Genomic DNA, 53,184 nt, shown 5'->3' on the forward strand with positions numbered 1-53,184 from the left:
ACCCCGAACAGCCCCCAGCCAGAATGATCCACCCGCCGTCCCCATGCTTTGATAACCAGGTGAACCCCGACGAAGAACTCGTCTACGAAGTCGACGAGAACGACCGGATCCTGCGGATCGTGCGCCGCGGCGAACTCACCGACCACAACTTGCGGCACCGCAGTATCGCCATCCTGTTCCGCGACAACGCGGGCCGGATCCTGGTGCATCGCCGCGCCGAGGTGAAGCGCGTCTTCCCCAAGCACTACGACATGTTCGTCGCGGGCATGGTCCCGGCCGGCGAGACCTACGACCAGACCGCGCGCCGTGAGGCCGCCGAGGAGGTCGGGCAGCGCAATGTCGTGCTGCGGCCGCTCGGCAAGTGGCGGTACGACGATGAGCCGGTGCCGCAGTGGGCCTCCGTCTACACCGCCACCGTCACCGGTCCGGTCGTCCCGCAGCCGGAGGAGGTGGAGTGGTTCGCGTTCCTGACCGAGGACGAACTCGAACAGAGCATCGCGGAGAACGAGTTCTGTCCGGACAGCGTGTACCTGTACCGGCGCTTGCGGCGCGAGCCGGAGAAGTGAGCCGGAAGTAACTCGGAGAAGTGAGCCAGAAGTGAGCCAGAGGAGTAAGTCGGCGCGAGCCGGAGTGCGGCCCGCGCCCTGAATCGGTACCGGTACCGGTAGGTACCGCCACCGCCACCGCCACTGCCCCGGATCAGCCCGCTGACAACACCAGCCGGCGCCGAGTAACGTCGAGATCCTCGATGCGCACGCTCAGCCGGTCGCCGACCTCGGGCGTGTGGTCGAGCTGGTCCTTGTGCAGCAGGCCCTCGACCTTGTCGGCGAGGCGGATGAACGCGCCGAAGGGCGCGACCTTCGTGATCGAGCCGCCTAGGACGTCGCCGATGGCGTGGCCCGCGGCGAACGCGTCCCACTCTGCGTGAATGTTGGCCTGGTCGGGCACGGGGTCACCTCTTTCATAACGGGTCGTCCGCGGCTTCGCGGCTCGCGCCCAGTGTCGCAACCGTGTGCCCGCGCGGCTACCCCCGGAAGACAAACACCTGCCGGACACGGGGCGCCGGGCACGATCGTCGTCGGCTACATTGGGCCGGGTGGCACAGACGGCGGCACTTGGCCGGGGACCGGAGTCGGCACGCTCGCGACTGGTCCGGCTCGGCTTCACCGATCCCGAGTCCGCCCTCCAGACCCTGGCCGAGGCCCCGCTCGGGGAACTGAGCGGCGATCCGCTGTTCCTGGAGGCGATCGGCCGCACCGCCGACCCGGACCAGGCCCTGGCCGCCACCGGACGGCTGCTGGCGGCCGCCGGGGACGCCGAGGCGCTGGCGGCCACGCTGGCCGCCTCGAAGCCCTTCCAGGACCGGCTGCTGGGCGTACTCGGGGTGAGCGTGGCGCTGGGCGATCACCTGGAGCGGCACCCCGATGCCTGGCACGGCCTGGTGGAGTTCGACGTCGAGGACCTGGCCCCGGCCTTCCGGCGGCTGATGCTGGCGGCGGTCGGGGCGGATCCGGACGCCGCCGAGCCGGTGGCGGACATGGCCGGGATCCCCGCGCGGGACGCACTGCGCGTTGCCTATAGAGACGCCCTGCTGGGGATCTCGGCGCGCGACATCGGCGCGTCCTCGATGAACGAGGCGACCGCGACGTACGACCAAACGGCCGCCGACCTCTCCGACCTCGCTACCGCCACCCTGGAGGCGGCCTTGGCGGTGGCCCGCGCGGAACTTCCCGAGGACTACCCGCCGGCCCGGCTGGCGGTCATCGCCATGGGCAAGTGCGGGGCCCGGGAGCTCAACTACGTCAGCGACGTGGACGTGGTGTTCGTCGCGGCCGCCCCGGACGGCACCGAGCAGGACGACGAGCACCTGGCCCTGCGCACCGCGACCCAGCTGGCCGCGACCATGATGCGGGTCTGCTCCGACACCACCTCCGAGGGCGCCATCTGGCAGGTCGACGCCAACCTGCGCCCGGAGGGCAAGAACGGCCCGTTGGTGCGCTCGCTGGCCAGCCACGTCGCCTACTACGAGCGCTGGGCCAAGACCTGGGAGTTCCAGGCGCTGCTGAAGGCGCGCGCGGCCGCCGGCGACCGGGAACTCGGCGCGAAGTACATCGAGGCCGTCACCCCGATGGTCTGGGCGGCCTCCCGGCGGGCCGGCTTCGTCGCGGACGTGCAGTCGATGCGGCGTCGGGTGGTGGCGCACATCCCGGCCAAGGAAGCCGAGCGGGAACTGAAGCTCGGGTCCGGCGGCCTGCGCGACATCGAATTCGCGGTGCAGCTGTTGCAGTTGGTGCACGGGCCCACAGACCCGGCCCTGCGCAAGCGCGGAACCCTGGAGTCCCTGGCGGCGCTGTCCGCGGGCGGTTACGTGGGGCGAACGGACGCCGCCGCCCTGGCTGACGCGTACCGGTTCCTGCGCACGCTGGAGCACCGGCTCCAGATCCACCGCCTGCGCCGCACCCACACGCTTCCCGAGGAGAAACCGGAGCTCCGGCGCCTCGGACGCTCCATGGGATTTCGGAAAGATCCGGTTGATCAGCTGAACAGTGAATGGAAACGGCACAAGCGGGAAGTAAGGCGCCTGCACGAAAAGCTCTTCTACAGGCCGTTGTTAGACGCGGTGGCCCGCTTGACGCCGGGACAAGCCGCATTGGGTGGTGCAGTTCACTTGACGCCGGAGGCCGCGCAGTCTCGGTTGGAAGCTCTCGGCTACACGGATCCCGCAGGAGCGCTGCGTCATCTGACGGCGCTCACGTCCGGGGTGAGTCGCCGCGCGGCGATCCAGCGGACCCTCCTGCCGGTGATGCTGGACTGGTTCGCGGACGCGGCCGATCCAGACGGAGGGCTATTAGCGTTCCGCAAGGCGTCCGAGGCGCTGGGCGACACGCACTGGTACCTGCGGCTGTTGCGCGACGAGGGCGCCGCCGCCGAACACCTGGCGCGAGTCCTGGCCTCCGGACGCTACGCCCCGGACCTGCTCCTGCGGGCTCCGGAAGCCGTCGCCATCCTCGGCGACCCGGCCAACCTGGTGCCGCGGGCCCGGCCGGTGCTGGAGGCGGAGATCCTGTCCGCGGTCGGGCGGGCCTCGACCCCGGAGGCGGCGGTCGCCGCGGCGCGCGCGGTGCGCCGCCGCGAGCTCTTCCGGATCGCCGCCGCGGACCTGCTCGGACTGCTCACCGTCGAACAGATCGGCGACGGGCTCAGCGCGGTCACCGCGGCCACCCTCAGCGGGGCGTTGCAGGCCGCCACGACGGCCATCGAGAACCGGCTCGGCGGGCCGCTCCCGACCCGCTTCGCGATCATCGCCGCCGGCCGGTTCGGCGGCCGGGAACTCGGCTACGGCAGCGACGCGGACGTGCTGTTCGTGCACGATCCGCTGCCGGACGGGGCCGAGGCGGCGAATCCGGACGAGCCCGCTGGGGGCGCGCCTGACAACGCCGTGGCGGCGGCCAACGGCACCGCCTCGGTATCTGCGGCGGCTACGGCATCCGCGGCGTCTACGGAATCCGCAGCATCCGCCGCATCCCCGGCACCCACCACAGACGCTGCCGCGGCCGCGCACGTCGCCGGACCCGCATCGGCCAACGGCAGCCCGGCCTCCGCCCGCCGCGTCTCGCCTCAGCGCGAACGCGCCGCGACCGACGCCGCGCACGCCGTGGCCAACGAACTGCGCCGGCTCCTCCAGATCCCGACACCCGACCCGCCGCTGATCATCGACGCCGACCTGCGTCCGGAGGGCCGGCAGGGCCCGCTGGTCCGCACCTTCGCCTCCTACGCCGAGTACTACCGGCGCTGGTCGGACGTGTGGGAGGCGCAGGCCCTGCTCCGGGCCGAGCCGGTGGCCGGCGACCCGGAGCTGGGACGGCGCTTCGAGGCGCTGATCGACCCGCTGCGCCGGCCGCGATCAGGTCTCGACGAAACCGCGGTGCGCGAGATCCGGCGCATCAAGGCGCGGGTGGAGGCCGAGCGGCTGCCGCGCGGCGCGGACAAGGCCATGCACACCAAGCTCGGGCCCGGCGGCCTGTCGGACGTCGAGTGGACCGTGCAGCTGCTCCAGCTCTGCTACGCGCACGAGGTGCCCGCGCTCCAGACCACGCGCACCCGGCTGGCGCTGTCCGCCGCCGTGGACGCCGGCCTGCTGGAGTCCGACGACGCCGAGATCCTGGACGAGGCCTGGATCGAGGCCACGCGGGTGCGCAACGGCATCATGCTGGTGCGCGGCCGGGCCGGGGACTCGATCCCGAACGACATCAAGGAACGCGCTGGGATCGCGATGTATCTGGGCTCTGAGAACAGCGAGGAGTTCGTCGAGGAGTACCGGCGCGGCGCGCGGCGGGCCCGCGCGGTCGTCGAGCGCGTCTTCTACGACTGGAGCAACGAGCCGGGGCGGTCCTGAAAGACCGCCCCGGCCGGGGGACGTCGTCGGTAGTCGTCGGTAGTCGTCGAGTCGTCATCGGGTCGTCCTCGCGATCGCAGTCTTCTGATCGCAGCCCGCTGACGATCGTCCGGCCTCAGCCTGCGCGCCCGAACAGCCGCCCGGCGATGTCGATCCCGATGACCGCGCCGCTCTCGTCCCGGGTGAAGTACCCGCGCTGCCCCTTGAGCCCGCCCTCGGTGATGATGTAGTCGTCGCCGTCCTCGGCGAGGAACCCCATCGCCGCGGCGGGGTAGTCCTGCGGCATGTCGGTCTCGGAGGCGGCGCGGATCTCCGGCTTGATGCCGACCGCGAGGGCCAGGCGCTCGCCGTCGTCGAGCACATCCAGGTTCATCGCGTCGATCGCGTAGCGGCCGACGACGTCGCGGTTGCGCCGCGGGTCGTAGGCCACCGGCTCCGGGTCCTGCTCGGCCACGCCGATGAAGTGCTCCAGCGCCCACTTCACAATATCCTGATTCAGCTGGTAGCCCTCGGGCGCGCAGTTGCTCAGCACCACCACCGCGAAACCGTGTTCGGGCACCATCAGCAGCTCGGCGAACTGGCCGTTGCCGCTGCCGCCGTGCCCGAAGGTGCGGACGCCGCCGATCTCCTTGAGGAACCAGCCGAATCCGAACGCGTCGCCGAGCGTGGAGCCGCGCAGCTCGGACTTCGGCTCCTGCATCGAGCGGCGGTCCTGCACCGACAGCACCTCGTTGTCGGCCGCGGTCTCCTGCCCGAGGTGGAACCGGGCCCAGCGCAGCAGGTCCCGGGCGCAGGACGCGGCACCGCCGCCCGGGTTGTTGCCGTGCGTGCCGGCCGGGTAGGACTTCCACGGCGTGGCGGTGTGCAGCGTGCCCTGCGCGTCCCGGTTGTGGCCGACGGCGAACTTCCGGGTCATGACGTCGTCGAGGTCGAAGACGGTGTCGGTCAGGCCCAGCGGGGTGAGCACCAGCTCGGCCACGGCCTGCTCGTAAGGCTGCCCGGTGACCTTCTCGATCACCCGGCCCAGCAGGTTGTATCCGGCCTGGCTGTAGGAGGCGCGGGCGCCGGGCGCACCGATCAGCGGCAGCGCTTCCAGCTTCGCCACGAACGCCGCCAGCGTGCCGTCGTCGTGGGCTGAACCGGCCTGGGCTGTATCGGCATGGGTTGAATCGGCATGGGCTGAATTGGCAGAGGAACCGGTGTCGATCAAGTTCCACTCCAGACCGCCGGTGTGGTCCAGCAGGTTCCGGACGGTGAGCCGCGCCGCGTGCGCCTCGTCGGCCAGCTTCAGCTCCGGGACGTAGGTCCGCACCGTCGCGTCGAAGTCGACCTTGCCCTCGGCGGCCAGCCGCGTCAGCGCGGTGGCGGTGACGGACTTGGTCGCCGAGGCGATGTGGAACAGCGTGCGCTCGTCGATCGGGACCGGGTTGGCGGCGGTCGCCACGCCGTGCGCGGTGCACAGCTCCGTCTCCTCGAACAGCACCCCGACGCTCACCCCGGGCACGTCGTACGCCTTCGCCGCCTCGGCGACGAACGCGGCCAGCTCCTGCGCGATCTCCTGCTTGTCCTGCTTGTCCTGCTTGTTCTGCTCGCCCTGCTGCGCGGTCATCTCGATCTCCCCTTGCCGAGTAACTTGCACTTAGTTCAAGTGGAACCGTAGCCCTGACTTGAACTAAGTGCAAGTAGACTGGGGGCCATGCCCCGGAACACGCTCACCGCGGACCAGATCCTCCAGGCGGCCATCGCCCACCTCGACGAGGAGGGCCTGGACGGCCTCAACATGCGCGCCCTCGGCAAACGCCTGGACGTCGCCGCCACGGCCGTCTACTGGCACATCAAGACCAAGGACGAGCTGGTCCGGCTGGCCACCGACGCGGCCTGGGCCGAGGTGGAGCTCCCGGACCCGGCGCGGGTCGGCTGGCGCGCGGCCGCCGTCCGCACCGCGACCAGCTCGCACGCGATGTTCACCCGCCACCCCTGGATGGGCCAGGCCTTCGGCGGCTACCTGCTCTACGGCCCCGGCAAGTCCCGCCACGACGACCACCTGCTCGCGGTCTACGAAGCCGCGGGCTTCGCCCCCGCCGACGCCGACCGGGCCGCCGCGGCGGTGTTTACCTACGTGCTGGGCAACGCCCTGGCCCCGGCCGCGATGGTGGCCCTGAGCCGCCGGCTGGCGATCGGCGGCGAGGACGCGGCGCGGGCGTTCGCGCAGGCGCAGGAGAACTCCGTGGCGATCGCCCGCACCTTCCCCCGGCTGCGCGAGCGGATCGACAGCCCGGCCGCGTCCTACGCCGGGACCCCGGAGGACAGCTTCGAGCTGGGGCTTACCGCGATGCTGGACGGGTTCGAGGCCCGGTTGGCGGCCGGGGCGGGGCGTTAGTGGCAGGAGCAACTGGAGCAATGAAAAACGGGCCCCGCGAAGGGGCCCGTTCGGCTTGGCAAGTCCGTCGCCGGACTAGCCATCACGTCCGCGGATGGATCGCTGGTCGGACCGGCTCAGCCGCCGTCGAGCGACCGTCGGCGTCGGCCGGCTTCTCGGCCGCGGTGGCGTCCGCCTGAGGCGGCTGAGGTGGCTGAGGCGACTGAGGTGGCTGCGGGGCGTCCCCGGCCACGGCCGGCGAGGCCGGCGCGGCGAACACCTTCCGGCCCTGGAGGAGCCGCTGGACCAGGAAGCCCAGGCCCAGGGTCACCAGGCCGAAGACCGCGTCCAGGACGTAGTGGTTCGCGGTGCCGATGATGACCGCGAACGTGCACAGCGGGTAGGCGATGCCGAGCGCCTTGACCCACTTGCGCTTCGCCAGGTGCGCGATGACCAGTGCGCACCAGGTGGACCAGCCGATGTGCAGCGAGGGCATGGCCGCGTACTCGTTCGTCGACGAGCCCAGGCCCGCGACCCCGTCGGAGGTCGACGCCGGCTGGCCCCAGGGGTTGAGGAGCTTGAACGTGTCGATGAAGTTGCCGCCCTGCAACAGCCGCGGCGGGGCCAGGGAGTAGAAGTAGAAGCCGAACAGCGCGATCAGCGTCATCGCGATCATCACGGTGCGCACCGCGCGATAGCGGTCCGGGAACTTTACGTACACCCAGATCAGCACCACGATCGGCACGATGAAGTGCAGCGTGGCGTAGTAGACGTTCATCGAGAACGCCAGCCAGCGCACGCTGTACACCCAGTGGTTGAAGGTGCGCTCGAAGTTCAGCCCGAGGTAGTGCTCCAGGCGCAGGATGTCGTGTCCGCGCTGCTGGGCCGCGGTCGCGTGGGACGGGGCGGCCAGCCGGGTCAGGGTGTAGAGGTAGTACCCGAGCGCGATGAGCGCGATCTCCAGCCAGAGCTTGGGCCGGTTGGTCGGGCGGAACCGCTGGGGCAGGATCGGCCCCGGAATCCAGCTCCGGCGCTTTCGGCCCGCCTCGGCCCCGGCGCCGTCTGCGGGGCCCGTCGGTCCGACCGGCCCGCTCTGCGTCGTAGCCTCGGCGGTGCTTTCCAGCGGCTGTGTCGTCGTCACGAGTTCACCCCCATGACAAGCAAGTCTGCCAGGGTACGTGGAGTGGACGCGTCATACCCCGGGTCCACATTCCGCATCACTCCATGGTAGGGCTTTGGTCGTGGTCTGCGGCCGTCCCGCCGTAAGGGTCGCCCCGGCGGAGTACGCCAGCCTATCCGGATCCGCTGTTTCCCGCGCGTCCCATGGCAGGTCATCTCCAGCCGGTACGCTCCGCGCCAAGCGTCACCGCACCCGGTCAGATGGGGCGCGACGTGACGAATCAGACACGCGAGGAGCCACCCCATGCCCATCCCCGTGTACGTCCCCGCGAACGGCGGCCGCTGTGACCACCTGGAACAGCCGCAGGCCGGCGAGCCGGACCGGTCCGGCTCGCCGCCTAGAGCCGGCGAGACCGCCGCCGCGGACGAGTGCCGGGCCTGCCGCGCGGTCGGCGGCCGCTGGCTGCACCTGCGCGAATGCCTGGTCTGCGGCCATGTGGGTTGTTGCGACAACTCCCCGAACCGGCACGCGACCGCGCACTGGCGCGCCACCGGCCATGCGCTGATCCGCTCCCTGGAGCCCGGCGAGGTCTGGGCCTGGTGCTACTCGGACGAGGCCATGCTGCTGCCCGCTGACTGCTGCTGATCAGGCGTCCCGCGCCCCGGGGCCGCCCGCGACCACCAGAGCGCTCCGGTGGCCCGTCCCCAGGCCCCGGCTTAGCGTGAGGACACGGCAGCCGTTCTCCCACGGCTCCGGCAGGCAAGGAGTTGAAAACGCATGGCGAAGAACAGCCCGGCCAAGGGGCAACACGGACTCGGCGCACGCGGCCAGGGGAAGCTTCTCTACTTCCACACGCGTGTCACCTACGCGATCCGCCACTCCAAGGAACAGCTGCTCCGGAAGTACCGCAAGCAACCTGAGTACCGGCAGGCGAACGGGCATTGGGCGGGCACCCGGTAGGCCGGGCTTGATCTGTATAGCCGAATACCCAAGCTGAAGAACTACCCGAGCTGAACTACGCGCTCCTGGCTGTGGTCGTGACGACCTGCCAGGGGCGCATATCGACGCTGTGGTTGTCATAAGCGTCATAAGCAGTGCTGATCGTGGCTGTGGTCGGTACCGGGGTGAGCGCTGCGAGCCGCACTTCCGGGTCCTCGCCCCCGACGTCGCGGCAACTGCTCAACACCACGCCGCGGCCACCGATCTCAAACCCACCGCTCGGAATCTTCGGGACGTTGTCCGGGTCCTGATTCCGTCCCGCGACGGACGTCAGCGGATGGCGGTAGCGCTCGGCGGCGTCGAGCACGCCCGACTCGTGCCACTCGCCGGCGTAGAGGTACAGGCCCAGCTCCACGGTGCGCGTCCCGTGGACCTGCGCACCCGGCGTCGCCAACTGCGGCCCGGCCGGCTCCGCGCGCCAGCCGTTGTCGTTGCGCGAGAGCATGCCGACCGAACGCAGGAGGGTCAGCGCGAGGGTGCGGCCGTCATCGACGAGCTCGTATTCACTGACGTGGTCCAGCAGCACGGCCAAGCCGCCGGCCGCGACCCAGCCGTAGGCCGGGAACGTCGGCACGGGGCGTTCGCCGAAGCCGCCCTCGGCGTGCGGCCCGCGGTCCACGACGGCGAACTGGCCCTCGGCGTGCGAGCGCGTGGCCGGGCGGGGGAGCGGGAGGTGCAGGCGGACGCGGTGGTCGTCGGTCTGGTTGTCGAAGGCGATGCTCAGCCGGACGAACGGTTCGCCGTGCCGGAGCTCGATGCGCGTGGTGACTTCGGTGGTGTGGGCGGCGTCGGCGCGGGCGGCGGGCTCACCCCCGACCGGCCAGTCGAACCAGCGTGCTGATTCAAGCGCGCCGGTGAACGGCCCGCTCCAACACACCCGGTTCCAGATCTCGTCCGGCGAGACCACCAGCCGGTCGTGCTTCGGCGGCGAGTAGTTGTACTCGTCACCGAGATCGCCGCCGTCCACGATCAGGCCGAGCCCCGCGGCGTGGGTACCGTCGGCGGCGAGGACGTCCAACAAGCCGTCAGAGCGCAGCGCCACGTGCACCAGACCGTTGTCGAGGTCGGACACGGCGCGTCGGCCGGCGGCGATGTTCTTCGGCGCGGCGCGCGGCCCGCTCTCGTCTTCCGGCACGGTCACGACTGCCGCGAGCGCGAGCGGGCCGACGTCGACGAGCGCGGCGACCGTGGCCCGCGCCTGTGTACGCACCTTGACACACCACGACTCGACCGCGTCCGCCGACGCCGCGGCACGGACCTGCGCGACGTCGAAGACCAGCTCGGAACCCGGCGCCAGCTCGAAGGCGATGGTCGCCGCGACCGGATCGACATGCCACGCGGCTATCTGGCGCCCGTAGAGCTCGCGGCCATGGATCTTGCGCAGGAACAGGTCGAGATCCGCGTGCGCGACGACCTCGTCGGCGAAGTTCTCCGCGACGATCTCGAGAACCTGGTGCGGCACAGACCCACCCGACGCGGTCTTCACCACGCGGCCGGCGGGAATGTCGAGCGTCACCACCTCGGCACGACGCCGCGGCGAGGGGTTGAAGAGCAGATGCCCGCCCTCGGGAACGGTCTCCGCGACCGCCCCGAGCACGAGATCGACCACCCCACGCCCGAGATCATCAGCCTCGGCGATCCGCGCCGCGACCTGATCGGCGGTGGCATCGACACCGCACCCGGTCACACTGTCGTGGCAGGAGGAATCGACCAGCCGCCGCCACGCCAGATCGAGGAAGGGCCGGCACGCCGCCCGCGCGCCATACAGCGCCGCGAGCGGCTCGGCATAGCGCTCGACCAGCCGCTCGGCGCGGCTGAGGGCCTGCTTGAGGCCGATGCGCGAGGACAGGACGCCGGGGAGGATGTTGGCCCGCGCGTGGCTGCGGAGTTCGCCCTGGATGATTTGGGAACCAGAGCCAGAGCCAGCAGCGGCTTCAGTGCCAGAGCCAGAGCCAGAACCAGTGCCAGCAGCAGCTTCAGTGCCAGAGCCAGTGCCAGTGCCAGTGCCAGAGCCAGTGCCAGCAGCAGCTTCAGTGCCAGAGCCAGTGCCAGTGCCAGTGCCAGAGCCAGAACCAGAACCAGAACCAGTGCCAGCAGCAGCTTCAGTGCCTGAGCCAGCGCCAGCAGTAGCCGCAGCTTCAGCGACAGTGCCAGCGCCTAGGGCAGTGCCAGCCACACCAAAGAAGCCGGCGAGCGTGTCCAGCCTGATCCGCGTCGCCCCGTCCCCGTCCCCGTCGCCATCCCGCCGGGATGCCGCCGCCACCAGATCCGCGAGCCCGTCCACCGGGGCCGAGTGGTCCGTCCCGTACATTCCGAGCAGCGCGCCGTTTGGTTGCCAGCGTCGCAGGGCTCGCACATGCTCCTCGGCTCGATCGCGTACCACCGCGGGGTCGGGCTCGGTGAACATGCCCGCCGCCCCGCCGTAGCCGCCTTCTGGGAGGTAGCGGGTGTGCAGTGCGGTGCCGTCCGGCGCGGTCCACCAGAACTCCGTCGTGTGCACCGCCTCCGGCACTCCGCGGTAGACGCACGCGTGCTCGATGCCCGCGAGGCTCAAGATCTGCGGGAGTTGGGCCGCGTGGCCGAACTGGTCCGGGAGGTAGCCGATGCGCATCGCGCCGCCGAGGGCGTCTGCGCGGGCTAGGCCGATTTCCAGGTTGCGGAGCAGGTTCTCGCCCGAGCACAGGAATGAGTCCGCGAGTACCCGCCACGGGCCCAGTGCCAGTTGGCCGCGGCTGGTCAGGGTGCGGACCAGTGGCTCCTGTTCGGGGCGGATCTCCAGGTAGTCGTCGATCGCCGCGGTCTGGCCGTCGAGGGTGAAGCGGGCGCGGGGGTCGGCGGCGAGTTGGGCCAGCAGCCGGTCCAGGACCGTGACCAGGCGGAGGCGGAAGCGCTGGAAGGGTTGGTACCACTCGCGGTCCCAGTGTGTGTGCGGGACGACGACCAGCTCGTTCATGTGGCCCCGCTCAGGGCGCGCAGGACGTTCAGCGCCGTCCGGATGTCCGCGGTGCCCTCGGCGATGCCGCTCAGTGGTGCGGTGCCGGCGGTGACGAGGGCGTGGAAGGCCAGCAGCTCGCGTTCGAAGCTCGATTTCGCGCTGAAGAAGTAGGGGTTGCCGAACGTCAGGTAGTGGGTGTCGGTCTCGGTCTGCACGTGGACGCTTTCCTCGTAATCGAGATAGTCGGGCAGGAAGTGCCAGCGCACGCTGTAGCGGCCGTGGGGGAGCGGCCCGGAGAACTCCAGCGAGCCCGGCTCCTCGCCCCGTGCACCCCACGACGCCGCGGAGTCGACATCGAGTTCTGCGACACCGGCCAGCAGCCGGATCAGCGCCACATCGTGGCACACGCTGTCGAGCATGGCGCGGTACTCCCAGTGCGCGCGCGCCCCGAGGTGCGTGGGCGCGGGAGCGGCGACGGGAGTCCAGTCGATCGGCGGGAAGTCCTCCGGCGGATGCAGGACACTGATATCGATGTGCCGCACGGTCGCCGGGTCGAGGGCGTCGATGGCCTCAGCTACGTTCGGGCCGTACTGCTTCATGTAACCGAGCATCAGGCGCTCGCCGGCCCTAGCCCCGGCCCCAGCCCCGGCCACGAGCGCGGCCTCCTCGGGCGTGTGCGCGAGCGGCTTCTCGCAGAAGACGGCATACCCGCGCTTCAGCGCCTCGGCGGCCAGTGCCGCGTGCGACCCGGAGGTCAGCAGCAGGACCGCGTCGAACTCGCCGTGTTCGAACATGTTCTGCGCATCGGTGAACACGCCGGACTCGGCTATGCCCAGCCGGTGCGCGAGATCAGCGGCGTAGCCGGGGACGGAGTCGCAGAGGGCTGTGATCCGGAAGTGCTGATTCAGGTCGGCGAGCAGTGGCAGATGCACATGACGCGCCACATGGCCCAGCCCGACGACGGCCACCCGCACGACAGCCACCGGCACGACAGCCACCGGCACGACCGCCACCTGCGCGACCGCATGGGAATTCGGTACCCCGTCACCCATCAAACCCCCAACCCGGCCAGCACTGCCCGGTTGTGCCGCATATCCCCGATGATCCGCCCCAGATCCTGCCCGCCGTCCGGCACGTCCTGCTCCACGACGATCCACCCCTCGTACGCCAGCGCCCGCAACGCGTCGAGAAACGCCGCCAAGTCCAGCCGCCCCGCGCCGAGCCGGCAGAACGTCCCGTCGGCCAGCGCGTCCTTCACGTGCACGTGCCGCACCCGATGCCCCCACCGGGCCAGCGTCGCCAGCGGATCCCCGCCCGCCGCCAGCAGGTGCCCGGTGTCCAGGCACAGCTCCAGCTCCGTGAGCTCCAGCAGCCGGTCGATGTCGTCCGGGGTCTCGATGCTGGTGTCCAGGTGGTGGTGGAACACCGGTTCCAGGCCGTGGTCGCGGCAGCGGGAGGCGGCCCGGTACGCCTGCCGGACCAGCAGGCCCCACCCGGCCGCGTCCAACGGCCCCGACGGCGGGCACGCCAGCGTCGGCTTCGGCGCGAAGCTGCTCATGTCCGGGTAGCGGTTGCGGCTGTGCAGCAGCCACGCGGTGTCTTCGAGGGCTGACAAGTCCTCAGCGAAGCCCTCCTGCTGCCCGAACCGCAAGTCGTGCCAGCCGCCGGCCAGCGCCGGACAGGAGTCGGCCGACACCTCCTCCAGATACCCGCGCGGGCCCAGATCAGTGCCCGCATACCCGCAGTCCACCGCGATCCGCGCGTACTCCGCCGCGCTGATGAACGGCTCCCGGGCCGAGTAGATCCCGAAGTTGACCGGGGCGGTCGCCACCTTCACCGGCCAAGCCGGCTTTCCCGCCGGCGGATCTGTCACGCGCACAGTGCCATCACCTCGTTGCGCCAGGTCTCCAACCGGTACATGCCCGATTGCGACGCCGGGAACGACTGCCGTCCCGAACTGTCGGCGCGCACCACCACCCGGGTCTCGTCCGGACGGACCAGGATCAGGCCGTCGGCGTCGACCGTCGTCACCTGGTCCCCGCAGCGCAGGACCAGCGGTCCGGTGCGGGTGGCCGAGATCGCGGTGTGGCCGGCGGCGATGCCGGCCAGCAGTGCCGCGGTGGAGCACTCCTCGGCCAGTACCCAGGTGATCGGCGCGCCGAGCGAGGCCGGGGTGCCGTCGGGCTCGTGGAAGTCGCTGCCGCCGACCGGGATGATCGCGGCCGGATGCCGCCGCATCCAGGCCAGCGGCCAGCCCCAGGTCCGGTCGAACCAGGACCAGTGCCAGACCTCCGCGATCGAGGGCTGGGTGGTCAGGTGGTGCCGCCAAGCGCAGTCCCCGGCCAGCGGGTGGTTCACCGAGAACAGCGCGCCGGCCTTCTCCGCCTGCTTCATCCACTGCGAGGCCGGGCGCCGGAAGTCGATCCACTCCGGCGAGCCCCACACGTTGGCGTGCCCGAGATCGGTCGTGACCTCCTGCCCCGGGATCAGCGTCACGCCGCTGCGCGCCGACTGCTTCTCCAGGTGGGGGTAGTGGCTGATCGTGTTGTGGTCGGTGACCGCGAGGAAGTCCAGGCCCACGGTCGCGGCCAGCTCGGCCAGCCCGCGGATGCTCAGCGTCCCGTCGCTGTGCTCGGTGTGGGCGTGCAGGTCTCCGGCGTACCAGCGGGCGCCGTCGACGGTCGGCAGCTCGCGGGCGGGCGGTCGCTCCAGGAGCCGTACGTGGTGGTATTCGAGGTCGCGGGCGACCTTCGTGGTCTTGTCGCTGAACGTGATCTCCAGCGAGTACCGCACGCCCTCCGGCGGAACCCGGTGCAGCCCCAGCCACACGTGCCACACCCCGGGCAGGATCTCCCCGGGCAGATACCCGGGCGTCGCCCGCCCGGCCCCGATCTCGAACTCCTGCCGCGCCCCGCCGGACCAGCCGCGGAAGCCCTCGGGACCGGCGCACCCGAGGTCCAGGACGGCGCCGGCGGACCGGTCGTAGTCCAGCCGGACCTGGATCAGCGAGGTGCCGGCCGGCACCTCGAACGGGACCGACCGCAGCTGTTGCCGCAGCCGGTCCTCCAGCCACCACACGCCGTCCAGCCGCATCAGCCCACCAACTCCCCATCCGCGTAGAGCAGGGTCCGGTCTTTGCGGGGCAACGCCCACAAGGTGGCCCGGGGTTCCGGCTCGTCCTCCTCGGCCACCACGACCTGCACGGCGGTCCCGGAGACGTCCAGGGTGAGCAACAGCGAGCTGCCGAGGTTCTCGGCGACCTCTACCGTGCCCCGAAACGCCCCGTCGAGCGGATCCGGCGATACGCGGAAGTACTCCGGGCGCGCGCCAAGGACCACCGCGGCGCGTTCGGCCAGGCGCTCCCCGGTCCCGTCAGGTGGCGCGATCTCGGAATCTGCGACCAGAACGCGTCCGTCACGGACAACCCCCTCCAGCAAGTTCATCGGCGTGGAGCCGATGAAGGAAGCCACAAACGTGTTCGCCGGCCTGCGGTACACCTCACGAGGCGTGCCCAGCTGGCGGATACGGCCGGACTGCATGACCGCGATGCGGTCCGCGAGCGCCAGCGCCTCGGCCTGGTCGTGGGTGACGAAGACCGTGGTGACGGCGAGTTCGCGTTGTAGTCGCTTGAGGAACGTCCGCGCCTCTAGCCTGAGACGAGCATCAAGGTTCGACAGGGGTTCGTCAAAGAGAAAAACGGACGGCTTGGCCGCGGTGGCGCGGGCCAGGGCCACGCGCTGCTGCTGTCCGCCGGACAAAGCCTCCGGTCTGCGGTCCAGAAGTCCCACGGTGCTGTCGGTGCCGGTGAGCCCGAGGTCGGCGGCCGCGGCCAGAACGGCTTCCCGTTGTTGGGCTTTCGGCACCCCTCGTACCCGGAGCGGATACGCGATGTTCTCCGTCACGGTCATGTGCGGGAAGAGGGCATAGTCCTGGAACACCATGGCCACGCCCCGCTTGCCCGGCGGTGTGCGGGTCACGTCGGCTTCACCGATGTGCACGGCGCCGCTGCTCGGTGTCTCCAGCCCGGCCAGCGTCCGTAACAGCGTGGTCTTCCCGCAGCCGGACGGACCCAGCAGCGCGAAGAACTCCCCGTCCTCGATCGTCAGGGTCAGCGCGTCCAGCGCGGTGACGCCGCCGCCGGCGTCGGCGAACGTCTTGGTCAGGTCGACGGTTCTTATCTGGGCCATGACGCTCCTCCTACCGCTTGATCCCGCCGTGGAACCGGAAACCGTAGCGATGGCTGACGAACAAGTACAAAAGGACCACCGGGATCGAGTAAAGCAGAGAGAAGGCCGAGATCAGCGCCAGGTCGGGCTGGCCGCCTTCGGTGTAGAACGTGTAGAGCACCACTGAGGCCGGATACTTGTCCGGATTCCGGATCAGGATGTAAGGGATCAGGAAGTTGCTCCAGACGTTGACCACGGCCCAGACCGTGACCGTGGCCAGCCCGGGGCGGATCATCGGCAGCACGATGTGCCGCATGATCTGGAACGGCGAGGCGCCGAACACCCGTGCCGACTCCTCATAGGAGCGCGGCATGTTGTCCGTGAAGTCCTTCAGGATGAAGATGGCCGCCGGGAGCAGGCCGCCGGTGAAGACCAGGATCACCCCGACCCGGGAGTCGATCAGGTGCAGTTTGAAGGCCAGCTCGAACAGCGGCACCATCGCGGCCGTGCCGGTCACGATCGAGGACAGCAGCAGCAGCGCGTAGAGGATCCCGTTGCGGCCGGGGATCCGCACCCGGCTCAGCGCGTACGCCGCCGCCGCTGCGAACCCCACTGTCAGCAGAGCCGTACCCCCTGCCAGCAGTAGAGAGTTCCACAGCGACGGCAGCGCATACGGATCCTTCAGCAGGACCGAGAAGTTGTGAAGAGTAAACGAGCTGATGCTGACGTCCAACGTGGGGTGCGCGTTGAAGGGCGTCGAGGCCAGCCACAACATCGGCAGCGCGAAGAAGCCCAGCAGCACCGACAGGAACGTGTAGCGGCCGATCTTCGCCAGGACCGCGCGGACGGTGGGATCCTTCATGGCGCCACCCGTTCCAGCTTCCGCCCGCCCCGCCGGTCGCGCAGCAGTCTCAGGTACACCAGCGCCACCACGAGGTTGATCACCAGCATCAGCAGTGAGATCGCGGCCCCCAAGCCCATCTGCCCGTCGAACAGCGCGGTCTGGTAGATGTACACCGGCAGGATCTCCGACTTGCCGTTCGGACCGCCGGCGGTGATCTGGTACGGCGTGAAGTCGTTGAACGTCCACAGCGAGATCAGCAGCAGGTTGGTCAGGATGTGCCCGCGGATGTGCGGGAAGACCACGTCGCGCAGCTGCTGCCAGGAGTTCGCGCCGAACATCCGGGCCGTGGCCAGCTGCGAGGGCGGCACGCCGGTGAGCGCGGCGCTGTAGAGCAGCATCGAGAACGCTGTGCCGCGCCAGATGTTGAAGACCACGATGACGGCCATCGGATGCTCGATCGCCCACGCCGTGCCCGGGGTGTGCAGCAAGGCGTTCAGCGTGCCGGAGCCGCGGTCCAGCATCGCCACCCACAGGAACGCCACCACCGAACTCGGCAGGATCCAGGCCAGCAGCACCAGCGCCTCGATCAGCCGCTTGAGCCAGCCCCGGGCGTCGCGCAGCATCCAGGCGATGACGAAGCCGAGCAGCGCCTGGCCGAGCACCGCTGAGAACAGCACGTACTCGACGGTCAGCCACAGCGAGTGGTGGAAGTCCGGGTCCTGGATGACGTTCGTGTAGTTCTGTAGGCCCACGCTGCGCGGATGGCGCGCGGCGAAGCCGGTGAGCCGGTAGTTGGTCGTGCCCAGATACAGGGTCCACAGGGCCGGGAAGACCAGGAAGGCGGCGATGATCAGCAAGGCGGGCGCGGAGATCGCCGCCGCGCGCGCCCTGCCGAGCCCCGCCGGATCCGCTGAGTCAGTTCCCCGCGGCGATGCTGTCCGGGCCAACGAGCGCCTCCAACGCCTTCTCGTAGGCCGCGGCGGCATCGGCCGGGCTCTTGCCGCTGACCACGTCCGCGGTCGCCTTCTGCACCAGGCTCGACACGTCGTTGTACGCCGCCTGCGACGGCCGGAACGAGGTGATCGGCAGCACCTTGTCGGTGGCGAACTTCAGCATCGGGTCAGTGGCCAGCACCTGCTGGTTGACGTCCGTGCGCGCGGTGAGCAGCGGCGCCCCGGCGATCCGGGAGATGGTCTCGGTCTTGGAGTTCAGGAAGGCCAGGAAGTCCCACGCGGCCTGCGGGTACTTGGTCTTGGGATTGATCGACCAGTCCGAGCCGCCGGAGTAGGACACGAAACTCTGGCCCTTGATGCCCGAGCCGGCCGTTTCCGACGGGATCAGCGCGTAGCCGACATCGGTGTCCCGGTCGGCCATCGGCGCGGTGCCGCCGGAGGGGTTCACCACCGAGCGCCACATGTAGTCGGACTCGGCGTAGATGCCGATCTTGTCGGCGGCGAACTCGGCGAAGGACTCGTCGCGGCCCTTGGCGTCCTCCTGGAGCACCGGATCGCCGTAGCCGCCGCCGTAGATCTTCTGGTAGAAGCCGAGCGCCGCGGTGAACGCCGGGCCCGCCTTGACCCACTTCCCGTTGGCCCACAACGTGCCGTTCGCGCCGGCCAGCAGCGGCAGGAAGCCCTGCATCGTGGTGGCCTCGCCCATGGGGACGCCGGCGTCCCACTGCACCGGGGTGACGCCCGGCAGGGTCTTGAGTTTGGCGGCCGCGTCGTAGACGTCCTGCCAGCTGGTGGGCTGCCAGTCGGCCGGCAGTCCGGCCTGTGCGAACAGCTTCTTGTTGTAGAAGATGACGCGGGCGTCGGTGCCGTTCGGGACGCCGTAGCGCTGGCCCTGGTACTCCCCGAGGGCCTGGACCGCCTGCGTGATCTGGGACCAGCCGTCCCAGCTGTCGACCTGGGCGCCGGCCACCTGGTTCAGCGGCTTGAGGTAGCCGGCGTCGGCGAACTCGCCGACCCAGATGCCGTCCAGGGAGAAGACGTCGTCCCCGGTGCCGGACTGGAGGTCCAGGGCGAGTTTGGACTTGTAGGAGTTGTCGTCGACGCCGTTGGGCCGGAAGGTGACGTGCGCGGTGATCCCCTTGGCCGCCTCGGCCTTCACGAAGTCCGGGATCAGGGTCTTGGAGATCCAGTTCGCCTCGTTGCTGTTCTTGCCGCCGGCGATGTCGTTGGCGGTGATCACCAGCGTCGGGTTCTTCGGCTGGTCCGAGGAGTTCACATCGGCCGGCTTGGCACCGGACGAGGAACCGGAACAGCCGGCGACCAGGGTCGCGGCCGCGACGCCGATCGCTATCAGGGCTCGAAGGTTTCTGGAATGTGCCGAACGTGCTCCCATCGGTGCCTCCGCGGGTGTCGGTTCAGTACGGCTTCAGTGTTCGGTGACGGTCACTTCCAGGCTGTAGCGGGACGCGCGGTAGATGTGGCTGCCGAACTCCACCGCCCGCCCGTTGTCGTCGAAGGCCGTGCGCTCCATGGTCAGCAGGGCCGCGCCGCGCCGTTCCTCCAGCAGGGCCGCCTGTTCGGCGTCGGCGGTGCAGGCGCCGATCCGCTGCCGGGCCACGCAGATGCGGATACCCGCTTTGCGCAGCACTTCATACAGGCCCCTGGTCTCCAGCACTTCCACGGTCAGCGGCGGCACCGGCTCGGGCAGCCAGTTCCGCATCACCGCCAGCGGCTCGCCCTGGGACCGGCGCAGCCGCACCACCTTGGTCACCGGGGTCCCGGCGGCCAGGCCCAGCGCGGCCGCGGCTTCCGGCTCGGCCGGGACCCGCGCCAGCAGCAGCACGTCGGTGGCCGGGGCGCGGCCGCTGCGCGCCAGATCGTCGTGCAGGCTGGTGAGCTCCATCTCGCGCCGCACCGGCATCGGCAGGATCTGCGTGCCCACGCCGCGCCGCCGCACGATCATGCCGCGGTCCACGAGGTGCCCTATCGCCTGCCGCACGGTCGGCCGGGACAGCCCCAGCGACTCCGCGATCTGCACCTCGGAGTCCAGCTGGTCGCCCGGTGCCAGCTCGCCGGTGCGGATCGCCTCCGCGATCTGTTCGGCGACCTGGAAGTAGAGCGGTATCGGGGAGGAGCGGTCCACCTCGATCCGCGGTCGGATCCCCATAGTCGTCAGTATGCTGCGGTCACTTTGTCCGGACAACAGGTTGACCGGGGAACACCGTACTGCTATGCAGCAAACGGGAGGCGGTATGGCAGACATGGCAAACATCGACATCACGCCGGAAACGGCCGGCTGGCGGTACGCGGGATTGAAGACCGCGAAATTCGCCGGCTCGTACGAGTTCGGTACCACCGAGGACGAAGCTTTGGTCCTGCCGTTGTCGGGATCATGCACCGTCAGGTCTGCGGGCGAGGAATTCCTGTTGGCCGGCCGCAAGGACGTCTTCGCCGGACCGAGCGACTTCGCCTACATCCCGCGCGGCAGCACGGTCCGGCTGGCCGCGGTCGACGGCGAGTGCCGCGTCGCGATCCCCACCGCGCGGGCCGAGCTGGATCTGCCGTTCCGGTACGGCGCGCGCGAAGCGGTCCCGGTCGAGCAGCGGGGAGCCGGATCGGCCGCGCGTACGCTGCGCAACTTCTGCGCCCCGGAGGCCTTCCAGACTGACCGGCTGCTGGCGGTGGAGGTGATCACCCCGGGCGGGAACTGGTCGTCCTGGCCGCCGCACAAGCATGACGAGGACGTGGAAGGCGGCGAGCGCGCCAAAGAGGAGATCTACTACTACGAGGGCGGGCCGGGATACCAACGGGTCTACTCGTCGGCGGCTGGTGAGATCGATGTTCTTCGGGAGGTGGAGGCCGGGGACGTGGTGCTGATCCCGTACGGCTACCACGGCCCGTCGATGGCCATGCCCGGCTATGACCTGTACTACCTGAACGTGCTGGCCGGCCGGGACCGCGGGCCGGACCGTTCGATGGCGTTCAGCGACGATCCGCGGCACGCCTGGATACGGCAGACCTGGAGCGCCTGAGGGGACGGCGCGTCCAGGTCTGTCGCGAGGCCGGGTTGCTGGGTTTCCTCAGCCGGGGCTCAGATGATGCGGATCTCGTCGTTGGAGTGATCGTGACCGCAGTTGTCGCCCTCATAGTGGTAGTCACGCTGGCTGAGGTGTACCACTCGGAACGACTTCTGCTCCACGATGCGCTGGAGATGCCGGATCCCGCTGGCGCCGGCGGCGACCACGGCGAGGATCGCGGCCAGCACGGTGATGCCGATGACCGCGAAGCCGCCGACGACGTGCCCGAACACGATCATGAACAGCGCCACCAGGATCGAGATCGGCACCGCTACCAGCAGCAGTACCGCGATCGTGGTGAGCAGGATCAACGGCTTGGCGGACGGGGAACGGTCACCGTCGTAGCGGATCGTTTTACTGGCCATGGCTCTTCCCTCTCGGCTGCGGCCCCAAAGACGCGTTGTATCGCGTTTAAAGTGTATCAACGAGGAGGGCGCCTCCGCTTGTTCCTTTTTCCGGTGCCGAATCCGTCACACTGGAGAGGTGATCTCCGACGTCGCCGACTGGCTGTCCTGCCCGCATTGTGCCACCGCCTTGATCGTCGAGGCCGGTGCGGGGGCCCGGCTGGTATGTGAGGAGGGGCACGCTTTCGACGTCGCGCGGCCGGGGTACGTCTCCCTGCTCGCCGGGGCCGGGGCGGGCGGCACCGCCGACACCGCCGCGATGGTCGCCGAACGCGCCGCGTTCCTCGGGGCCGGGCACTATGCCGGGATCGCGGATCTGGTCGCCGGGTTGGCAGCGGATGTCGGTGCCGGGGACGACTCCGAGCACACCGGCGTCCTCGATCTCGGCGCGGGCACCGGCTACTACCTGGCGCGGGTCCTGGCGGCCGTGGACCGCCCGGGCATCGCGCTGGACATCTCCAAGCACGCCGCCCGCCTCGCGGCCAAGGCCCATCCGCGGATCGGCGCCGTGGTCGCCGACGCCTGGGCCGGGTTGCCGGTGCGCGGCCGGGCCGCCTCGGTGGTCCTCAACGTCTTCGCGCCCCGCAATCCGCGCGAGATGCGGCGGGTGCTGCATCCGCGCGGCCGGGCGATCGTCGTGGTGCCCGAGCCGGAGCATCTCAGGGAACTGATCGATGAGTACGGTCTGATGGCCGTCGACGACCGCAAGCCGGAGCGGCTGCGGGAGCAGTTCGCCGACCGGTTCCGGATCGAGTCCGAGCATCCGTACGGCGCGACGCCGGCCTTGTCCGCGCAGGAGGTTTCTCAAGTCATCGGCATGGGGCCCAACGCCTGGCACGAGCGGGCCGAACAGGTCCGATCGGGCGGTGCGGTGACGGTCGCGGTCCGTGCCTACGTTCTGTCCCCGACCTGAGCGTGCCAGTATTTTCGGCATGCAGATCGCCATGACGAATGCCATCCAGGCCGGGACCGTCCACTACCCCGCGGCCGATGGCGCAGAGATCGAGGCCTACCTGGCGGTGCCCCAGGATGACGCGCCGCGCGGCGGTGTCGTCCTGATCCACCACCTGCCCGGCTACGACGAGGCGACACGCGAGTTCGCGCGCACCTTCGCCGTGCACGGCTACAACGCGGTCGTCCCGAACCTCTACAGCCGCGAGGGCGGTCCGGGGATCGCACCGGAGGACGCCGCGGCCGCGGTGCGCGCCGAGGGCGGCGTGCCGGACGAGCGGCTGATCGCCGACGTCGGCACGGCGGCCGCGTACCTGCGCGGGCTGGACACGGCCAACGGCAAGGTCGGTGTCATCGGGCACTGCTCCGGCGGACGCCAGGCGGTGCTCGTCGCCTGCGCCGGGCTGGACTTGCAGGCGGCGGTCAACAACTACGGCGCGTTCGTGATGCTCGACAGTCCCGAAGGCAGCGGGATGCGGGCCACGTCCCTGGAGTCCCGGCTGCCGGAGCTCTCCTGCCCGCTGCTGGGCAACTTCGGCGCGGACGACAAGTTCCCGACGCCGGAGCAGACCGCGCAGCTGGCCGCGGCCCTGGACAAGCTGGGGAAGCCGTACGACTTCAAGACGTACGAGGGCGCCGGGCACGCGTTCTTCAACGTGAACCGGGTCTCCTACCGGCCGGAGGCGGCGATGGACGCCTGGGACCGGATCTTCGAGTTCTACGGGACGCACCTGTCCTGAGCCGGTACGCACCGAAAGCGCCGACGGATCGCTGTGATCGCTGTGATGGCCGTGATCGTCGTCGGCGCTTTCGTGTGTGCGGGGCGGGCCTCAGGGGTGCAGGGTCGGCCGGTAGATGAGCTCCTGGGTGCGACCGTCGAGCGTGCGGCTCTCGATGAGTTCGAGGTCGAAATCCGTGGCCCCGGCGAGGACCGGTGCCGCCCCGGTCCGCCCGGTGAGTGCCGGGAAGACGGTCACCTGGATCCGGTCGACCAGGCCGGCGGCCAGTAGCGCCCGGTTCATCGCCAGGCTGCCGTGCGAGCGCAGCGGCACGTCGGACTCCTTCTTGAGCCGGGCGACCACGTCCACGGCGTCGCCGGCGGCGATGGTCGCGTCCGGCCAGTCCAGCGGTCCGGTCAGGGTGGAGGAGACCACCGTGGCCGGCAGGTTGATCATCTTGGTCACCCACGGGTCGTAGACCTCGTCGTCGTCGCCGGCCCCGGCCAGCATCTCCACGAAGTCCCGGTAGGTCTTGGCCCCGAAGACCATGCGCTGGTCCTGGCTGTACAGGGCGAGCCGGTGTGCGAGCAGCTCCGGGCCCTGCTTGCCCCAGTAGCCGCCCCAGTCCCCGGTGCTGCCGCCGAAGCCGTCCAGGCTGCTGAAGACGTCGAAGGTGTAGGTGGCGGTCATGATGTCCTCCTCGGTTCGTTGTGCTCTCACCTGTTCCACGAACGAGCCCGACACGATCCGACAGACCGCACCCACCGAGTTTTCTACGGCTCGAATCTTCTATGACTCGAATCTTCTACGACTCGAACAGTGCGCTGACCGATTCGCCGTTGTGGATCCGCCGCATCGCCTCGGCCAGCGCGGGGGCGATGGACAGCACCGTGAGCTTGCCGTTGTCGGACTCCTCGGTCGGCGCGATCGGCACGGTGTTGGTGCACACGATCTCCTCGACCTCGGGCTGGTCGGAGAGCCGCTTGAGGGCGCCGGCGGCGAACAGGCCGTGCGTGCAGGCCACGCGCACTTTGCGGGCCCCCAGGTCGCGCAGCCGTTCCAGCAGCTCGATGACGGTGCTGCCCTTGGCGATCTCGTCGTCGAGCACGATCACGTCGCGGCCGGCCACGTCGCCGATCACCGAGCTGATCGCCACCTTGTCGTTGGCGAAACGCTGCTTGGCCCCGGCCGCGACCGGGACGCCGAGCAGACGCGCGAAGGCCGCGGCCTCCTTGGCGTTGCCCAGGTCCGGGGAGACGACTGTGGTGTTGGACAGATCCGAGCCGCGGAAGTGCTTGGCCAGCTCCCGCAACGCGTGCAGGTGGTCGACCGGCACCGAGAAGAACCCGTGCACCTGCGGCGAGTGCAGCGTCATCGCCAGCACCCGGTCGGCGCCGGCGGCCACCATCAGATCGGCGACCAGGCGGCCGCCTATGGAGATGCGCGGCGCGTCCTTCTTGTCGCTGCGGGCGTAGGCGTAGTGCGGCACCACGGCGGTGATCCTCGCCGCCGAGGCGCCGCGGGCCGCGTCGCACATGAGCAGGAGCTCGACCAGGTGCTCCTGGACCGGCGCGACCAGCGGCTGGACCAGGAACACGTCGCGCTCGCGGCAGTTGGCCTGGAGCTGGACCTCCAAGCAGTCGTTGGCGAAGCGGCTGACACGCACTGGACTCAGTGGGGTCTCCAGATGCGCGCAGATCTCCGCGGCCAGGGTCGGATGGGCGCTTCCGCTGAATACTGCGATGTCGCGCATCCCTGCATGGTAGCGATCTCCCACCTGGGGGGATCAAGTACCCTGCGGACGGCCCTCGGAGGTCCCACCGGCCTGCGGGCGGTTCTGGGCTTGCGATGCGGCCGGGCTCTCCATGCCGCCGGCGCCGGTCCCGGTGCCCGTTCCGGCACCGGCCGCGGCGGTCTGCGGGAGCTGGCCTTCCGGCGTCATCGCGTCGACGACCTGGGGAAGCGCCGCCGCCATCGTGTGCGCGGCCTCCTCGTGGGTCATGCCGAGGGTGTTGGCCACCTGCGAGATCTGCTCGTGCCCCAGGGCCTGGGTGATCTGCTCGTCGCTGACCGGCTGGTTGGGCTGGTCCGAGCTGACCCAGGACTTCGCCTGCGAACCCGCGCCGGCGCCCTTGAGGTTGTCCATCAGCTTCGCCAGCCCGCCGCCGGCGACCAGGCTGCCGATCATCGGCGCCAGCTTCTGGATCATGCCGCTGCTCAGCAGGCTGCTCAGGCCGCCAGCACCGCCGCCGCCGCTGGGCGCCGCGCCCATCGCGTGGGCCGGCTGCTGGTCCTGGCCCTGGGCTTGCATCTGCGCCTGGTCGCCGGGCTGGCCTTCCTGCTGCTGCGGTTGCTGCTCCTGCTTGCCCATCAGCTGGTTCAGCAGCGAGTTGATGTCGAAACCGGCCATCGCACGTGCTCCTGACGTCCGGGCCGCGCCCCGCCCGACGGCCACACGCCGCCGCGCCCCACGACCCAGCCTCAGGCAGGTCGGCTGGGCTCGCCAGTCGGGAGGCGGGGTGCGTGGGCTCGGGTGCTTCGGCCCTCGCGTCGTGCTCAGGCCTCGCGGGCCGCGCGCTCGGCGTCCTTGACCAGCTCGGCGGCCTTCTCCCCGATCACGATGGACGGCGCGTTCGTGTGACCCCGGATGATCGTCGGCATCACCGAGGCGTCGGCGACCCGCAGCCCCTCGATGCCCCGGACCCGCAGCTCCGGGTCCACCACCGAGTCCGGATCGCTGCCCATCCGACAGGTGCCGACCGGGTGGTAGAGGGTCTGCGCGTAGCGGCGGATCGACGCTTCGGCCAGTTCTTCGCCGGACATGCCGGGGAGCAGCATGTAGCCGTCGCTGTAGGGGGCCAGTTCCGGGGCGGCGGCGATCTTCTCGCACAGCGCGATGCCGCGCGCCAGCGTCGCGTAGTCCGCGCCGTCCGGATCGCTGAGGTAGGCCGGGTCGATGTTCGGCGCGGCGGTCGGGTCGAGGGTGGAGAGCGTGATCGTGCCGTGCGAGCGCGGTTTCTGGACGACGGCGCTGATCGTGTAGCCGTGTTCCTTCGGGCGGGTGAGGCCTTCGTCGAGGAACGCCACCGGCGCGAACAGCACTTCGAGGTCCGGCTGGTCCAGGCCGTCCCGGCTGGTGGTGAACAGGTACGCCTCGCCGACGTTCGACGACAGCGGGCCCTGGCGCCGGGTCAGGTAGCGCGCGAACCCGGCCGGGGTGCGGCCGCTGATCAGCGACTTGGCGTTCTTGGTCTTCACCACGACCCCGGAGGCCAGATGGTCGCGCAGGTTGCGGCCGACCTCGGGGCGGTCGGCCACGATCTTCACGCCGCGCTGCCTCAGGTGCTCGGCGGGCCCGATGCCGGAGAGCATCAGCAGCTGCGGGGTGTTCACCGTGCCGCCGCACAGGATCACCTCGCGCCGGGCCGCGACGGAGCCGACGCGGCGGCCGTCCAGATAGCGCACGCCGGTCGCGCGGCGGTCGTGGAACAGCACCCGGGTGGCCAGCGCGCCGGTGTGGACGACCAGGTTGGGGCGGCTCCGCGCGGGCTTGAGGTAGGCGTCGGCGGCGGACCAGCGGCGGCCTTCGTGCTGGGTGACCGCGGTCTGGGTGCCCGGTACGCCCAGGGACGTGCACGCCTGCAGGAAGCGGGCGGTCAGCAGGTGCGGGGAGCGCAGGTCCTCCACGCGCACCGGGCCGGTCGCGCCGTGCTCGATACCGTCCGGCGCGGCGGTGAAGGCCTCGACGCGGCGCAACGCGGCCGCGATCGCGTCCGGCCCCCACTGCGGCCCGGCGGCCTCGGCCCACTCCGCATAGTCGGCCGCGAACCCGGTCACCCACATCATGGCGTTGATCGACGAGGACCCGCCGAGCATCCGGCCGCGCGGCCAGTAGATCCGCCGGCCCCCGAGCGTGGGCTGGTTGACGGTGCGATAGGCCCAGTCCAGCTTGCCCTCGAAGAGCTCGGAGAACGCGGCCGGGATGTGAATCAGCGGATTGCGATCCACCGGCCCGGCCTCCAGCAGCGCCACCCGGCATCCCGGGTCCTCGCTCAGCCGCGCCGCGACCGCGGATCCGGCGGAGCCGGCCCCGACGACGACGTAGTCGTAAACACTCCCGGTATCGGTCCGTGCGTCGTCGGTGGCCATGCCTACGAAGTTAGACCCGCGCTGTGTCGATGAGTAGTCCCGGCGGCAGCATCCCGTCCGGCACGCTCCCCAGCGCCGTGAGGATGGCCTGCGCCAGGTCGTACGCGGCCTGCGCGCTCAACTCCACCGCGATCCGCGCCGACGGGCCCCGCTCGGGGTTGCGCAGGTCGATGTTGAGCGTGTGCTCATCGGTGGCGTGCACCGGATGGTCGTAGTACACGCTGGCCTCGGTGACCCGCATCCACGCGCTGGTGCCCTTGGCACTGCCGGCCACGGCGAGCTTGAAGGTCTGGTAGGTGCACATCGATCCGGATCCTCGCAATCGGTGGGACGAACGCCGGTCTGGGGATTGATTATCCAACAGCGGGGCACCGCGCCCTACAAATACAACCCGGTCCCGGTGTCGTCCCCCGCCGAGGCCACCGGCTCGTTCCCGTCCCGAGCCGCGATCAGCTCCGCCAGCGTCGCGCCGCCGATCGGCCCGCCGGGGCCGGCGGCGCCGCGGCCCTGGCGCGCGGCGGCCAGCCGGGCCGGGTCGGCGCCTTCGCGCTCCATCCAGGCCGTGGCCTCGGCGCGCGGCAGGGGGCCGACCTCGATCTGCGCCAGGCAGCGGCCCGGCCTTATGACCGCCGGGTGCAGGCTGGCCAGATTCTCGTTGGTGGTGATCGCGACCAGGACGTCGCGGCCCTGCCCGAGCAGGCCGTCGGTGAGGTTGAGCAGGCGGGACAGGGCCTGGCCGCTGGTGGCCTTGGCCTCGCCGCGGATCAGTTCGTCGCAGTCCTCCAGCAGGAGCAGGCGCCAGCGGCGGCGGTTCTCCTCCTCCTCGCCGTGGCCGTGGTACTCCACGCCCATCGCGACCTCCATGAGGTAGCCGGGGGAGGAGAACAGGGCGTCGGGGTCCAGGACGTAGTCCACCTGGCACCACTCGCGCCATTCACGGGCCAGGGTGCGCAGGGCCGTGGTCTTGCCGGTGCCGGGCGCGCCGTGCAGGAGGATCATGCGGCCGGCGGCTTCGCTGCGGCGGACCGCCATCAGCTTGTCCATCGCCGCTGAGGCGGTGGCCGAGTAGTTCTTGCGGACGGCTTCCCACGGTTCGGCCGTGATGGTGCGGACGGTGCGGTACGGCCCGCGCTGGGGAGCGGCGTACCAGAAGCCGACCGAGACCTTCTCCTCTTCGGGCTCCTCCTCGGCCGCGACGCCGTCGGTGGCCTGCTCCAGGATCTTGGTCGCCAGCTCCGGGGTCTCGGCGACCACCGTGACCTCGCCGCCGCCGCTGGACCAGCGGACCGAGCGGGCGGTCCAGCCGGGGCCGGCGGTCAGGCACGACTCGCGCTTGTCCTCCACCACCGAGCGCAGCACCTCGCCCTCGGCCGGGACCAGCGTCGCGTCCTCGCGCAGCGCGTCCAGCCGGGCGTGCCGGGCGTGCGGCTGGACACCGGTGGTGAACGGGGTCAGGAGCAGCGCGTCCACCACGTCGTAAGGGGTGTCGGAGTCGTCGATCGTGACCCGGAACGGCAGCCGCTGCCCGGGATCGCTCGCCGCCGGGGCGGCCGGGGCCGGGGCCTGGGCCGGTTCGCCCAGCTCTCCGGGGTCCGGTGCCGGTTGGATGGCAGGCCCCTGAGGGCGCTGGCGGGGCAGCGTCATGTCCTCGATGATCCCGCCCCGGGACGTCCGGCCACAACACGTTTGTCGAGGTTCATGCATACTCGGCCCGCCACGAGGGTTGTTTTACCCGCACTTTGCCCGGGTCGGGGACCGGCCCCGCAACGGCGAAGATACGATGACCGGTCATGAGCTCGCCCGACCAGAACCCACCCTGGGAGACGCCCCAGTCACCGTCTGGCGTACCGGCCGGCGGCGCGCTGCCGCCGTTCGGGTCGGCGCCGCAAGGCCCCGGGCAATCCGCGCCGCCGCCGTCGATGGCGTCCCCTTACGGCATGCCGCTGAACGGGGGCCCGGAGGGACCCGGCGGCTTCGGCCCGGGTGGCTACGGCCCCGGCGGGCCCGGTGACGACAACCCGAACCGGCGTCGCAAGGCCCTCATCGCCTCGGCCCTGGCCGTGGTGGCGGTGGTCGGCATCGGCGGTGCGGTGGCCTTCGCCAACAGCGATTCCTCGAAGAAGCACGACTCGGCGGCGCTGGCCGGCGCCGGCGCCACCGCGACCAGCGGCAGCAACACCGGCGGCGGCAGGCCGGACGGCGACAGCATCGTGGGCGACCCGTCGAGCAACGGTGCGCAGGGGGCGAACGTCCCGGAGAACCCGACCGGCGCGACCTCCAGCGTCACCAACGGCGGCCAGCCCGGCCAGACCGGCCAGGGCACGAGCACCGGCGGGGGCGGCAGCACCAGCACGACGTCCGCGCCCGGGAAGCCGGTCGGGTCGAACCCCGGCAAGGCGGCGACCTCCGCCCCGGGCGCCCCGGCACCCAGCGCGCCGAAGCCCAGCGCCCCGGTGACCGTGCCGGCGCCGAAGCCGAGCAACGCGGCCCGGCCCTCCAGCGACTGCACGTACCTGGACCTCCCGGCCACACAGATGCCGCAAATCCAGGAGGGCTCCGGCAACGTCAACGCGGTCAAGGAACTCCAGTGCCTGCTCAAGAAGGCGGAGCTGGGCATCCCGACGCTGGCGACCGACGGCCAGTGGGGCCCGGACACCCAGAAGGCGATGACGGACTTCCAGGGCTGCAACAACGCCCCGACCGTGCACTCGCCCGGCGGCAACCCGCCTTACCCGAAGCTGGCCGTGGACGGCGTCGCCGGTCCGCAGACCTGGGCCGACCTGTACTTCTGGGACAACCAGTCCTACAACGGGACCTACTACTACTGCAACGGCACGCGCTGACCCTCAGCGCGTCGAATAGTGCACCGAATAGTGCACCGAATCGTGCGCCGAACTCTCAGCGGCGCGGGTGACGCCACCCGCGCCGCGATGGTAGGCATGGTCCGGTGACCGTGCCTCTGCTGATCCTCGCCGGGTTCATGGTGGTCCTGTTGGCCGCCGGGATCGCCGCCAACGCCCGCCGTAAGAAGGCGCTCGCCGCGATGGCGGCGGCCAAGGGGTGGCAGCTGGCCAAGAAGGACCGCCGGCTGCCGGCGACCTTCGGCGGCCGGCCCTTCACCGCCGGCCACCGCCGCCTCGCGCGCCTGGTGATGCGCGGCACGCACCACGGCCGCGCCGTCCTGGTGATCGACTACGAGTTCAGGACCCGGGGCGGTGAGAGCGACGACGTCCACCACTACTGGGTCGCCTGCGTCGAGGACCTCCCGGTCCCGTTGCCGCCGGTGGAAGTCGTGCCGCGCGGCTACAAGGACCGGCGCGTCGGTCCCGGCATCCTGGCCGGCGCCCCGGAGTTCGTCCGCGGCGATTCCGCCTTCGACCACCGCTACCGGGTCAGCGCCGCGGACCATCGGCTGGCCGCCGACGTCCTGGACCCGAAGGTGTTGCGGCTGATCGCCTCCTGGCCGGACTTCGCCTGGCGGATCGAGGGAAACAGGCTTCTGACCTGGGGCAAGGGGACGGTCAAGCCGGAGTGGGTGGATACCGGTCTCAACATGCTGGTGGCGCTCGCCGAGGCCGTCCCGGACGGGGTGTGGCGCACGGCGCGCGGCTGATCCGCCCGGCGGGCACGCCGTTCGACCCATCTGTCATGGGATGATCAGGTGGCATGACGGCGCAACATCTCTTGTTCTTACTCGGTGTCCCGTTCTTCTCCGTCGTGGTGTCCGCGCTCGCCCGGCGGTTCGAGCTCAACGGGCCGCTCGTTCTGGTGGCCGTCGGGCTGCTGGTCTCGATCGCGCCGTTCATCCCGGACTACGACCTCGAGCCCGAGTTCGTGCTGATGATCCTGCTGCCGCCGCTGCTCTACCAGGCGGCCGTGGAGACCTCGGTGCCCTCGCTGCGCGAGAACTGGTCGGCGGTCCTGATCCTGTCGGTGGGGATGGTGCTGGTCACCACGCTGCTCACCGGATTCGCGATGCACCTGCTGATCCCCGGGCTGCCGTTGTCGGTGGCGTTCGTGCTGGGCGCGGTGCTCGGGCCACCGGACACGGTCGCGGCGATCTCCATCGCCAAACGCCTGGGATTACCGCGCCGGACCGTCGACGTGCTGGTCGGCGAGGGCCTGTTCAACGACGCCACCGCGCTGACCGCGTTCCGGATCGCGCTGGCCGCGGCGGTGGGGGAGACGGTCACGGTCTTCGACGCGGTCGGCCGGTTCGTGCTCTCGGCGGCCGGCGGCATCGCGATCGGCGCGGTGGTGGCCGTGGTCTGGGACCCGATCCGGTACCGGATGCGCGATCCGCGGGCCGAGAGTGCCATCTCGCTGACACTGCCGTTCGTCGTCTACATCACCGCCGAAGCGGTGCACGTGTCCGGCGTCATGGGCGTCGTCATTCTCGGGCTCTACCTCGGCCACCGCCGCGTCCGCGCCGGTTACGCCACCCGCATGCTGGACACCGCGCTGTGGGACGTGATCGTGGAGATCCTGGAAGCCACGGTGTTCGCGCTGATCGGCCTGCAGCTGATCCCGATCCTGAGGGACGTGGACCACTGGAGCGCCGCGGAGCTGATCGGCTACGGCTTGGCCGCGTTCGCGATCGTGGTGGTGGCGCGCTTCGGCGGCGTGTACACGTTCGGGTACATCGGCCGCTTCCTGATGCGCCACTTGCGGCGCAATTCGGCGCTCGCACCACCACCGGCCCAGACCCAGGCCCCGAAGATCCTGTTCGTCGTGGGCTGGGCCGGCATGCGCGGCGTGGTCTCGCTGGCCGCCGCGGCCGCGATCCCGCTGACCGACAACCACGGCGGGCCGCTCCCGGACCGCGAACTGGTCCAGTTCCTCACCCTGTTCGTGGTGCTGGCCACCCTCATCGTCCAGGGCCTGACCCTGCCGCCGCTGATCCGCCGGCTCGGCGTCGAGGCCAAGGACGAGGAGAAGGAGGACGCGTTCTCCTATTGCAGCGCGATGGGAACGGCGGCCACCGCCGGTCAGGCGCGCCTGGACGAGTTGGAGGCCACGCTTCCGGATCCGGCCGTGGACCGCATGCGGGACCAGGCCAGGTGGCGTGGCGACCGGGCCAAGAGGTTCGCGATGCAGGTGGCGTCCGGGGCCCCGAGCGCCAGCGCGGCGGCGGTCGAGGAGGCGCGGCGCTCGATGCTGGACGCCGAGCGCGCGGCGATCGAGCACCTGCGGGACATGCGGGAGATCAACGACGACGTCTACCGCCGGGTGCTGCACCAGTTGGACCTCGAAGAGGCCTATATGGAGCGGCGGTAACAGGCGCAAGGCGTTTCAGCGCGAAAGACACGGGCCGGGCGTCCGCTTCGCCCAGCCCTTGTGGGTTGTCAGTGCCGCAGTGCCTCAGTGCCTCAGTGCCTCAGTGCCCGAGCATCATCGAGACCAGCTTGACCGCCACCAGCACCGTCGCCACCGCGAGGTAGCCGCGCAGCACGGTCAGCCCGACCCGGGTTCCCACCGAGAACCGGACCTGGCCGAGCTGGTCCAGCGGCGGGGTCCGCCAGTCGGCACGGCCCGAGCGGTCGAGGCGCTCGGCCACGAAGTCCGGGGCCCGGCGCGTCCGCAGGGCCCTGATCCCCAGCCAGCCGCCGAAGGCCAGCGCGACGACCGCGCAGCCGCCGAGGATCGCCTCGATCTGCCCGGCGGTGATGCTCTGGTCCAGCACCGAACCGGTCAGCACCAGCGACAGCGCCACCAGCACCGCGATCACCGCGCCGGTGAACACCGTGGTCTTGCGGTTGTTCACCCAGGGCCCGAGGACGTCCTTGTCCACGCACAGCAGCAGCAGGTACACCGACGCCGAGGGCAGCAGCACCCCGGCCAGCGCCTGCACGCCCACGGTCAGCACGCCCTGCACGTGGTCGTCGGCCACCAGCACGATCGTCGCGGCGAAGGCGATGATCCCGGCGTAGACCGCGTAGAAGCCCTTGGCCTGCTTCACGCCCCGGTGCAGCGAGTGGTTGATCTTCAGGCAGTCGCCCATCGCGTAGGCGGTGGACAGCGACACCGCGAACGCGCCGATGATCGAGGCGTCCAGCAGCGCCACGGCGAACATGTCGCCCAGGACCCGGCCGCCGTAGACGGTCAGGCCGCGGGCCACGTCGTCGGCGTCGGTGAACGGGCCGGCCAGGTGCGCGGCGGCCACCGCGCCCAGGCCGATGGTCGCCGCCGCGCCGACCACCACCACGACGATGCCCAGGCCCAGGTCGGCCTTCTCGTACTTCATGAAGCGCGGGGTGATCCGCTTGTCGATGACGTAGCTCTGCTGGAAGAACAGCTGCCACGGCGCGACCGTGGTCCCGACGATGCCGATCACCACCAGCATCACGGTGGCCATCTGGCCGGAGCCGCCGGGCAGCGCCGGGGTGAGGAAGCCGTGCGTCATGCTGCCCGCGCCGGGGTGCGCCATGATCGAGATCGGGATCAGCAGCAGCGAGCCCACGCACAGGGTCAGCGCGATCCGCTCGAACCGCTGGAACGAACCGCTCATCGCGGCCGCCACGATGATCAGCGCGGCCATCATGACCGAGGGCACCTTCGGCAGCCCCAGGTAGCCGGTCGCCAACGTGATCCCGATGAACTCGGTGACCAGTGTCAGGGCATTGAGGACGAACAGGTCGATGACGGAGAACGCGCCCCAGAACTTGCCGAAGCGCTCGAAGATCAGCCGGGCGTGCCCGACCCCGGTGACCGCGCCGAGCCGCAGCACCATCTCCTGGTTCACATACAGCACCGGGACCAGCAGCAGGAGCGTCCACAGCAGCTTGGTGCCGTAGTCGTGGCCGGCCTGGCCGTAGGTGGCGAAGGCGCCGGCGTCGTTGTCGCCGACCATCACGATCAGCCCCGGGCCGACGATCGCCAGCAGCGTCTTCAGCTTCGCCGACAGGCCGCGGCGTTCGTCGTGATCGCCCAGCCTGATGGTGCCGAAAGCGCCTTTGATGTCACCGACGTGCGCTTCGTCGAGCACCGCGGACGCAGTCGCGCCGTGGTGCGTGTCGCGGACTTCGCCGTTCAGCGTGGCCGTGGTCATGGGAACACCCCCTGCTGCCGAGTAGGAGCGGCTGGTCGGGTGGCACGCGTGAACCCCGCCGGCCGCGGTGGGACCCGGACGGGGTCCCGGTGTGGCCGGGTGGTGGCAGAGTTCTGATGCGGTTAACGCGCGCCGGGGGACGGGCGGTGGGCTGGGTCGTGCGCGATGCGGGGCCGACTGTGGCCCGACCTACTACCGGATTTCATCGCTACCACCTCCCGACCGCCGTGGCGCCGCGGCGCCTGTGTCCCGCGCGGTTCCGCCCATTCCAGCGGACGCGCCCGACACCTCTGGGAGGTTCGCCCGGGAGGTCTGGTCCGCCCGCCGTTCCACGGCAAGGCCAAGACCCGTCCCGGCCACCTCTCTCGTCAGAGCTTCGGCACTTCACGGCGTAGCGTCAGCTGCGCAGCCACTTGGGATCACCCCTTAATCCGAGGAGATCTGTCCTGATCCGGAGGGTCTCTCGACCGATGGGATCAGTGGCCTTTGTCCGTGAAGACGCCTCACCGAACGAGGTGTCCTAACGGAAACCAAGGATCCTCTCGCGGCGTAGGGGTGTCAACTCACGTCGTCACAGGTGGGTAACGATCGAGCAACGGCGGCAACCTGAAAGGGGGCGTCGCGCGTTTGCGGGTATCGGGGCTGAACCACCTATGGACTTGCCTGAGCCGCCGGTATGGGGTGGCCCGCATAGCATGCAAGCATGTTTAGAGAGTCGACGACCACCCGGTTGGTGCTGAAACCCTTGACGGAGGCCGACGCCGCCGAGATGGCCGAGGTGTTGGCCGCCCCCGAGCTCTACACCTTCATCGGCGGCGAGCCCCCGACGGCGGACGGCTTGCGAATCCGTTACACGCGGCTCGCCGTGGGACATTCCCCGGACGGCTCCCAGGAGTGGGTGAACTGGATCGCGCGGCGGGCCGAGGACGGCGCCGCGGTCGGCACCGTGCAGGCGACGATCGTCGAGGCGGGCCGGCGCGCCGATATCGCGTGGGTGGTGGGATTGTCCTGGCAGGGCCGCGGGTACGCGGTCGAGGCCGCCTCGGCGCTGGTGGCCTGGCTGCGGGAGCGTGGCGTGGCGCAGATCCGCGCGAACATCCACCCTGGACACGCGGCCTCGGCCCGGGTCGCCGAGCGGATCGGCCTGGCGCCGACCGGTGAACTGGACGACGAGGGCGAGCAGATCTGGCGCGCGCAGGGTGCGCCGGAGCAGACGGATGCAGAGCAGACGGACTCAATGCGGACGGAGACGACCCGGTGATCGAGCTGAAGACGCCGCAGGAGATCGACAAGATGGCGGTCACCGGGCGGTTCGTGGGGGAGACCCTGGCCGAGCTCGCGGAGCTGGCCCGCCCGGGGGTGAACCTGATGGACCTGGAGCACCGGGCGCGGCGCCTGGTCAAGGAGCGCGGCGCGGTGTCGTGCTACTGGGACTACGCGCCCTCCTTCGGCCGCGGCCCGTTCGGCAACGTCATCTGCCTGTCGGTGAACGACGCGGTCCTGCACGGCCTGCCGCACAAGTACACGCTGCGCGACAGCGACGTGCTGACCCTGGACTTCGCGGTGGCGATCGACGGCTGGGTCGCGGACTCGGCCCGCACGGTGATCGTCGGCACCCCGCGCGACGAGGACGTCCGCCTGGTGGAGTCCACCCGCCGGGCCCTGGACGCCGGCATCGCCGCCGCGGTCCCCGGCGCCAAACTCGGCGACGTCTCCGCGGCCATCGAGGCGGTGGCGGTCGAGTACGGTTACCCGGTCAACCTCCAGTTCGGCGGGCACGGCCTGGGCCACACCATGCACGAGGACCCGCACGTGGCCAACGCCGGCCGCGCCGGCCGCGGCCTGGTGCTGCGCCCCGGCCTGACGCTGGCTCTGGAGCCCTGGTGGTCGGCGACGACGAGTGAGATCTTCACCGACCCCGACGGCTGGACGCTGCGCTTCCAGGACGGGTCGCGGGGCGCGCACTCCGAGCACACCATCGCCATCACCGAGGATGGCGCACGAGTACTGACAAAGGTGGACTGACGATGGCGACATTGCCCTCTATACCGTTCGATGCCGCGCTGATGGACGCGTATCGCGCGGCGCGAGAGACCACTTCGGCACCGATGAGCATGGAGCGGCTGCCGGAGATCCGGGCCGAGGACGCCGCCGAACTGCCGACGCTCGATGAGCTGCGCCGGGGTGGCCGGTTCGAGGTGACTTCGTACCAGGTCCCGGCGGAGTCCGGCGAGCCCGAGGTCACCCTGCTGGTCTGCACGCCGGTCTCGGCCCCGGCCGCCGGGCGCCCGGCGATCTACTCCACGCACGGCGGCGGCTACTTCAGCGGCGACCACCGGCACCTGTTCTTCCTCGACCCGATGCTGGATGACGCCGAGCACTTCGGGGCGACGCTGATCTCGGTCGGGTACCGGCTCGCGCCGGAGCACCCGTATCCCGCGCAGATCGACGACGTCTACTCCGGACTGCTCTGGGTCACTGACCACGCGGCCGAGCTCGGGCTGGACCCGGAGCGGATCGTCGTCGCGGGCACCAGCGCCGGCGGCGGCCTGACGGCGGCGCTGAGCGCGATGGTGCGCGACAAGGGCGGCCCGTGGCTGCTCGGGCAGCTGCTGATGTGCCCGATGCTCGACGACGGCAACGACAGCGACTCGGCGCACCAGATGGACGGCGCCGATGTCTGGGACCGGAGCTGGAACGGGTTCGGGTGGCAGGCGATGTTGGGTTCGGCGCGCGGCGGCCCGGACGTGTCGCCGTACGCCGCACCGGCCCGGGCCACGGACCTGTCCGGCTTGCCGCCCGCGTTCATCGACGTCGGCTCCGCCGAGACGCTGCGGGACGAGGCCGTCGCCTACGCCGACAAGATCTGGCGGGCCGGCGGCTCGGCCGAGCTGCACGTGTGGCCCGGCGGCTACCACGCGTTCGACCTCGTGGTCCCGGACGCCGCACTCAGCCGGGCGGCTCGGGCGGCGCGTCGGTCGTGGCTGGAGCGGGTGCTGGCGGCCGGCTGACGGTCGGGGTGACGATCGGGCTGACGGTCGCGCTTACAGTCCGGTCGCTTTCCCGGCGGACGTGTTCGGGCCACGTCCCGGTGTCGATGATGCGCCGCAGACTCGCGACACCGACGCTGAACGCGACGGTGTCGCGGGTCGGGTAGCGGTCGACCTGGCCGTTGAGCAGGCGGAAGCCGTCCGCCCAGCCTTCGGCGGCCGCGTCGACGGCGTGCTCTCCCGGGTCGTCCTCGTCGTCCATCAGCATGAGCAGGACGCGCTCGCCGTTCGTGACGAAGCCCAGGCGGCGGCCGTCCGAATGCCCGAACCAGGATTCGTAGACGCCCTGTATCCGGCGTTCGATCAGGACACCGTTGATGTCCCAGCCCACCAGCGGCGTCGCCGACCCCTCGACGTGCCAGCCGGTGGCGACCGCCCAGAGCTCCGTTCCCAGGCCCCAGTCGTCCAGGCCCGAGTAGACGAGGGCGGCGGTCGGCCCCGGATCCCCGAACGCCTCAGCCTCGCCCGAGTAAACGGCGACCAGCGAGTCGGCGCCGCGCCACCACCGATCGGCGACGCCCCGGACGGCGGGAACCTCCTGGAACCCGTCGAGATCAAGAGCGGCGGCCGCGGCGCCGTTGAGAACCCTGATACCGGATGCGTGCGTCGCCGCGTGGTGAGCCAGGGACAGGGCCTCAAGCCAGCCCTCGATGCTCTCGTGGAGCCGGGCCCAGCCCTGCGGGCCGAGGATCCCGAACGCGCCGTCCGGACCGATCTGGAACGAGTACGGCACGGCCGTGCGCTGCGCGCCGACCTCGAAGAGCCATCCCACCCCGGGCACGTGCCCGGGGGCGTCGGCGTCCAGATACTTCGGGCCGCCGTCGTTGCGCGCCGACGGCGGCAGCACCAACCCGCCCCAGGTCTGCTCGAACGCCACGACCCGGTCGATCTGCTCGCCCGGAATCCCCGCCGCGAGCCACCGCTCGCGACACTCCTCAAGGGCCAAGGGCTCCAGGCGGACGCCGTGGGTCTGGAGGAACACCCGCGCACCGTGCGTCAGCCCGGGCGGCACCGCTTTGATGTGACGCTCCATCCCCATCTCCCCCTGTTCGCCTGGAGGGCCCGCGACGGCGACCCATCAGAGGATGCATCATCGGCCATCGGCCGAAGTCACCGGCTGAGACCACTTCCTACAGTTGGCAAGTCACTGAGGACAGTTGGCAAAGGCCTGAGCCCTCGACCAGCATTTCGACGTTTCGTCCGATGTAGGTCGAGGGTGATTTTACTGAGGATAGTTGGCAAAATATGGACGATTTGCGGTGGGGAAGATTTCAGCTGGCGTCGACGATGGCGTGGAGGATCATCAGATCGCATCCGAGGGGTTGTACACCTTCACCAGGGCCGAAGGCAGTCTAGTGGCCACCGTTGCGGCGTTCCGTCACTGGTTTAGCCCGTGGCGGAACCAGCTTCCGTCCGGGCAGGGGCATGATCTGGGATCTCGCGTTGATGTGGCTGTGGGCATCGGCGTGTAGCGTGCGAATCTTACTAAAAACCCTGATTCCCTACCTCTCTACGCGAGCGGTGCGTGGACGACCAGCCCCAACCCGCTGGTCGGGTAGGACGTTGCGCAGTACTTCGATAGGACGATGAAGAAGGCCGGCTTCGGCGACTTTGCCTTCCTTAGCCACCTTGGCCAGCTGACCGTGACGTTCTAGCGCCGGGAGGTGCCCGGCAAGTCGGTCCGGAACCTTCCGGTTCACGCTCTCCACCGAGACCCCGCATGGCGCCGAGCTCGTCGCCGCCGAGGACTGGCTCGACACTATGGACCTTCTGGCCCGATGGGCACCGGCGCTCCAAGCCAGCGCGATCAGCGACCTCACTAGCTGGGCGTCGACGACCGGCGACGGTGCCAATCTGTTCTTCTACCCGGGCGCGGTGTTGAAGGCCGGGTCGAGGCCCGCCCGGAAAGACTGACGTGCCCACCGGGGGACAGTCCGACCTCGGCCAACGCGCCCTGAGAAGGCGGTGCCGCCTCCTGGCCCGGCCGGGAGGCGGCTACCCTGGCGGTTGTGTAGTGCGTCAGGCGCCCTTCAGCAGGGCGTACAGTCCGGCCGCGACTCCACTAGCGACCAGGATGCAGCACAGGCGGGCGGTCCGGTTCCAACTGTCCAAGGCGTACTGGACCGCCTCGCCCAATGGTCTTGTGATCTGTCTTAGCACTCTGATCTTCACCTCCTTGGTGGCTGAGCCCTGCGGCCAATGAAAGCAGGTCCGGTCGGGGCGCGGCACAATGCGCCAACCGGGTGAGGGCATCCAGGGCAACACCTGGGCCGCTTCTCAAGATGAGCCCTGCGCGACTATGCCGCGGCCCAGGTCACCGTGCTTACTTGCCCGGCTGCGGCAGAGGATACGGAGCCGCCGGGAAGCTGCCCGAGGAAGAACTGCCGCCGCCGAGGTTTAGTCCGCCAAAGGCACGCCCACCTGCGGCGCGTACCGTCGAACAGTGCCGGTTGGCTTTGACTATGCAGGTCACGTCGAGCACGTGCCGTGCACCCTGGCGCTGACTGGTGTAGACCCGATGTCGCATCCCTGTGCGCGGCGTCCGCGAGGAGACAAGGGTAATCAGTTAGGTAGAAGCCCTTGAGCGGCGCACCCCGCAGATTGCGAGCCGCCCTTTTGATCTTCGCGAAGGTACCCCGCAAACACGCCTGTGTCGACGTGGGTCTTCCGCGCTCGCATAAGGCTCACTCTGTGGAACCCGCAGGTCAGGGCGCTGCCTCTCTGGCGGTTCGAGCGCGGTCGAAAGGGTCCTTCCGCCTGTCTCACGAGTTGGGCAAAGACATCTGGCGACGAGGGCATCCGTTCTTCACCGCGGGCGCGGCGCTGGCCGCCGGTGCGAGGTCTGCCCGGGGAAGCTGACGCATTGCGGAACGCATGGCGTCGAGGCAATACGAAGCCGGAGGTCCCGAACCGCATGTCGCGGTTCGGGACCTCCGGCGTTCTGTATCGGATCAAGTCCTGGCTGTGGCCTAGACGACCAAGGTACGGAGTCGTTTGAAGGTGAGGCTGGTAGGTCCGCCGCCTTGCTCCGGCCAAGGTTCTGGGGCGGCGGACCCCTGTACGAGGAGCAGCTGCGCCTCGCGGTTCGCATCTACCTCCGCGCTCGCGGGGAGAGTTGCGTACGTCGGTTAGTGCCGTACGTGGACCAAGTAGCTGGGTGCCCGTTAAAAAGATCTTCCGGGACGTGGGCACGTATACGCATAGAGCTCCGCATCGTCGCTCTGGACTGAGACAGTGGCTCGGAAGACGGTGCGCGGCGTGGTCGGTCCGCCGCCCTGCTCCGGCCAAGGTTCTGGGGCGGCGGGCCCTGTACGAGGAGTTCCCTCATGGGTTCCGTACGTCCTTTGATCTACCCGGTGCCGCGGCCCGGGCATCCGCTCGCCGACGCCAGTTCCCCGAAGCTGGCCGCCGTCATCATCCTGGTTATCGTGCTCGCGGCGATGGGCTGGAGCGAGGAGCAGGTCCTGGCGCTGCTGGCCGTCCTGTTCCCGCTGGCCTTCTCGGCTGGTGGGGAGGGCCAGGCGTGAGCTGCACGAACCCTGTCGGCTTCTTGGCCTTCGAGGCCAAGGAGCGCAGCAAGGCCTTGAAGTACACCGCCGCCTGGGTCGGTGCGGAGGCCGCCGAGGACGTCGTCCAGGACGGCCTGCTGGTGGTGTGGCAGAAGTGGGACACGCTGACCAACCCGGCCGGCTACCTCTACGGCAGCTGCAAGAAGCTCGCCTTCGGCGAGTACGAGGCCCGCGACCGGGGACCGAAGCTGCACGCTGAGCTGCCAGAGCAGCCTCACCTGGATGATGGCCAAGAGGAGCCCGGCCTGGACGACGCGATGCTGAACCTGATGGTGGAGCTGTCGGCCCAGAGCTGGTCCTCGCCGCGCACGGCAGTCGTCGGGCTGAACCTTGCCGAGGGCTACAGCAAGGCTGATATCGCGCAATTTCTGGGTTTGCCGCTGGCCGAGGTACACCGCTCGGCGGCCGAGCTGCGCCGCTACTACAGGACCCGCCGTGCTGACCCCAAGCCGACCGACCCACGGGACACCTATACCCCGCGCGGTCTGGTGATGCGGGCGATGCAGCGGCTGAGCCGGCGCGAGCGGCAGGTGATGGCGCTGGCCGCGCTCGGGTTGAAGCCCTCTCTGATCGCACCTCTGATCGGGATCACCGGCGGGTCCGCAAGGACCACGCTGTGCCACGCCCGCAAGTCCGTCATCGACACGACCGGGTTCCTTCTGGAGGACGAAGGTATCTCCGAAGTCATCGACCACTTCGTCAAGGACTCCCTTGGCATCCTCGAGCTTTTGGGGATGCTCCCGGACACCCCGTGGAAGGCCGTAGTGCTTCGGCATGCCGTAATCGAGGAGGAGAGGTCCTTCCGCGTCATTTCCGGCGCCTCTCGCGTTGGTGATCGCCTCAGTGCCGTTTGGAAGGTAATTGATGATGGTCCTAATAGCGCGCGGCTAGACCACCTCCTTCGTGCCGGATGGACTCTCACGACCATGGACAACCTCGTCGCCCTTCCTCCAATCGGCTTCTATCGCCCGCGCGCAGTCGTGTCTTACCTCACGGAGATCTCCAAGGTGATTGCCGTCGTGCGGGAGGGCCTGGATGCGGGGCCGGCCGCCGCCTACGGCAGTGTTCGCTGGACCCACCCCGGCTTGCGCTTCCGTACTGTTGACCATGAGCTGCGTATGCACGCGGCCGCCTTCCGGCGCCTGCAGGCGACGCAAGCGCCTTACCTCGAGGACCCTGTCCCAACGGGCAACCAGAAGGCGGCTGCTGACCCCTCGGCCTACTCCTGTCCCGTCCCCAGCTGGCTGGCTGGGCCGCCGCGGTACTTGACGCTCGCCTCGCCCCCGGGCCTCGAGGAACTACGCGCGAGAAGGTGGCGGCGGAAGACGGCCCTGGACAAGCATCGGCTCCAGGGCCGAGCGGAGCTGGCCTTGACCGCGTGACTCGAGGTTGACCTGCCACCGGCAGATCCGCAGCTGCCGCAGCCGGTTGTCATCGAGAAGGGCGGCGTCTCCGACGCGGTTCACGCGGCCGGACAGCTTACTGGGTACGGCGTGATCGGGGTCGCCGCAACCCAGATCGGGCAGACTGCCCGGACCTACCTCGAACAGCGCGGGGAGACCCGCCAGGCTAAGATGTCCGCGCAGAACCCGGCGCCGCCTGCCTCACAGGCGCCGCCCCCGCCGTCGCAGCCGTAGGCACGCGACCGGCTCTCAACCGCCCTCCCCCGGAGGGCGGTTTTTGATCGCCCAGGAGATACCCCACAATCACGCTTTTGGGGTATCTCCTCGCCGAAGTCAGCGCTGATGTCGAGGTCAGCCGGTGGCAGGCGTGAATCGCAATACGCGGCGGGTCCGCCGTCCGATCAGGAGACCAGCCGGATCATCGGCGCTTCCAGGCTCGTCGCTGCTACCTCGGTGCAGTGCCGACACTTGGTGCTCGCGGGACGAATGATGTTTGTCTGCGTTGTCGAACCCCACACCTGGTGGTCGTCCCGCTGTGTACACACGTAGCCGAACTTCAGCCGAACCCGTGGGGACTCGTTCAGCGGCCGTGCGTCAACGTCGCGCTTGGCGTCGTGGAACGGCGTCCACCAGTACTCCACGACCGCGCGCATACTCACCTGCTCGTCCTCGATGGTGGAGTCGAAGCCTGCGATCCGGGCTGGGGCGAAGTGGCGCCCGTGCTGCTCATCGGCGGTGCATCTGGCCCGCTCGGCACCCCATTCAAGGAACATGGTGCGTCCCTGTCGCTCGCATACGAAGCAATCGAGACTCAGTTCCATATCACGCTCCCAGTGCACGGGGTGACGTTGCCGTTCTCCACGGAGAACGGCGGATATCTCGATGCGCTGCAACATCAGGTGATCCTTCCATGCGACTGCCTTGAGGCGAGGTATCAGCTACACGTCGTCACTGGCAGCAACGCCGCGGAGCAACCGCCTTCCAGCTCTCCCGCCCCGACCCCGTCCCGCACTACGCCAGCCTCCGGACGCTACTTCTCAACCACGCCGAGACCCTCGCACGAACCATCGACGAGAACGCCATGTCGCTCCACCGGTGACAGATCGCATGGCCAGGTGACAACTATCGCGTCCCGGCTCAGCGAGTGTGCCGGGACACAATAGTTGGAACTGAATGCGACCCGTGACGTGGTAGCGAGTTCGATGTGGCCACGGCAGTTGGCGCCGTCTGGCCAAGATTCTTGCGACCAGACCTGAATTGCCATGCTTGTTGACACCGGAAAGACATGCTCGGCAGGTCAGTATCGGAGGTTCGCGAGGATCTCGGCCAGGGCATCGTCGACGGTTTCGAAGACGCCGGGGAGCTTCTGATTATTGCCTTGCCGATCCCGGACGTATGCAGCGTACGGTCCACCGGTCTGCACCCCCATCAAAGACGGCACCAGGTGGCCGATGGGAAGCCCCGGGCGGTCTTGGGCGTACACGTATATGGCCTCTCCCATGTCATCGACCTCTCGATTGACGGAGAGGCTCCGCTCCTCCAGTTGCTGGGCAACATATCGACTGACCTGGACAGCGCTCATTTCTTCCCCTATCCCCCGGCGCCAGGCCGGGCGCTTAGCAAACGTCCCGCCACTGCGACGTAAGTCGTAGCACAACCCTGACATATTGGTTCTCTCTTGTCAGGGTCCCATCAAGACCTGCGTTGCACTGGCGGATCACGTTGATGCCCCCAGCCAGCTCACACCCGAGAGGACTGGCGACAGCGCCGCGAAACGGCCGTATTCGAACTTTCCCCCATCCCGACCCCGCCACGCGCGCGCGATTGACACCGACCGTGGTGCACAGGCGGTTGCAGAAACCGTGGCCAGGTCCTAACTACCGCGTCCCGGCACAGCGAGGATGGGGCCAGATCGATCTTGTTCGCCAATTGGCCGAAGCTTTTGCCAACTATCGAAAGCGGTCACAACCGGCACCCTTGCTGTTGACACTGCCGCCACCCTGGCGGGACGATGGAACCGAACGTTCGGTCGGTTGAGAGGTGGAAGCCGTGACGGCCCAGGCCAGGACGCAGGACGCGGCGGCAGCCGTGGCGGAACGGGAGCTGTCGGCGCGCTCGGAGCTGCAGGAGCGCTTCGACGGGCTGATCGGCGCCGACGAGCGGATCGAGCCGCGTGACTGGATGCCGGAGGCGTACCGCAAGACGCTGGTGCGGCAGATCGCGCAGCACGCGCACTCCGAGATCATCGGGATGCAGCCCGAGGGCAACTGGATCACCCGCGCCCCCTCGCTGCGGCGCAAGGCGATCCTGCTGGCGAAGGTGCAGGACGAGGCCGGGCACGGGCTCTACCTCTACGCGGCCGCCGAGACGCTCGGCGTGGACCGCGCCGACCTGCTCGACGCCCTGCACACCGGCCGCCAGAAGTACTCCTCGATCTTCAACTACCCCACGCTGACCTGGGCCGACATCGGCGCCATCGGCTGGCTGGTGGACGGTGCGGCGATCATCAACCAGATCCCGCTCCAGCGCTGCTCCTACGGCCCCTACGCGCGGGCCATGGTGCGCATCTGCAAGGAGGAGTCCTTCCACCAGCGCCAGGGCTTCGAGTTGCTGCACGACCTGGCCCACGGCACGCCCGAGCAGCACGCCATGGCCCAGGACGCGCTGGACCGCTGGTGGTGGCCGTCGCTGATGATGTTCGGCCCGCCGGACGCGGAGTCGGCGCACTCCGCGCAGTCGATGGCCTGGCACATCAAGCGGCACTCCAACGACGAGCTGCGGCAGCGCTTCGTGGACATCAGCGTCCCGCAGGCCGAGGCGCTGGGACTGCGCATCCCGGATCCCGACCTGCGGTGGAACGAGGAGCGCGGGCACCACGACTTCGGCGTGATCGACTGGACCGAGTTCCAGGAAGTGTTGGCCGGCAACGGTCCCTGCAACCGGCAGCGGGTCGCTTCGCGGGTGCAGGCGCATGAGAATGGCGAATGGGTGCGGGAAGCAGCTTTGGCTTATGCGGCCAAGCACAGCGATAAGGGAGTTGCGGCAGCATGAGCACGGGTCTGCCTCTGTGGGAGGTCTTCATCCGCGGGCGGCGTGGGCTGTCGCATCAGCACGTCGGGAGCGTGCACGCCTCGGACGCGGAGATGGCGCTGCGCAATGCTCGGGATCTCTATACGCGGCGCGGCGAGGGAGTCTCTATCTGGGTCGTCCCGGCGGCGTCAGTGTGTGCCTCTTCGCCGGATGAGAAGGAGCCCTTCTTCGACCCGGCTGGGGACAAGGTCTATCGGCATCCGACGTTCTACAGGGTTCCGGAAGGGGTGAAGAACCTGTGACCGCTACTACTGAGGCCTCTACAGACTCCGCCACTCCCGCGTCGGTCGCGCAATACGCGCTCCAGCTGGGCGATGACGCGCTGATCCTGTCGCACCGGCTGTCGGAGTGGTGCGCGCATTCTCCGGAACTGGAAGAGGACGTCGCGCTGGCGAACCTTGCGCTGGATCTGCTGGGGCAGGCGCGGACTCTGTTGACATACGCCGGTTCTCTAGAGGGCGCCGGACGTTCTGAAGACGACCTCGCGTTCCTGCGTACGGAGCGGGAGTTCGGCAACGTGCTGCTGGTCGAGCAGCCCAACGGCGACTTCGCTGTGACGATCGCGCGGCAGCTGTACTTCGCGACGTACCAGAGCGAGCTATACGCGGCCCTGTGCGATTCCACGGACCCGGAGCTGGCGGCGCTCGCGGCGAAGGCGGTGAAGGAGGTCGCGTACCACCGGGACCACGCGGTGCAGTGGACGCTGCGGCTCGGCGACGGCACCGCGGAGAGCCACCGGCGGATGCAGGCGGGTCTGGACCAGCTGTGGCCCTACACCGCCGAGCTGTTCTTCCCCGACCCGGTGGCCACGGAGCTGGTGCAGCAGGGCATCGCGGTCGACCCGCGCACGCTGCGCCCCGCGTGGGAGGCGTCGGTCGCGGGCGTGATCGAGGCCGCGACGCTGACTGTGCCGGCCGACGGCTGGCAGCCGCGCGGCGGGCGCGTGGGGATGCACGGCGAGGAGTTCGGGCTGCTGCTGGGGGAGATGCAGGCGCTGCATCGGCAGTATCCCGGCGCGAGCTGGTAGGTCGGAAGGGTCGGCGGCGATCTCGGTGGAGCGGAGGCGATGACGATGGTGGTTGAGGAGTTTGTGGCGCTCGACCTGGTGGCGCTCGAAGCCGCCGCGGCGGCGGTGCCGGACCCGGAGCTGCCGGTGGTGACGCTCGGCGATCTGGGCATCGTGCGCGGCGTGTCGCTGACCGACGACGGCGCGGTCGAGGTGCGCATCACCCCGACCTTCGTCGGCTGCCCGGCCACCGAGGTGATCGCCGCCGACGTGCGCAGCGCGGTCGCCACCTACCTCGGTGCCTCCGGCGCCCCGGCCACCGAGGTCCGCACTCGCACGGCGATGTCGCCGCCCTGGAGCACCGACTGGATCAGCGAGGACGGCCGCCGCAAGCTCGCCGAGCACGGCATCGCGCCGCCGCGGGGTGGTGCGCGCCACGTCGGTGGACCGGTTCTTTTGCAGATTTCCCCTTCCCCGCGCGCGGCGCAAGCCTGTCCCCGCTGCGGCAGCACCGACACGCGCGAGATCAGCGCGTTCGGCAGCACGCCTTGCCAGTCCCTGCGGGCCTGTCGGGCGTGCGGGGAGCCGTTCGGGGCGATGAAGTCCCTGTGATCGTCACGCTGACCTTGCCGCTGGCTTTGCCGCTGACCCCGCCGTTGACCTTGTCGCTGATCGAGTCCCTTGTGAGAGTGCTGTGACCTTGCTTCCTGTCGTCGGGTTGGACCGGCTCACCGATGACGCCGTGCGCGTCGTGTTCGGGGTGCCGGCGGGTGAGCGGGATGTGTTCCGGTACGCGCCGGGGCAGCATGTCACCGTGCGGGTGGAGCTCGGCGGGGCCGAGGCCCGGCGGGCTTACTCGCTGTGCGCGGCGCCGTTCGGGGACGGTGTGGGTGCGGACGGCGCGGGTGCGGACGCGGCGACGCTGAGCATCGCGGTCAAGGAGCTCGGGCCCGGCGGGTTCGGGGAGATCGCGGCCGGCAAGCTGGGCGTCGGGGATCTGGTGGAGGTGCTGCCGCCGGCCGGGCGTTTCGTCTTGCAGGAGGGGCCCGAGCACGTGGGCATCGTCGCCGGCAGCGGCGTGACGCCGGTCTTGGCGATGGCCGAGGTGGCGCTGGCGCGCGGGGATCGCTTCACTCTGATCTACGGCAACCGGACCGCCTCATCGGTCATGTTCCTGGAGGAGCTGGCCGACCTCAAGGACCGCTACGCCGAGCGGCTGATGGTGTTGCACGTGCTCTCCCGGGAGCCGCGGGAGGCGCCGTTGCTGACCGGGCGGATCGACGCCGAGCGGCTGCCGGAGCTGCTGGACGCGGCCGCGCCGGGGTCCGAGGCGCACTACTACCTCTGCGGTCCGATGGCGATGGTCGACACCGCCAAGGAGGTGCTGGCCGGGCGCGGCGTGGGCCGCGGGCACGTGCACTTCGAGCTCTTCCACGCCGAGGACGCGCCGCCGCCGGCCGCCTACGCCGAGACCGCCAAGGTCCTGGCCGACGGCGACGTCGACGTCACGGTCACCCTCGGCGGCCGCCGCACCCAGCTGGCCATGTCGAAGGACGACGACTCGGTGCTGGCCGCCGTTCTCAAGGCCCGCCCCGACACCCCCTACTCCTGCACCGGCGGCGTCTGCGGCACCTGCCGCGCGAAGATCGTCACCGGCGAGGTCGCGATGGCCCACGACTACGCGCTGGAGCCGGAGGAGAAGGCGGAGGGCTTCGTGCTGGCCTGCCAGTCCCGCCCTCTCACCCCGACCGTGGAGCTGGATTTCGACGCGTAGCCGGGGCCGGCCGACGCCCTCACCGGCCGACGCCCCAACTGGCTGACGTCTTAACCGGCCGACGTCCTAAGAGGCCTGCGACAGCAGCCACTCGTCGATCGTCTGCGGAGCCCGCACCTGCCCGGCCACCTCCGCCCGCCATCCGCTGTCCCTCCGCCACGCTCCATGAGAAGCGGCAGACCACGCGCTGGGTGAATCGGGTGCGGGCGGGTCAGGCCGCTCATTCGTGGCCGTCCCGGGTGCCGCGGGAGCCGATGGCGGCACCGGTGCGCCCTGCCCCGCGCCGGGCTGCCACAGTCCGTCCATCCCGCCGTACGCGTCGAACCGGATGCTCGCCAGCGGAATGTTCAACTCCTGCAACCGCGCGATCGTCGCCCGCACCATCGGCACCGACCCCGACACATACACGTCGTGCCCGGCCCAGTGGTCGAAGAATTCCCCATAGCGGGTCACGACATCGGGCAGCATCCCGCGCTCTCCGGGATAGCGCGGATCGTGCGACACCGTCGGGACCACCGACAACCACCGCCGCCGATACGCGAGCCGTTCGAGGTCTGCCAGGTCGTAGAGCTCGTCGTCATGCCGGGCCCCATAGAACAACCGCACCTGGCGCGTGGTGTTCCACTTGGCCATGTCCTCGACCATCGCCTTGACCGGCGCCAGTCCGGTGCCGCCGGCGATGCAGAGCACGTCCCGCATCGACGTCGTGTTGCACACCATCGTCCCCGAGGCCGGCCCCAGCCGGACGGTGTCCCCGACGTTCGTGTGGTTCACCAACGCGGTGGACACCCATCCCGCGGGAACGGTGCGCACATGCAGAGTCAGGGTGTTGTCAGCCCGGGGCGCGTTGGCGATCGAGTAGTGCCGCCACACCCGGGGCCAGCGCTGCGTTTCCAGGGACAGGTACTGTCCCGGCCGGAACTTGTAGGGGGCGTCCGGTTGCAGCGTCAGGACGGCGATGTCCGGGGTCCGCCGCTCGTGCCCGACCACCCGCGCGCTCCACCACGCCGGGGCGTGCCGGGCGTGCTCCTCGGCCGCCTCCATCATCGTCCCGGCGATGAGCTGGTACGCCGCCAGCCAGGCGGCGTCCATCTCGGCGGTCCAGGTGCTGCCCGCGTGGTGTTTCAACGCTGATATTAGGCAGCGCCAGACCATGTCGTAGTGTTCCGGGCGCACCCCGAACTTGCGGTGCTCACGACCGAGGTCCCTGAGATAGTCGGCCAGGCCGTCGGGGTGCTCGGCCTGGCCGACTATGCGTACCAGGGCCTGGAACAGGCGGTCGCGCTGGGCGTCCATCATCGGCGGGAACATGTCCCGCAGCGCCGGGTACTCGGTGAAGACCAGGGCGTAGAAGTGCGAGACGACCCGGTCGAAACCGTCGGTGACCAGTGCGAAGCTGTCCCTGATCAGGGCCGGGACGCGAGCCGGGTCCAGGTCTGTTCCATCGCTTGCCTGGCTTGCTCGGCTTACCTGGCTTACCCGGGTTGCCTCGGCTGCCGCAGTAGTAGCCGCAGTCGCCGTGCTCGCCGCAGTATCCGCACTCGCCTCGGTTGCCGCGGCCGCCTCGATCGCCTCGGCTAAATCTGTTCCGTCGGTGTCGGCGGCGTTTTCCGCCGCTGCCTGCCGCACCATCTCTCGCGCCCCCAAAGCCTTTCACCGGGCCCCGTGACCTTTGCGTCACGAAGCGCATACCCAGTGCAAGCGATTACCTTAGGCTCCGGTGACGTCGCGGACTGTTGAAGTCCGGTGGAAGTCCGGTGGGGTAAAGGCGGGATTGTCCGCTATGGCGCGGGGAAAAGTCCTCGAAGTCCGGCAGGAGTCCGGGGCCGCGGAAAGGCCGGCGGCGCTATCGGGAGGGCTTTTGGCGCATGAGGGTCACGCGGCGGCTCAGGATGGCCTCCGCGGTGGCTCGTCCGTCCGGCCAGCGGCGGACGGCGATCCAGTCGTCGTTGAGGGGTCGTCGGAGGGGGTCTGCCGCCATCGACAGCAGCAGATTGGCGCCGTAGGTGGCACGGAGGGTGCCGGTGCCGGATTCGGTCGTACAGCCGCCCTCACCGGCCTCCGTGACCAGCGCCGGTATGAGGTCGGCGCCGGCGGCTTCCTGCAGGATCGCGAAGGCCTTCTCGTGGCCCTCCGTCCAGCCCAGCGCCCGGAGCCGCTGCGAGCCCATCGGACCTGCGGTTGACACGTATGCTGTCCCAGCTTTCACAGTTCTGTCCGGTTCATGTCGACCGGGTGTCAGGTCCATCGCCTGTCCCGGTATCTACCGAAATCCCGGAAGATCGCTTCATGGTACGTACGCCCGCGACACGTTGTCGCCGGAGTTTTCGGCCCAGCTCAGTCGTCCGTGACGAACCCTTCCGGAACGGGGGTGTCCGCGTCCCGCTGAGCGGCGACGCGTTGGCGCAGTGCCAGCCTCGCCAGCCACAACCGCCGCGAGGGCCACACTTGTTCCACGGCCGCGTTCAGCGCCGCCCCCAGCAGTACCGCCAGCGCCGTGACGTAGAGCCAGACCAGGATCGCCACCGCCGCGGCGAGTCCGCCGTAGAGCGAATTGGTGGGGTCGGTGTCGGAGAAGGTGTTGGAGACGTAGTCCCGCAGCAGCGCCGACCCGCCGAGCCAGAGCAGCAGGGCCAGGATCGTGCCCGGCAGGTCCTGCGACCACGGGGTGCGCACCGGCACGGCGAGGTGGTACAGGGTGTTGAGGAACGCCGCCAGCACCAGGAGCATCGCCGGCCAGTACAGCGCGTGGATCAGGTCGGTGACCGGCGGGAACGCGCTGACCAGCAGGTCCGGCCCGATCACCAGCAGCGGGAGCGCCACCGAGCCCAGGACCAGGCCCAGCAGGTACATGCCGAACGCCAGCAGCCGGGTGCGCACTATCCCGCGCCGGCCGGACAGGCCGTAGGCGATCGTGATGGTGTCGACGTAGACGTTCATGGCGCGTGAGCCCGCCCACAGGGCCAGCAGGAAGCCGATCGAGATCAGCTCCGGGTGCCCGTTGGTGAGCAGACTGGTCAGCAGGCCGTCGAGCTTCTGCACGCCCGGTCCGGACAGCATCGTGCCGGCGGCGCCGTCGATGTGGTGTTTTATCTCGTTGATCCGCGCAGCGCCGATCCAGCCGTTCAGATAGCCCAGCGTCCCGGCCAGACCGATCACCAGCGGCGGCAGCGAGAGCAGGGCGAAGAACGCCGCCTCGGCCGCCAGCCCGGTGATCCGGTAGCGCATGCAGATCGAGAAGGTGATCTTGGTGACCGCCCACCAGTTGCGCGCCTGCGCGCTAAAGCGCTCGCGCGGCCCCCGCCGCTCGTGGCGGTCCGCGTGCTCTGCGTGATCCGGCCCGGCCGGCTGCTCCGGCGACGGGGCCCCGGAACCGGCGGGGGAGCCGGAGCCTGCGGGCAGGTCGAGCACTGGGCGCATGCGCGGGTCCTCGGGTCCTACGGTCGGGTTCACGGGCGGCTGGTGGGGTTTCTCGGTGGTTGTTACTTACCAGTAGCGAATACCAGGATCGGGTACTACGGTAACGGCAGCAGGCCGTAGTACCAGCATCATGCCGAAATGGAGATGACCGGCACATGCCCGAAGGAACCCTCGTCGGCCCCGCCGACGAGCCCCTGAACCAGGTCCCGCCGCTGGCCGGTTACAACGCCTACACCGCGGACCCCGCGCTGGTCGCGGCCGTGACGCGGTTGTTCGGGGCCGGTTCGGCCACCGACGGGGAGCTGACCGGCCTGGGCGCGCTGGCCGGGTCCTTCGAAGCCCGCGAGTGGGGGCGGCTGGCCGAGGCGAACCACCCGATACTGCGCACCCACGACCGCTACGGCCGGCGCATCGACGAGGTCGAGTTCCACCCGGCCTGGCACGAGCTGATGACGGTCGCGGTGGGCCACGGCATCGCCGCCGCCCCGTGGCTGGAGGACGCCGGCACCCTGCGGCACACCGCCCGCGCCGCCAAGATGCTGGTCTGGGGCCAGGTCGAGGGCGGCCACCTGTGCCCGGTCTCCATGACCTACGCCGCCGTCCCGGCCCTGGCCGCCGACCCGATGCTGGCCGCGGAATGGACCCCCCGCCTGGCGTCGAAGACCTATGACTTCGGCCTGCGCGACCCCGCCACCAAGGCCGGCTGCCTGGCCGGGATGGGCATGACGGAGAAGCAGGGCGGCTCCGACGTCCGCGCGAACACCACCCGCGCCACCCCGGTCCCCGGCGACGGCCGCGAGTACACCCTGATCGGGCACAAGTGGTTCACCTCCGCGCCCATGTGCGACGTGTTCCTGGTCCTGGCCCAAGCCCCCGGCGGCCTGACCTGCTTCGTGATCCCGCGCGTCCTGCCCGACGGCACCCGCAACTCCTTCCGCCTCCAACGCCTCAAGGACAAGCTGGGCAACCGCGCCAACGCCTCCTCGGAGGTCGAGTTCCACAACACCCGCGCCTGGCGCCTGGGCGACGAAGGCCGTGGCGTGGCCACCATCATCGAGATGGTCGCCATGACCCGCCTGGACTGCGTCACCGGCTCCGCCGCCCTGATGCGCGCGGCCCTCGCCGAGGCGGCACACCACACCCGGCACCGCATGGCCTTCGGCAAGCTCCTCGCCGACCAGCCACTGATGCGCAACGTCCTGGCCGACCTCGCCCTGGAATCCGAAGCGGCCACCCTCACCTCACTCCACCTCGCCGCCGCCACAGACGCGGGCTCCGACGAATCCGCCCGCCTGTTCCGCCGCATCGGCCTGGCGGTCGCCAAGTACTGGGTCACCAAGCGCTGCGCCCCGTTCACCGCGGAGGCACTGGAATGCCTCGGCGGAAACGGCTACGTCGAGGAATCCGGCATGCCGCGCCTCTACCGGGAAGCGCCCCTGAACTCCATCTGGGAGGGCTCGGGGAACGTCAACGCACTGGACGTCCTCCGCGCCCTCGCCAAGGAAGCCGGTGTGTGGGACGCGTTCTGCACCGAGGTCGGCGCGGCACGCGGCACGGACGCCCGCTTCGACTCCGCGTTCAAGGAACTGAAGGACGAGGTGGCATCGGTCGACGAGACCGGGGCACGCCGCTTCGTGGAGCGGATGGCGTTGCTGCTCCAGGGCTCGCTGATGCTGCGGTATGCGCCGCCGGAGAGCGCGGATGCTTTTGTCGCGTCGCGGCTTGGTGGGGAGTGGGGGCGGACGTTTGGGA

The 53,184-nt window shown here is 69.9% G+C and carries 48 protein-coding genes and 1 riboswitch; of the genes, 22 read left to right on the plus strand and 26 right to left on the minus strand.

Annotated features, from left to right (window positions below; genetic code table 11):
- Nucleotides 1-59: 59 nt before the first annotated feature.
- On the plus strand, nt 60-566 hold the full coding sequence (locus IZR01_RS17145; RefSeq protein ID WP_194924410.1) for an NUDIX hydrolase: 507 nt from the start codon (nt 60-62) through the stop codon (nt 564-566).
- 133 nt (nt 567-699) lie between these two features.
- On the opposite strand, the gene IZR01_RS17150 is transcribed toward IZR01_RS17145, so the two are convergent.
- On the minus strand, nt 700-948 hold the full coding sequence (locus IZR01_RS17150) for a S1 RNA-binding domain-containing protein (RefSeq protein ID WP_194898561.1): 249 nt from the start codon (nt 946-948) through the stop codon (nt 700-702).
- Between the two features lie 148 nt (nt 949-1,096).
- On the opposite strand from IZR01_RS17150, the gene IZR01_RS17155 reads away from it, so the two are divergent.
- Complete coding sequence (locus tag IZR01_RS17155; RefSeq protein WP_194924411.1) at nt 1,097-4,396, plus strand: bifunctional [glutamine synthetase] adenylyltransferase/[glutamine synthetase]-adenylyl-L-tyrosine phosphorylase; 3,300 nt, start codon at nt 1,097-1,099, stop codon at nt 4,394-4,396.
- A 115-nt stretch (nt 4,397-4,511) separates the two neighbouring features.
- On the opposite strand, the gene IZR01_RS17160 is transcribed toward IZR01_RS17155, so the two are convergent.
- Nucleotides 4,512-6,005: a serine hydrolase domain-containing protein gene (locus IZR01_RS17160; RefSeq protein WP_194924412.1), complete on the minus strand. Its 1,494-nt coding sequence runs from the start codon at nt 6,003-6,005 to the stop codon at nt 4,512-4,514.
- An 87-nt stretch (nt 6,006-6,092) separates the two neighbouring features.
- Here IZR01_RS17160 and IZR01_RS17165 point away from each other — a divergent pair, with 87 nt between their 5' ends.
- A complete protein-coding gene (locus IZR01_RS17165; RefSeq protein WP_194898564.1) occupies nt 6,093-6,776 on the plus strand; it encodes a TetR/AcrR family transcriptional regulator in 684 nt (227 codons plus the stop codon).
- 82 nt (nt 6,777-6,858) lie between these two features.
- Here the strand turns inward: IZR01_RS17165 and IZR01_RS17170 are convergent, their stop codons facing one another.
- Nucleotides 6,859-7,896 (minus strand): phosphatase PAP2 family protein, encoded by a 1,038-nt coding sequence (locus tag IZR01_RS17170; RefSeq protein WP_323746668.1) that lies wholly within the window; start codon nt 7,894-7,896, stop codon nt 6,859-6,861.
- A gap of 282 nt (nt 7,897-8,178) precedes the next feature.
- Between IZR01_RS17170 and IZR01_RS17175 the strand changes: the two genes are divergently transcribed.
- Both IZR01_RS17175 and IZR01_RS17180 read left to right on the plus strand, forming a co-directional pair.
- Entirely contained in the window at nt 8,179-8,520 is a 342-nt protein-coding gene (locus IZR01_RS17175; protein ID WP_194898565.1) for a UBP-type zinc finger domain-containing protein, read from the plus strand.
- Nucleotides 8,521-8,652: 132 nt separating this feature from the next.
- Complete coding sequence (locus IZR01_RS17180; protein WP_194898566.1) at nt 8,653-8,835, plus strand: hypothetical protein; 183 nt, start codon at nt 8,653-8,655, stop codon at nt 8,833-8,835.
- Between the two features lie 55 nt (nt 8,836-8,890).
- Here IZR01_RS17180 and IZR01_RS17185 read toward each other — a convergent pair whose 3' ends face one another.
- Genes IZR01_RS17185 through IZR01_RS17225 form a run of 9 tightly spaced genes read right to left on the minus strand, consistent with a single transcriptional unit; the run spans nt 8,891 to nt 19,939 of the window.
- Nucleotides 8,891-11,827 (minus strand): glycoside hydrolase family 38 N-terminal domain-containing protein, encoded by a 2,937-nt coding sequence (locus tag IZR01_RS17185; protein ID WP_194924413.1) that lies wholly within the window; start codon nt 11,825-11,827, stop codon nt 8,891-8,893.
- Nucleotides 11,824-12,861, minus strand: a complete 1,038-nt coding sequence (locus IZR01_RS17190; RefSeq protein ID WP_194924414.1) for a Gfo/Idh/MocA family protein — start codon at nt 12,859-12,861, stop codon at nt 11,824-11,826. Before IZR01_RS17190 ends, IZR01_RS17185 begins: the two co-directional genes overlap by 4 nt.
- Nucleotides 12,861-13,688, minus strand: a complete 828-nt coding sequence (locus tag IZR01_RS53310) for a TIM barrel protein (RefSeq protein WP_323747028.1) — start codon at nt 13,686-13,688, stop codon at nt 12,861-12,863. The genes IZR01_RS17190 and IZR01_RS53310 overlap by 1 nt, the downstream gene beginning before the upstream one ends.
- Nucleotides 13,679-14,902 (minus strand): CehA/McbA family metallohydrolase, encoded by a 1,224-nt coding sequence (locus tag IZR01_RS17200; protein ID WP_194924415.1) that lies wholly within the window; start codon nt 14,900-14,902, stop codon nt 13,679-13,681. The genes IZR01_RS53310 and IZR01_RS17200 overlap by 10 nt, the downstream gene beginning before the upstream one ends.
- Nucleotides 14,902-15,996 (minus strand): ABC transporter ATP-binding protein, encoded by a 1,095-nt coding sequence (locus IZR01_RS17205; RefSeq protein ID WP_194893568.1) that lies wholly within the window; start codon nt 15,994-15,996, stop codon nt 14,902-14,904. The genes IZR01_RS17200 and IZR01_RS17205 overlap by 1 nt, the downstream gene beginning before the upstream one ends.
- A gap of 10 nt (nt 15,997-16,006) precedes the next feature.
- Complete coding sequence (locus IZR01_RS17210; protein ID WP_194893567.1) at nt 16,007-16,837, minus strand: carbohydrate ABC transporter permease; 831 nt, start codon at nt 16,835-16,837, stop codon at nt 16,007-16,009.
- A complete protein-coding gene (locus IZR01_RS17215; RefSeq protein ID WP_438939700.1) occupies nt 16,834-17,805 on the minus strand; it encodes a carbohydrate ABC transporter permease in 972 nt (323 codons plus the stop codon). The genes IZR01_RS17210 and IZR01_RS17215 overlap by 4 nt, the downstream gene beginning before the upstream one ends.
- On the minus strand, nt 17,735-19,165 hold the full coding sequence (locus tag IZR01_RS17220; RefSeq protein WP_194924416.1) for an extracellular solute-binding protein: 1,431 nt from the start codon (nt 19,163-19,165) through the stop codon (nt 17,735-17,737). Before IZR01_RS17220 ends, IZR01_RS17215 begins: the two co-directional genes overlap by 71 nt.
- A 33-nt stretch (nt 19,166-19,198) precedes the next feature.
- Nucleotides 19,199-19,939: a GntR family transcriptional regulator gene (locus IZR01_RS17225; RefSeq protein WP_228554383.1), complete on the minus strand. Its 741-nt coding sequence runs from the start codon at nt 19,937-19,939 to the stop codon at nt 19,199-19,201.
- Nucleotides 19,940-20,033: 94 nt separating this feature from the next.
- Between IZR01_RS17225 and iolB the strand changes: the two genes are divergently transcribed.
- Nucleotides 20,034-20,804 carry a 5-deoxy-glucuronate isomerase gene (gene iolB, locus IZR01_RS17230; protein WP_194924424.1) on the plus strand — a complete coding sequence of 257 codons (771 nt, stop codon included), beginning with the start codon at nt 20,034-20,036 and terminating at the stop codon, nt 20,802-20,804.
- Between the two features lie 59 nt (nt 20,805-20,863).
- On the opposite strand, the gene IZR01_RS17235 is transcribed toward iolB, so the two are convergent.
- A complete protein-coding gene (locus tag IZR01_RS17235) occupies nt 20,864-21,214 on the minus strand; it encodes a hypothetical protein (RefSeq protein ID WP_194893564.1) in 351 nt (116 codons plus the stop codon).
- 118 nt (nt 21,215-21,332) lie between these two features.
- Between IZR01_RS17235 and IZR01_RS17240 the strand changes: the two genes are divergently transcribed.
- Nucleotides 21,333-22,166 (plus strand): putative RNA methyltransferase, encoded by an 834-nt coding sequence (locus tag IZR01_RS17240; RefSeq protein WP_194924417.1) that lies wholly within the window; start codon nt 21,333-21,335, stop codon nt 22,164-22,166.
- 31 nt (nt 22,167-22,197) lie between these two features.
- Nucleotides 22,198-22,944 carry a dienelactone hydrolase family protein gene (locus IZR01_RS17245; protein ID WP_194924425.1) on the plus strand — a complete coding sequence of 249 codons (747 nt, stop codon included), beginning with the start codon at nt 22,198-22,200 and terminating at the stop codon, nt 22,942-22,944.
- A 90-nt stretch (nt 22,945-23,034) separates the two neighbouring features.
- On the opposite strand, the gene IZR01_RS17250 is transcribed toward IZR01_RS17245, so the two are convergent.
- The 6 genes from IZR01_RS17250 to IZR01_RS17275 all read right to left on the minus strand — a co-directional run bounded on the left by IZR01_RS17250 (nt 23,035) and on the right by IZR01_RS17275 (nt 28,716).
- Nucleotides 23,035-23,613, minus strand: a complete 579-nt coding sequence (locus IZR01_RS17250) for a dihydrofolate reductase family protein (protein WP_194893562.1) — start codon at nt 23,611-23,613, stop codon at nt 23,035-23,037.
- 115 nt (nt 23,614-23,728) lie between these two features.
- Nucleotides 23,729-24,676: a ribose-phosphate diphosphokinase gene (locus tag IZR01_RS17255; protein WP_194893561.1), complete on the minus strand. Its 948-nt coding sequence runs from the start codon at nt 24,674-24,676 to the stop codon at nt 23,729-23,731.
- 33 nt (nt 24,677-24,709) lie between these two features.
- Nucleotides 24,710-25,333 (minus strand): YidB family protein, encoded by a 624-nt coding sequence (locus IZR01_RS17260; RefSeq protein ID WP_194893560.1) that lies wholly within the window; start codon nt 25,331-25,333, stop codon nt 24,710-24,712.
- A gap of 146 nt (nt 25,334-25,479) precedes the next feature.
- Nucleotides 25,480-27,072, minus strand: coding sequence for a GMC family oxidoreductase (locus IZR01_RS17265; protein ID WP_194924418.1), 1,593 nt, complete (start codon nt 27,070-27,072; stop codon nt 25,480-25,482).
- A 10-nt stretch (nt 27,073-27,082) separates the two neighbouring features.
- Nucleotides 27,083-27,376, minus strand: coding sequence for a DUF6295 family protein (locus IZR01_RS17270; protein WP_194924419.1), 294 nt, complete (start codon nt 27,374-27,376; stop codon nt 27,083-27,085).
- A gap of 74 nt (nt 27,377-27,450) precedes the next feature.
- Nucleotides 27,451-28,716 carry a DUF5925 domain-containing protein gene (locus IZR01_RS17275; RefSeq protein WP_194893557.1) on the minus strand — a complete coding sequence of 422 codons (1,266 nt, stop codon included), beginning with the start codon at nt 28,714-28,716 and terminating at the stop codon, nt 27,451-27,453.
- Nucleotides 28,717-28,862: 146 nt separating this feature from the next.
- Between IZR01_RS17275 and IZR01_RS17280 the strand changes: the two genes are divergently transcribed.
- From IZR01_RS17280 to IZR01_RS17290, 3 genes are all read left to right on the plus strand, one after another.
- The gene (locus tag IZR01_RS17280) at nt 28,863-29,915 is read left to right on the plus strand and encodes a peptidoglycan-binding domain-containing protein (protein WP_194924420.1); all 1,053 of its coding nucleotides are present in this window, start codon (nt 28,863-28,865) and stop codon (nt 29,913-29,915) included.
- A 104-nt stretch (nt 29,916-30,019) separates the two neighbouring features.
- Nucleotides 30,020-30,685, plus strand: a complete 666-nt coding sequence (locus tag IZR01_RS17285) for a hypothetical protein (RefSeq protein WP_194924421.1) — start codon at nt 30,020-30,022, stop codon at nt 30,683-30,685.
- Between the two features lie 53 nt (nt 30,686-30,738).
- Complete coding sequence (locus IZR01_RS17290; protein ID WP_194893555.1) at nt 30,739-32,349, plus strand: Na+/H+ antiporter; 1,611 nt, start codon at nt 30,739-30,741, stop codon at nt 32,347-32,349.
- 100 nt (nt 32,350-32,449) lie between these two features.
- On the opposite strand, the gene IZR01_RS17295 is transcribed toward IZR01_RS17290, so the two are convergent.
- Complete coding sequence (locus IZR01_RS17295) at nt 32,450-34,120, minus strand: NRAMP family divalent metal transporter (RefSeq protein ID WP_194893554.1); 1,671 nt, start codon at nt 34,118-34,120, stop codon at nt 32,450-32,452.
- A gap of 353 nt (nt 34,121-34,473) precedes the next feature.
- Nucleotides 34,474-34,642: riboswitch (M-box (ykoK) riboswitch) on the minus strand.
- Nucleotides 34,643-34,823: 181 nt separating this feature from the next.
- Here IZR01_RS17295 and IZR01_RS17300 point away from each other — a divergent pair.
- From IZR01_RS17300 to IZR01_RS17310, 3 genes are read left to right on the plus strand one after another with little or no spacing between them, the layout of a single operon-like run.
- Nucleotides 34,824-35,381, plus strand: a complete 558-nt coding sequence (locus IZR01_RS17300) for a GNAT family N-acetyltransferase (protein WP_194893553.1) — start codon at nt 34,824-34,826, stop codon at nt 35,379-35,381.
- Nucleotides 35,378-36,145: a type I methionyl aminopeptidase gene (gene map / locus IZR01_RS17305; protein WP_194893552.1), complete on the plus strand. Its 768-nt coding sequence runs from the start codon at nt 35,378-35,380 to the stop codon at nt 36,143-36,145. Before IZR01_RS17300 ends, map begins: the two co-directional genes overlap by 4 nt.
- A gap of 2 nt (nt 36,146-36,147) precedes the next feature.
- Complete coding sequence (locus tag IZR01_RS17310) at nt 36,148-37,131, plus strand: alpha/beta hydrolase (RefSeq protein ID WP_194893551.1); 984 nt, start codon at nt 36,148-36,150, stop codon at nt 37,129-37,131.
- Here IZR01_RS17310 and IZR01_RS17315 read toward each other — a convergent pair.
- Nucleotides 37,070-38,203, minus strand: a complete 1,134-nt coding sequence (locus tag IZR01_RS17315; RefSeq protein ID WP_194893550.1) for a hypothetical protein — start codon at nt 38,201-38,203, stop codon at nt 37,070-37,072. The genes IZR01_RS17310 and IZR01_RS17315 overlap by 62 nt on opposite strands.
- A 2,293-nt stretch (nt 38,204-40,496) precedes the next feature.
- Between IZR01_RS17315 and IZR01_RS17320 the strand changes: the two genes are divergently transcribed.
- On the plus strand, nt 40,497-40,697 hold the full coding sequence (locus IZR01_RS17320) for a hypothetical protein (RefSeq protein WP_194893549.1): 201 nt from the start codon (nt 40,497-40,499) through the stop codon (nt 40,695-40,697).
- Nucleotides 40,694-42,121 carry an RNA polymerase sigma factor gene (locus IZR01_RS17325; RefSeq protein WP_194893548.1) on the plus strand — a complete coding sequence of 476 codons (1,428 nt, stop codon included), beginning with the start codon at nt 40,694-40,696 and terminating at the stop codon, nt 42,119-42,121. The genes IZR01_RS17320 and IZR01_RS17325 overlap by 4 nt, the downstream gene beginning before the upstream one ends.
- A gap of 422 nt (nt 42,122-42,543) precedes the next feature.
- Here the strand turns inward: IZR01_RS17325 and IZR01_RS17330 are convergent, their stop codons facing one another.
- Together IZR01_RS17330 and IZR01_RS17335 are read right to left on the minus strand one after the other, a co-directional pair.
- Nucleotides 42,544-43,038: a hypothetical protein gene (locus IZR01_RS17330; RefSeq protein ID WP_194893547.1), complete on the minus strand. Its 495-nt coding sequence runs from the start codon at nt 43,036-43,038 to the stop codon at nt 42,544-42,546.
- Nucleotides 43,039-43,439: 401 nt separating this feature from the next.
- Entirely contained in the window at nt 43,440-43,724 is a 285-nt protein-coding gene (locus IZR01_RS17335; protein ID WP_194893546.1) for a hypothetical protein, read from the minus strand.
- A gap of 521 nt (nt 43,725-44,245) precedes the next feature.
- Between IZR01_RS17335 and paaA the strand changes: the two genes are divergently transcribed.
- The 5 genes from paaA to IZR01_RS17360 all read left to right on the plus strand — a co-directional run bounded on the left by paaA (nt 44,246) and on the right by IZR01_RS17360 (nt 48,012).
- A complete protein-coding gene (paaA, locus tag IZR01_RS17340) occupies nt 44,246-45,193 on the plus strand; it encodes a 1,2-phenylacetyl-CoA epoxidase subunit PaaA (protein ID WP_228554387.1) in 948 nt (315 codons plus the stop codon).
- Nucleotides 45,190-45,474 (plus strand): 1,2-phenylacetyl-CoA epoxidase subunit PaaB, encoded by a 285-nt coding sequence (gene paaB / locus IZR01_RS17345; RefSeq protein ID WP_194893544.1) that lies wholly within the window; start codon nt 45,190-45,192, stop codon nt 45,472-45,474. Before paaA ends, paaB begins: the two co-directional genes overlap by 4 nt.
- Nucleotides 45,471-46,259, plus strand: a complete 789-nt coding sequence (paaC, locus tag IZR01_RS17350; RefSeq protein ID WP_194893543.1) for a 1,2-phenylacetyl-CoA epoxidase subunit PaaC — start codon at nt 45,471-45,473, stop codon at nt 46,257-46,259. The genes paaB and paaC overlap by 4 nt, the downstream gene beginning before the upstream one ends.
- A 39-nt stretch (nt 46,260-46,298) precedes the next feature.
- Complete coding sequence (paaD, locus tag IZR01_RS17355; RefSeq protein WP_228554380.1) at nt 46,299-46,850, plus strand: 1,2-phenylacetyl-CoA epoxidase subunit PaaD; 552 nt, start codon at nt 46,299-46,301, stop codon at nt 46,848-46,850.
- Nucleotides 46,851-46,932: 82 nt separating this feature from the next.
- Nucleotides 46,933-48,012 carry a 2Fe-2S iron-sulfur cluster-binding protein gene (locus IZR01_RS17360; protein WP_194893542.1) on the plus strand — a complete coding sequence of 360 codons (1,080 nt, stop codon included), beginning with the start codon at nt 46,933-46,935 and terminating at the stop codon, nt 48,010-48,012.
- 66 nt (nt 48,013-48,078) lie between these two features.
- Here the strand turns inward: IZR01_RS17360 and IZR01_RS17365 are convergent, their stop codons facing one another.
- The 3 genes from IZR01_RS17365 to IZR01_RS17375 form a co-directional block, all read right to left on the minus strand.
- Nucleotides 48,079-49,644 carry a globin domain-containing protein gene (locus tag IZR01_RS17365; protein ID WP_194893541.1) on the minus strand — a complete coding sequence of 522 codons (1,566 nt, stop codon included), beginning with the start codon at nt 49,642-49,644 and terminating at the stop codon, nt 48,079-48,081.
- A 214-nt stretch (nt 49,645-49,858) separates the two neighbouring features.
- Nucleotides 49,859-50,200 carry a hypothetical protein gene (locus tag IZR01_RS17370; RefSeq protein ID WP_194893540.1) on the minus strand — a complete coding sequence of 114 codons (342 nt, stop codon included), beginning with the start codon at nt 50,198-50,200 and terminating at the stop codon, nt 49,859-49,861.
- 149 nt (nt 50,201-50,349) lie between these two features.
- Complete coding sequence (locus IZR01_RS17375; protein WP_194893539.1) at nt 50,350-51,432, minus strand: YihY/virulence factor BrkB family protein; 1,083 nt, start codon at nt 51,430-51,432, stop codon at nt 50,350-50,352.
- Nucleotides 51,433-51,587: 155 nt separating this feature from the next.
- On the opposite strand from IZR01_RS17375, the gene IZR01_RS17380 reads away from it, so the two are divergent.
- Nucleotides 51,588-53,184, plus strand: a 1,597-nt coding sequence (locus IZR01_RS17380) for an acyl-CoA dehydrogenase family protein (protein WP_194924422.1), incomplete at its 3' end; no start/stop codon positions are given.

The organism is Catenulispora pinisilvae (assembly GCF_015356865.1).
Classification (GTDB): domain Bacteria; phylum Actinomycetota; class Actinomycetes; order Streptomycetales; family Catenulisporaceae; genus Catenulispora; species Catenulispora pinisilvae.

Bases quoted from the DNA above. Each gene is read 5' to 3' on its own strand.
- IZR01_RS17160 (WP_194924412.1), bottom strand. From the start codon at position 6,005: ATGACCGCGCAGCAGGGCGAGCAGAACAAGCAGGACAAGCAGGACAAG.
- IZR01_RS17165 (WP_194898564.1), top strand. From the start codon at position 6,093: ATGCCCCGGAACACGCTCACCGCGGACCAGATCCTCCAGGCGGCCATC.
- IZR01_RS17175 (WP_194898565.1), top strand. From the start codon at position 8,179: ATGCCCATCCCCGTGTACGTCCCCGCGAACGGCGGCCGCTGTGACCAC.
- IZR01_RS17180 (WP_194898566.1), top strand. From the start codon at position 8,653: ATGGCGAAGAACAGCCCGGCCAAGGGGCAACACGGACTCGGCGCACGC.
- IZR01_RS17185 (WP_194924413.1), bottom strand. From the start codon at position 11,827: ATGAACGAGCTGGTCGTCGTCCCGCACACACACTGGGACCGCGAGTGG.
- IZR01_RS17190 (WP_194924414.1), bottom strand. From the start codon at position 12,861: ATGGGTGACGGGGTACCGAATTCCCATGCGGTCGCGCAGGTGGCGGTC.
- IZR01_RS17200 (WP_194924415.1), bottom strand. From the start codon at position 14,902: ATGCGGCTGGACGGCGTGTGGTGGCTGGAGGACCGGCTGCGGCAACAG.
- IZR01_RS17205 (WP_194893568.1), bottom strand. From the start codon at position 15,996: ATGGCCCAGATAAGAACCGTCGACCTGACCAAGACGTTCGCCGACGCC.
- IZR01_RS17210 (WP_194893567.1), bottom strand. From the start codon at position 16,837: ATGAAGGATCCCACCGTCCGCGCGGTCCTGGCGAAGATCGGCCGCTAC.
- IZR01_RS17215 (WP_438939700.1), bottom strand. From the start codon at position 17,805: ATGCCGCCGCGGCCTACGAGAAGGCGTTGGAGGCGCTCGTTGGCCCGG.
- IZR01_RS17220 (WP_194924416.1), bottom strand. From the start codon at position 19,165: ATGGGAGCACGTTCGGCACATTCCAGAAACCTTCGAGCCCTGATAGCG.
- IZR01_RS17225 (WP_228554383.1), bottom strand. From the start codon at position 19,939: ATGGGGATCCGACCGCGGATCGAGGTGGACCGCTCCTCCCCGATACCG.
- iolB (WP_194924424.1), top strand. From the start codon at position 20,034: ATGGCAAACATCGACATCACGCCGGAAACGGCCGGCTGGCGGTACGCG.
- IZR01_RS17235 (WP_194893564.1), bottom strand. From the start codon at position 21,214: ATGGCCAGTAAAACGATCCGCTACGACGGTGACCGTTCCCCGTCCGCC.
- IZR01_RS17245 (WP_194924425.1), top strand. From the start codon at position 22,198: ATGACGAATGCCATCCAGGCCGGGACCGTCCACTACCCCGCGGCCGAT.
- IZR01_RS17250 (WP_194893562.1), bottom strand. From the start codon at position 23,613: ATGACCGCCACCTACACCTTCGACGTCTTCAGCAGCCTGGACGGCTTC.
- IZR01_RS17255 (WP_194893561.1), bottom strand. From the start codon at position 24,676: ATGCGCGACATCGCAGTATTCAGCGGAAGCGCCCATCCGACCCTGGCC.
- IZR01_RS17260 (WP_194893560.1), bottom strand. From the start codon at position 25,333: ATGGCCGGTTTCGACATCAACTCGCTGCTGAACCAGCTGATGGGCAAG.
- IZR01_RS17265 (WP_194924418.1), bottom strand. From the start codon at position 27,072: ATGGCCACCGACGACGCACGGACCGATACCGGGAGTGTTTACGACTAC.
- IZR01_RS17270 (WP_194924419.1), bottom strand. From the start codon at position 27,376: ATGTGCACCTACCAGACCTTCAAGCTCGCCGTGGCCGGCAGTGCCAAG.
- IZR01_RS17275 (WP_194893557.1), bottom strand. From the start codon at position 28,716: ATGACGCTGCCCCGCCAGCGCCCTCAGGGGCCTGCCATCCAACCGGCA.
- IZR01_RS17280 (WP_194924420.1), top strand. From the start codon at position 28,863: ATGAGCTCGCCCGACCAGAACCCACCCTGGGAGACGCCCCAGTCACCG.
- IZR01_RS17290 (WP_194893555.1), top strand. From the start codon at position 30,739: ATGACGGCGCAACATCTCTTGTTCTTACTCGGTGTCCCGTTCTTCTCC.
- IZR01_RS17295 (WP_194893554.1), bottom strand. From the start codon at position 34,120: ATGACCACGGCCACGCTGAACGGCGAAGTCCGCGACACGCACCACGGC.
- IZR01_RS17300 (WP_194893553.1), top strand. From the start codon at position 34,824: ATGTTTAGAGAGTCGACGACCACCCGGTTGGTGCTGAAACCCTTGACG.
- IZR01_RS17310 (WP_194893551.1), top strand. From the start codon at position 36,148: ATGGCGACATTGCCCTCTATACCGTTCGATGCCGCGCTGATGGACGCG.
- IZR01_RS17315 (WP_194893550.1), bottom strand. From the start codon at position 38,203: ATGGAGCGTCACATCAAAGCGGTGCCGCCCGGGCTGACGCACGGTGCG.
- IZR01_RS17320 (WP_194893549.1), top strand. From the start codon at position 40,497: ATGGGTTCCGTACGTCCTTTGATCTACCCGGTGCCGCGGCCCGGGCAT.
- IZR01_RS17330 (WP_194893547.1), bottom strand. From the start codon at position 43,038: ATGTTGCAGCGCATCGAGATATCCGCCGTTCTCCGTGGAGAACGGCAA.
- IZR01_RS17335 (WP_194893546.1), bottom strand. From the start codon at position 43,724: ATGAGCGCTGTCCAGGTCAGTCGATATGTTGCCCAGCAACTGGAGGAG.
- paaB (WP_194893544.1), top strand. From the start codon at position 45,190: ATGAGCACGGGTCTGCCTCTGTGGGAGGTCTTCATCCGCGGGCGGCGT.
- paaD (WP_228554380.1), top strand. From the start codon at position 46,299: ATGACGATGGTGGTTGAGGAGTTTGTGGCGCTCGACCTGGTGGCGCTC.
- IZR01_RS17365 (WP_194893541.1), bottom strand. From the start codon at position 49,644: ATGGTGCGGCAGGCAGCGGCGGAAAACGCCGCCGACACCGACGGAACA.
- IZR01_RS17375 (WP_194893539.1), bottom strand. From the start codon at position 51,432: ATGCGCCCAGTGCTCGACCTGCCCGCAGGCTCCGGCTCCCCCGCCGGT.